We start from the raw sequence: 57671 nt of genomic DNA, 5'->3' as shown, positions 1-57671 counted from the left end.
GGTTACTGGGTGCTTCGGCATCGGTTTTGATGGTGGCATGCTGATAGCTTAATACCGGGCTGGCCAGACTACTTGTCTTGCGTGGAATAGCAGCAAGACCGGATGCAGTGACGGTACGTCCACCAGCATCGGTCGTGGTGTAAGTGATTTTATAGGTATCGACGGAATACAGGGGTTTGACAACGGCTGCCACATCTTTGGGCAGTGTTGCCGTCACATCAGTGACATTGACCGTTTTAATAAAAGTGGCCACCTCAAAATGCCCGGCACCAGGCGGGTTGGCCACTTCTGGTGTCACGACCGGCGTGGTGCCCGTGTTTGAAGAACCGCCACCACCGCAAGCTGAAACCAACAATGTAGCCAGAACACTAATCAGTGGTGCAATGAAAGGTTTAATAAAAGGCTTATTGAGCAATGCTTTGCCGGACGAAGATACATGCAAGAAATCAGGTTTCATAGCTATTCCAATGGTGGCGGGCTGTGGCAGCAAGCTTTTGCCGCAACCACAGGGCCAGATATTGTGTCGAAACAGAATACTGACTCATTTCATCAACAATACTCTATACGTCGTCAGCAACACGACTGCAGGAATAATTGTTACAACAGTTACGACATTGACAATGCAGTGCGGTGACACAGACGGGCGCTGCGACTTAAATCATTGATTGCACAGCAAACCAGATTCACACACTAAATACCTGAAGCGGCTTTTGTCTAGAAACGCGCCAACCCCAGTTGAGGTTGACACCCAGGCTGGCCCACGAGATCATACAGGCGCCAAGTGCAAAGCGTGGAATGCAGAGTACGTCAAGCCATGGCCGCAACAACCGGCATGCTGTCAACAAACTGCTCAAAGCGAATGATCTTCCCATCCTTTAATTGCCACAGGTGGGCAACCCTGGCGCTGAAAGCTTTCTGGCTGATCTGATGCGTGCCAGTATAGGTACCATAGGCCACGACCTTGTCGTTACTGGCAACATAATCTTCTACTGTAAATTTATAGTCTGACCATTCTGTGGAGAGTCGCTGGAAGACGTTTTTTGCTATCTCGGCAAAGCCTGTATAGGTACCGGCATAAGGAAAGCCTTGTGCCTCTGTCCAAGTAGCATCTGCGGCCAAATGTTGTTGGAGATTCTTGCCGTTTTCTTCCGAAGTTTTGCCTTCATAAGTACTTTTGATGATGTCCAGGTTAGTCAATTGCCCACCTCTTTCATGTGTAAATAGCATGGCGACCTGTTGTCCGCCATGCTCAAGGTTTTGCTCAATGCATCAATTAAAACCGTCTTACCACTTCATCTCACCCTTGTTGACCTTGGCACCGATGTCCAGTGACGTACCTGGAGGCGCATCAGGGTAGGCTTTTTTCATGGCGTCGATGAGTTCTGCGCTGGTCTTGGTAGCAGCTGCATTCTTTTCAAACGACAGCAGATAGCCCTTGGTATAAGTAATTGCACTGATATCGACAGCGCTACCGGATTTCATATGGCCAGGTACGACGATTTTCGGTTGCAGGGCTGCCATTTCATCCAGTTGCGCGACCCAGGCACTGCGTTCGGCCACGGTTTGGGTATCGGCTGTCCATACATGCATATTGCCGAACACGCCAATGTTGCCGACGATGGCCTTGATTGATGGTATCCAGAAGTAAGGGCGATGTGCCAGCACACCCTGGTTACCACGCAATTCAACCACTTCACCATCAACAGTCAGGCTATTGCCACTCAAAGCCTTCGGCAAAACTGGTGTGCGGGGCGCATTTGCACCCATTTTAGGGCCCCAGAAAGCGACCTTGCCTGCCAGCTTGGCACTCAGCTTTTCCAGCACGGCTGGGGTAGCGACGACATCGGCCTGCGGGAAAATTTCTTTCAGTGCTTCAACGCCAAAGTAATAATCAGGGTCGGCCTGGCTGACCAGTATGGTTTTCAACTGCTTGCCACTGTCGAGAACATTGGCAGCAATCCGCAAAGCATCGGCACGGGTAAAACCGGCATCTATCACCAGGGCTTCTTTTTCGCCATACACCAGGGTGGAATTGACGTTAAAGCTATTGCCATCGGCGTTATAGACTTTGACTTGCAAGGGCGTGGCTGCGTCGGCAGAGGCAAAAGTGACAGCGAGTGTGGCGGCTAATACAGTGGTGCGTAACATGGTGAACTCCTGATTTGAATTAAGTTTGAACTGTGGTTTGAATCAGAAAGTGATTCAGTGCCTGCAGTTTAATTTCAATTTTCGAACAGATAAATACGATAAAATGCACATAACTATTTCAAATATAGAGCAAATAGAAAATAAATTATGGACAGACTGACGGCTATGCGAGTGTTTTGTGAGGTTGCTGCCAGCGGCAGTTTCAGTGCCACTGCCGACAAGCTGGACATGTCGCGTGCCATGGTGACGCGTTATGTGAGTGAAATGGAAAGCTGGCTGAATGCACGCCTGCTGCAAAGGACCACACGCAGCGTGACGCTGACCGATGCCGGTGAACAATGCCTGCGCCGCAGCCAGCAAATGCTGGCACTGATGGAAAGTATAGAAGAAGAAATCAGCAGCGACAACGCTGAATTGCGCGGCCAGTTACGCCTGACTTGCAGTACCTCATTTGCCTTTGGCCATCTGGCACGTGCCATCAGCAAGTTCCTGGCCCAGCACACTATGTTGAAGATCGATTTGCATGTGGGCGACAGCACCGTCAATCTGGTTGAAGCGCGTGTAGACCTGGCGATACGCATCAGCAGTGAACCAGACCCGCTGTTGATTGCACGACCACTGGCAGTATGTGATTCTGTCCTGGTGGCATCGCCTGCTTATGTCAGAACATCTGGCTTACCTGCACATCCGCAAGAGCTACCCTCTCATCGCTGTATGAGCCATGCCAATTACGGCCGCAACACCTGGCGCTTCCAGCGTGCTGGTGAAGCCGTACTGGTTGATATCGCCAGTCACTTCAGCGCCAATGATGCGACCGTATTATTGCAGGCGGCGCTGGCTGACGGCGGCATCACTCTGCTGCCCACCTATCTGATGGCTGACCACCTTAGCAAGGGTCAACTGCAAGTCATATTGCCAGAATGGACGGCCCCAGTGATGACCATTTATGCCTTATTTCCATCACGCCGGCATTTATCTCCCGCAGTGCGGGCCTTGCTGGATTTTCTGGTGGAGGAATTTGCCAGCCAGCCTTGGTGAGCTGTTGTTTGCATCAATACACCGGTCCCAAGAATACTCGCGGACCGGTGCACTGACATCAGCAATACTTATTTTGATTTGGGTGGCAAACCCATCTTTTCCAGGGTCAGGGTTTCGTCCGCGCGCCCCCAACCGCCGTCAGCGACTTCTTCTACCAACACCATTGAATAAGGTCGGACTCCTTCACCGAAATATTCGACGAACATGGCGGTAGTACGGTGGATGATTTCTTCCTTGCGGCTTGCATCGAGTATGCCTTCAGGGAATTTGAAATTGGCAAATGGCATGGTTTTCTCCTTGGTTTAAAAATATAAATGTGAAAATGAAGCAGCTTAGAACCTGTTTACGATCTGTAGCGAGCGTGCGTCAGCGGGGCGAAGAGCAGCGCAAAAAGCGGAATGTACTCTAAGTACATGAGCATTTTGAGCAGCGCATGAACTCCGATCACGCTCGCGCAGTAAGATCGTAAGCAGGTTCTTAAACGTAGCCGCCATTGACGCGTAGCACTTGCGAATTGACCCAAACACCATCCGGGCCAGCCAGAAAGGCGACGGCAGCAGCGATCTCTGCCGGTGTGCCTATGCGTTCCATCGGTGCCATTTTGGCGATGTTGGTGATTTGTTCTTCGGTCTTGCCATTGAAAAACAACTCGGTGCCCACCGGGCCGGGGGCGATGGCATTAACTGTGATGTCACGCCCGCGCAATTCATTGGCCAGTACATGAACCAGGCCTTCTACCCCCGCCTTGCTGGCGATATACGGCCCATAGGCGGGAAAGGATTTGGCGATCACGCTGGTGGACAAGGCAATGATGCGACCGCCTTTTTCCACATGCTGGGCCGCCTGGGCCAGTACCAGAAAAGCGCCACGCAGATTGGTGGCAATGACCTTGTCAAAAGCATCCAGATTGCTGCCATTGATGGTTGCCATCGGCATGACGCCTGCACTATTGACGACCACATCAATGCGGCCAAATACTTCTTTGCCTGTTGCAAATAATTGCGCCACATCCTCCGGCCTGGCAACATCGCCCTGCACGGCGATGGCCTTGCCGCCAGCCGCCTGTATGGCAGTGACTGTTTCTTGCGCTTTACTGGCATTGCCGGCGTAATTGACCACAACGGCAAAACCATCTGCCGCCAGACGCAGCGCGATTGCCTGGCCTATGCCACGGGATGCGCCAGTGATGATGGCTGTTTTAGTTGCATCTTTATTCATGATTAACTCCAGTAATTTAAGACTACAGGACCATATCGCCTGTCTGGAATACACTTTAACCATTCAATAAAACAAGATAAATACTGATAAACTCAGAACATAATTCAACATAGCTCAACAATTATGGACAGACTGGATACCCTGCAACTATTCACCCGTATTGTCGAAACCGGCAGTTTTAGCCGGGCGGCGGATATGCTGGATGTGCCACGTGCCAGCGCTACCTATGCCATCAAGCAGTTGGAAGCACGATTGGGCACCCGCCTGCTCGAACGCACCACGCGCCAGGTCCGCACTACTCTCGATGGGCAGGCTTTCTATGAGCGTTGTGTACATGTACTCAGTGAACTGGATGATGCCGAAGCATCGATGCGGCATGTGGCCGCCAACCCACGCGGGGTATTGCGGGTGGACATGCACGGCACCCATGCGACACAAGTGGTATTGCCGAAGATACATGAATTCCGTGACCGTTATCCCGGCATAGATCTGGTCGTCAGCAGCGGTGACCGTCTGGTCGATCTGGTAAGGGAAGGCGTGGACTGCGTGATACGCGGCGGTAACCCGCGTGATTCAACACTGGTGGCACGCCGCCTGGCGATGATGCCGCAAGCAATTTGCGCCAGCCCGGCGTATCTGGCCAAATTTGGTACACCGCATCATCCAGACGATTTAATGCAGCACCAGGCTGTCAGGTTCTTTTCCAGTACCGGTACGATAGACTATCCTTTTGTACTGAGCATTGATGGACAGGTACAAGAGTTTAATCTCGGCGGCTGGATGTCAGTCAACGATGCCGAGAACTATGTCACCTGTGCAGAAAGCGGCTGTGGTCTGATCCAGCTGCCACGTTTTCATATCGCAGATGCCTTGCACGAGGGCCGCCTGGTAGAGGTGCTGGCTGACTGGCATAGCCCGCCATTGCAGGTTACCGCGCTCTACCCTTACCGCCGCCAGTTATCACCCCGCGTGCGCGTGTTTGTGGATTGGCTGGTGAGTTTGTATGAGCAGAAATTTGGGGTCTTACCTGGCGCAGAAAAATTGACCTGAAGCTCCGTTAAAATTATTCAACATTTACAACCAGGTGAATTCGACATCATTTGACGACACATCACAGTCTCGTAGGTTGGGCTACGTTTCACCAGCCCAACGCTTGGCTTCAACAAACGTATACCTTATTTACTCAAACCCGGATGTTTGACCAGGCCTCGCTGAATTAATGAAACTTAGCCCGACCTAACCTAAACCCTCGATACCGGACAAATTTTGCATCCGGCATCAGCTCAAAAAATCATAAATCCACCATCACCTCAAAGCCGCCAAAAATCATGCGCTTGCCATCGCAAGGCATGGGGTTACTTTCAGAATTCAGACGTGGGTCTGCCATGACTTTGTTCCATGCGGCATTGCGCACTTCTTTCGATGGCCAGGTCATCCAGGAAAACACTACGGTTTCATCTTCCTTGCATTGCACTGCCAGGGGGAAGGAAGTCAACTTGCCAGGCGGCACATCGTCCCCCCAGCATTCAACAATGCTGAGCACGCCGTACTCCTTGAAAACCAGCGAAGATTTTTCGGAATATTGTCTGTAAGCTTCACGATTGGCATTGGGGACAGCGAGTACAAATCCATCGACGTATTTCATCTTTATTCTCCTGGGGTGAATTGTGCTTGAGATTGGCTTGAGGTGAACTTAAGGTGTGCCAGACGTGGCCTATACAAGGCAAATTTCATTCTAGTCCATTCCACTCTCCAGGGTAGTGTTATCTTCCTGCCATGAAGCCGGCATGTGTTGCCATATCACTTTATAATTTGAAAACCACCATCCAAACCCTGAAAGTATCAACATGCGTTTAGCCTATTCCACCTGGCCAGAAATTACTGCATTCCTGGCGGATTCAAAAACCGTCATCATTCCTATTGGTTCGAATGAACAACATGGCCCCATGGGCTTGCTGGGTACAGACTGGATGTGCCCCGAGATCATTGCCACTGCTGCTGAAAAAGTTGCACAGGAAACGCAGGCAGCGATGATGCTGGCCCCTACGTTCAATATCGGCATGGCACAACATCACCTGGGGTTTGCCGGCACCATTTCACTACGGCCATCAACCTTCATGGCAGCAATTGAAGACTGGGTATTGTCACTGGCGCGTCATGGCTTTGATCACATTTATTTCTTGAACGGCCACGGTGGCAATATCGCCACGATAGAAGCGGCCTTCTCGCAAATTTATTCACACTATTCGTACAACAACAAAACCTGCCCGCTGACACTGAAGCTGAAAAACTGGTGGGACTTGCCTGGCGTTGCCACACTGTGCCACACGATGTTCCCCGTCGGCCACGGCTCGCATGCGACTCCATCAGAAATTGCCGTGACCTATGCGGCCTACCCCGATCAGGTACGCCATGTCGAGCTGACACCCAAAATCCCGCCTACCGGCCCTATCCTCGACGCACTCGACTACCGCGCCCGCTTCCCGGATGGGCGTATTGGCGCCGATTCCAGCCTGGCAACGATAGCACTGGGACAGCAAATCATTGATACAGCAGTTCTTGGCTTACTTGCAGATATCAAGGAATTCAGCGCGACGGTAAAACCAGCTTAAATACTGGAAGAACTTTGCAAATGGAGATGACAGTATGATTTTGTCACTCTATTTGCCATTATTTGCCATTAGTATAAGTCGCTATAAGGTGTGATATCTGGTCTTTAAGCCGTCACATGGCACAACATTTCCATACGGAAATCTGTTATTGTTTTCTGCGTGACCTTGCATGAAAAAGATCTGGACTTTGTAATTGCATGTCCTACATTTGAAGCTCGACCTGTTTTATGCCTGATGACAATAAGATGCATTGGTCACGCATGCCAACAATTAAACCGGAGACATCATGAGACACCTTTTCAAAAGCATTTTCCTGGCTTTATCCTTGTCCCTGCTTACTCAGGGCCTGGCTTTTGCTGAAGAACACGCATCGGCGCAAGACGCGATAAACATGATTAAAAAAGTCATCGCCTTTTATAAAGCCAATGGCCCCGAAAAAACCTATGCCGCAGTGAACGATCCCAAAGGCCAGTTCATTTACAAGGATTTGTATGTGTTTGCCGGTACGGTCAAACCTGGTGGCATCACCCTGGCCCACGGCGGCAACCCCAAATTACTGGGCAAACCCCTGGGTGAATTACGCGATGGTGATGGCGTTTTCTTCGTCAAGAAAATCAATGAAGTCGCAGCCAGCAAAGAAGGCAAAGGGTGGGTTGACTACAAATGGCCCAACCCTGTGACCAAAGCGATGGAACAGAAAAGTACCTATGTAGAGCGGGTTGACGAAATTTATTTTGCTTGCGGTATCTATAAATAAAACTGGCTCTGCCCTGCTCCATTTTTGTTCTGTTTTTGTTCTGCTTTTTATTCCTAATTGTTAGTCAGCATACCGCCAGCCTGGTCGTGCTTTTTTACACGACCAGTCATGGCAATCAAATCTCCTCCGATGATCTAATGGTAAAATGACACTTGGTTGAAAAACAGCCTGTTCTTTACCTCTCGCTTCCATCCTGATCAGTACTTGCTTTTACTGCCGAAATCCAGGTGCACGGAACGCATTTCGGAACGCATTTGCCCTCTATTTTTAACTTTATTTTTTATGCCATATATCGGAGTAGGTTTTCACATCCTGGTCGCCCTGTTTTTTGCGGTGCACGCTGTCCGTAACGGACGCGAAATGTACTGGCTGATGATTTTATTCATGTTCCCGCTACTGGGCAGCGTCGTGTATTTTTTTGCTGTGTACCTGCCAGATACAAAGCTGGAACGCGGTATGCGCAAAACCGTTACTGCTGCCGCGAGGACACTGGATCGCGGACGTGATGTACGCGAAGCGCAAAAAGCGTATGACCTGGTACCCACGGCACAAAATCAAACCCGCCTTGCAGAGGCTTATCTAAATGCTGGTGACACTGCACAGGCGGTACAGCATTATGATCTTTGCCTGCAAGGCCCCTTTGCCAGGGATGCAGAAATCCGCATGAATGCAGCCTACGCAAAAATACTGCATGGGCAAATCACCGATGCCATTGCATTGCTGGAAGCGGTACGCAAAGAACAGCCCAACCACAGGCCAGAACAGCAGGCATTATTGCTGGGACAGGCCTATGTTAGTGCTGGCCGCCAGCAAGAAGCCGGTGTGATCTTCGCTGATGCTGCGGCCAGATTTGGCAGCATGGAAACCCGCGTTGAATACGCCATCTGGGCCTTGCAGGCTGGCGAACAAAGCACCGCCGATAGCCTGTATGCAGAAATCCAGCAAACCATGAAGCACTGGAGCAGAGATACCAAATCCCTGAACAGTGATCTGGTAAAGCGTCTCAACAAAGCATTTTCGGGTCGCACCTGACCGTGCGACAGTGTTGACCATGCGTGAACCCCTGGCTTTGAAGCCCATGTTGTCGCTTTATGCACTGACACTGTGTTGACTGGTGTAAGCCGGGCCATGCCCGGCTCAAGCTATGAATTGATCAATACTACACTCAATACCAGTACGACCATCACCCATACCATCATGCTGCGGCGGGTAATGATGCTGATGGCCAGCAAAGACAATCCCAGTGTGACTGGAAATATACTGCGCAAGCTGATAGTGACCATGATACAGGCCACGAACTGCAACAAAATCGACCACCACGGTATAGGCCGCAATTTAAAAACAGCAGGCTGTTCATCAGAAACAGGGGCGGCCTCGTCGCGATTAAGCTTACTTGCGTTTGCCTGAACTGGTTGCGGTGTTGGTGTATGGCGTTGTGCATAACTTTGTGTCTGTTTATCTTTGCCTTGCTTTGCTTCTTTCAGTGCCTGTTTTTCGGCCTGTTTTTCTGCCTGCTTTTGCTCAGCCAATTGCTGCGCTGTCAGTTCCAGCACCGGCGCCGTCGCTTCTTTCACCTGCCACCAGTCCTTACCGTTAGCGCGTAACGGGGTATTACCGGCCGCAACTTGCTGACGCAGGCTCAAACGTGGGGGACGTAAAGGTGCTGATGTCTGCGCAGCATGTATGGCCCGCAATTGCTTGACGCGTTGCAGCCAGGGCTGGCCCTTGGCAGGATTAACCATGCAGATATAGCGTGCATATCCTTCCAGCGCGGACAGCACGTCAGTATTGCCATTCCAGTGGTAGCCGGCTGGGCCATTTTTTTCTACCTTATGCAAGGTCGCACGGAAACGATGCAGGGTCTTGGCGTCTATCGTCGGGCTGTGATTGACGACGATGCCGGTGACTTCCTGCTTCTGGCTATGCCGCATGATGCGTTGCTTGTCGGGATGCAGCGTGAAACCTTCGTCAGCGATGATTTGTTTAACACGCCACAAGAGTTTTCCTACGGGCGGACGTTCTTTCTGCTTGCTGGAAAAAGTCAGGTCATCGGCATAACGGGTATAGACAAAACCCAGTTTGCTTGCGGCAGCATGCAGGCGTTTGTCCAGCCCATGGCAAAGAATATTCGTGATCATGGGGCTGGAAGGTGCGCCCTGTGGCAGGCTACGCTTTTTACCGGCGACAAAATATCTTTGCGTATCGACACGCACCTCTTCACTTGCCTGTTCCGTACACAGCAAACCCAGCAAAGTGGCAATCTGGTCGCCATAACCCAGCGATTTAAAAACGCCCTTGACGCGCGCATATTCTATGCTGGGAAAAAAATCTTTCAAATCCAGATTGATAACGACTGCCTGGCCAACATGTGGCAAGGCATTGCTGAGTATGGAATGTTGCGGCAAGAACCCGTGAGCAGCTGGGTGGCAAGGCACCTTGCTGAGTATATGATCAAGCACCCAGTACTGGCAGCGCTTGAGGCGCGGCATCGGGGCAGAAATATAGCGCAGACCACCAGTTTTTTTTGGTACGGAAAAACGCTGGTAATGACTGACCTGGCTGACCTTGCGCTGGAAACTCATGAAACGCAGTTCTGCCAGGGGAATGCCTATCGCTGTTGCCAGCTCGGGTGCTTTTTGTAGCACTGGCAATTGATAGCGTGCCAGTTTTTCTATATCGGTCGTGGTGTAATTCAGTCCGCTGGAAACAGCTTCGCCCAGATAGCCGATATCGTTCTGGCGTTTTTCCTGCCAGGCCAGGGCTTTGGCGTGGCGCAGTTGCGCATGTTTTTGCCGGGTCTGTTCGCGTTTTTCTTTTGCTGCGGCCATGCGCTGCTTGCGCATATCGCGCAGGGCGGCTTTGGGATCCTGTACGCGCTGCAATTGGCTGGTCAGGTCATTGAGCATGCTGCTCAATTGTGCTTCGCGCTGTATCAGATCATCAGTGACACTGGGCTTGCCTGTATCGGCAGGCCAGAAACCCAGACGGCGCATTTCCTGTAATACCACGGCATCTTTAGTGGTGCTGCGGACGTGGGCATACAATTCGTCGCGTGTCATCTGTGACAGTGGCGGCGACGTGACGGAAGCAGATTGCTTGTTTTGTGTCATGACTCTGGTCTCTGAATTTCCCCCGCAGGTAAAACCATGCAGTAAGAATTCACGTTTTCCAAATAAAGCAAAAAACGGTGAGACAGACAAAGAAAAGAAAAAGGCAGGAAGCTCATCGAAGAGCCTTCAGACTGAGAGGCTCCACTCGACGCCGGATACGACTGCTGGCGCGAATGGGGTTCACGGAATCCACATCGTCATTGCGCCAGCAGTCGTATCCGGCACAGTGAAGAGAAACTCAGTGATGCATAGCTAAGCAAAGTACATGGATGGCGATACACCATCCGGATTGCAAGAGCCTTCCTGCCTTGTTCGATTTTACTGTCTATCTCACCCCCTGTAAATTGTTTTAGTTAAGACTTACGCAAAACCACCCCAGTTGCGTTGCAGCTCCTCTCCTAGGAGCCGCGTACTAAAGTACTGTCTTCGTCGCTGTGCCTTGCTGGGGCGATTTTGCGTAAGTCCAATTAGTTAGTATTTGCTACTTGCCTGATAGCCAGCATATGCTCACAAGGTCCACGGAACATGCGGTTGCGAACATAGAAATCGCAACTGCAATTACCTTCAATGAGTCTGTCATCACTGTCCAGCCTGATCATGGTCTTGCTCAGTTTCTTGGTATTCGTGATGCTGGCGCTGACACTGGCCTGCCATTCGATACCACCATCGGCAATGCGTGCCGACTGCAGATCAAGCAACAGGTTTTTATGTACCAGTTGCGCAGCCAGGGCTTCACGTTCACTGGCAAAGCGCAGGCTGGCGACATTGATGGGTTCACGCACCAGATCACGCCAGCGCGCCACCTGGTCTACTGCATCGTAGACAACCCGCCCTGCCTGCATGAGACCAGTCAGAGCTGACGCCACCAGCTTGCCATCGATCCGCAATTGCTGCGCCAGGCTGGCAGTGCTGGCTGACCAGCGTGCCGACAAGGCTTGTGCTACCGCTTGTGAAGTGGATTCATTCACATCCAGGCGTGGTGCCAGCAAATCGAACTGGCCAGCGCGCGACCAGTCGTTCGCAGTCCAGCCAGACAAACCCAGGGTGTAATCCATATCAGGCAGATGTGCGATCCAGAAGCTGGGCAAACCCGTACCCATGAGCATGACACTGAACCTGTCAGTGACGGCGATCAGTCGTTCCAGCGTCAGCAAACGGCGGCGGCCCCAGATACGGACTTCGGCTGCCTGGTTGCCGGTAAAGATGGAACGCTGGCACACCAGTTTGATGCCCCAGGGTTCAAACAGCATGCTGATGGGCTTGCCCGGTTCCAGCAAAAAGCGGATCGAACGCGGCCCTACTCTTTCGGTCTTGCGACGCAGGATATGGCAGATACTGTGTACATCCATGGGATGCAGTTCCAGCTTGTGAGCCGGCATAGACATGGCGGTACTGACTTGCAGGAAACCGCGCATCCAGCTATCGGGCAAATCGATCTTGGCTTCATGGTATTGCTCATCATGACCAGTCTGGACCTGGAAACCATCCGCCTGGATTTCAAAGCGGGTTTCCTTGTAGGCGCGTATCTTCTGGAATTCTTCGTACAGAGATGCGGAGTAATCGATATTCGTGGTGCCGCAAGCAAATTCACCCAGATGCCTGAAGACATCGTGGCGGCAGCTCAGACTGGCATAGGTCGATTCGTCACGGCTGAAACATTCAAAAAATACCTTGTCAGGATGCACGGTAATGACCGGGTCCAGCACGATCCACATGTCGCGGTTTTCGCGGTACAGGTGATCAAAATATGCACGCTGGGCTTTATAAAAAGGCTGTAACAGTTCACGCTTCTGATTTTGCACTTTGGTCAGTTCTGCACGTAGCGGCTGGATTTTTTCACGCAAGTCTTTTTCCTGCGCCATGAAATCAGCCAGCAGGCTGGCTTCGTTTTCAGCCAGCCAGGCAAAATAACCAGTGCGGTCCTTGGGTTGCGTGCGCAGGTCAGATACCACCACATCATGCATGGCGCTGATGGCTTCACGGTATGCCAGGGCCAGTGATGGTTGCAGGGTGGCGGCAAAATAAGTCGGCGTACGCAGGGTATCTGGCGCAAACTGCATATTGGTTGCAGTTGCACTGTCATTCACCTGGCTATTGCCAAAATAGCGGTATTCAAACTTCATACAGACTCCGCAGAAATAACAGCTTGCACGGGTGCCACTGCCAGAATGCGTGGTGCCACCACCTGCACTGGCCAGCCCGGCTCCTGCGCCAGTGCCGGGTACAGGGCCTGCAATTGGGTCAGGCCAACAATGTACTGTGCCTTGTCCTGTATCGCTACCGTCAGAACCTGGCGGGTAAATATCTGCGCCACAAACTGTGCATGGCTAGCTGACAGCAGGCCTTGCTGTTGCAAAAAGCTGATGACGCGATTTTTGACGGTGCGTGCCTTGTTCACATGAGACAGGACACTCAGGAAATATGGGCGCAGTTGTTGCAGGTTGTGTAGTGCCTGTTGTTCCTGTCCTGCATCGGATGCAGCATGGATGCTTTGTTCCAGCCACTGGCTGACGAATAACTGCATGCTGGCAGCCGGGTGCTGACTCAGGCTCAGTACATATTCAGTCGCGTCTTCCACCCGGTAATGACGGGTAATCAATTGCCGGCCCAATCTTTGCACGGCGGCATGCGGATGGTCACACAGGGCCAGTAACTGCGCCAGGCACCATTCATCGGCATTGATGTAACGGGCAAAGAAATCGGTGGCAAAGGCGCGTGTCTCTGGCCAGCGGGTATCCAGTATGCGCAAGGCATTATCCAGGTCAGCCCGTATCAGTGACAGGTTATTTGAAAAATACGCCTGCGCCAGTAACCTGACCTGCAACACGGTATGCCGGCCCAGCAAGGCCCATTGCAACACACCAAGACTGGCTGCCAGCGGTGAATCTGGATGTGACAGCAATATGGCCCCCATCTCTTGCGCACCCTTACTGCGTGCCTGCAATAAACGCCATTGCTGATCGGTATCCTGTGCCAGCGATGCCGCCAGCAAGGGGCCACTGCACCAGCGAAGAATGTCTGCATGCAGGCTGTCTTCACCATCTGTGGTATCACTGCGGAATAGCGCATCAAAAAAATGTACCAGCAATTTTTTTGCAAATGCCGGGTGTGCTGCCAGATCATTGATCACGGCTGTCATGGCTGCACGAACACGCGCATCATCAGCCGTCGCCAGGCTGCCAACCAGATCCGGCTGCTCCAGCAAGACAGCAGACGGCAAGGCCGCAAACAAGCGGCTGCCCAGGCTTTGCCTGCCCGCATCACTGTCTTGCAGTAAATCACGCAACACCTGTGGCGACACATGGGCAATACCGGCAGGATGTGTGACCAGGATATCGGTCGCCAGTGACTGTTGCCAGAAATACCTGGCATTCAATAACTCACACCAGCTTGCCAGCTCTGCATCCGACAATTGTGCTACATGGTCGGCCAGCAGATTCTGTATCAGCCACTGTAGATCATCCTGCAATACGGCGATGTCCTGGACACTTTTTTCAGTAAGCTGCACCCAGGTCGCGAATTGCCGCAACAGGTTTTGTCGTGTAGCAGCATGCGCAGCTTGCGCCAGTAAACGACAACCGGCACGGACACCCGGCAAGGGGTTGGTGATCATGGCCAGCAGCAGGCCTGGTTGCTGTGCGTAATTTTCTGGCGTCTTGCTGATGAATTCCAGTGCGAATTCTGCTGCTGGTGGAAACCCGGCATTCAGCAAGATCAACAGCCAGTTCAGGTCAGGGGTTTGCCCGGCAAAGCGTTGCCGCATCACGGCAAATGCCATTTCCTTGGTAGGCAAATAAGCACTTTGCAGCAGTTGTTGCAATTGCTGCAAATCCAGTTGTTGGCAAAATGCGGTGTTGTCGATCAATGCGCGTGCAGCAAAGGCATGCACACCCAGGCAGCGGCTTTGTTGCAACAGGCTCAGTAATTGTTCTGGCGCGGCGTCCCACAAATGCGGAAAAGCTTCCTGCCTTAGCTGACGCTGCGGATACACCAAGGATTCTGACTGCGCTGGCTGCCACCAAAGCTTCGCCGTACGGCTGGTTTTAACTTCAGACTGATGCCGGTGCAGCAACTGGTTGAACAGCATCCATTGCCCATAGGGGCTGATGTAGCGCAGTTCGGTGTCATAGGCGCGCGTACTGCGGTTCCATTCGACCAGTCTTTGTATGCGTGCCACATTGGCCTGGGCATCATCACAGGCCAGCAAGACGCCAGTCGCCAGGGTGACAAAATCGGGGCTTTGCAATTCACCCAGACGGCGCAGGCTGCGCCAGCTGCGGCGGCGCAGATAGTTACGTGTCAGGCTGGAATAGGCAACCCGGGTATCGGCTTTTTTAACCTCATCGGCATAGCGTACGTAGCGCCGCTCAAGATGTATGCGGTCACTATGTGCAGCAAGCACGAATAGCGGCCAGGCTTTTTCAAAGCGTTGATGCAAGATACCAAACAGCTCTGCATCAACACGAAACTCTGCCGCCTTGTACAAATGACGAAAAGCGCGAAACACCAGCGTGCTGACCGGCAGGTTTTTCAATTGCTGCAACAACAGGGGCCGCGCCAGGGTAGATATACCAGACAAGGCGATGCTATCAAGTTGTTCCAGCCAGTCATCGTGACGCCAGTTCTTCCAGTTTGACGCAGAAGGCAGGGCAAACATGATTTCTTCGACATTTTGCGACTGCTCTGCCTTTTGCCAGGCCGTCTGCAATTCATCCGGCCAGGTCGCGATCAGGTCTCGTGCATGCTGTTGACGGCCCGGCACATCAACCAGTGTCAACCACGCCTGCCTGGCAATTTGCACGACATGTGCATACTGTGAGCGCTGGCTTAATGCCTGCATGGCCTGGGCGGCCCCGGCATCACCACAACGACCAATGGCATACGCCAGGCAATAATCGAGCATGGCATTGCCGGTTTCCAGCAGTTCCACCATGCGTGGCACTGCTGCCCGCATACGTCGTTCACCTATGCGCCAGACGGTACGGCTGCGTTCAGTCTGCGACAGACCTGACCAGGCACGTGGCTGCAATCGGTTCAGCAGAATTTTTTCCTGCCCTGCTACCGAAGAAGGTCGGGCAATCTTGCCCGATAAGACCTGGCCCGAATGACCCCATTGCATGGCGTCCTTAACGGCAGACGCTGCCTGAACAGGAGGAATGCCGTCATTTGCCACCGCCGTGTCGACAAAGCCCTGCTCCAGCTTGCTGGCAAGACTTTGCGCAAAAAGTGCCTCTGCCTTGTCGAGGCTGACGGCAAAAGGGGTTCTGGTGCTTTCCTGCCATTCGGCGTCAGGATGTCCTTCACGCAGATTGACCAGATATAGGGTAGTGTCACCAACTGTCTGCGGTGTCTGTGGTGCCTGAATTAACTCGATCTCGCAATGCCTTTCACTGGGCTTGCTACGCCTGAGTTTGACCAATTTGATGATGCCTTGCATAAGCAATGCTCCGGACAAAATGAATAAGTTGCGATCATCGCTGCGCTGATACAGCTGATATGGCTAATGCAGCATGATGATGCCACATTGCAACATCTGGCAACACCTGACAACGCATAACTGCACATGGCACTGCTTGGCACTACCTGCCACAGCCACAAAAGCGAAGCATTATGACATCTTTTTTTAAAGATGCAGCTTCTCTTACGTTTGCATACAAACCTGATCAAGACTGCCGCATATTGTCTGCTGCAAGCCGTGTAATATCGCTGCGATCGCCAGTCGAAGATACATTTTCATACTTAGCCGCAGGCCATAAAAGAAAATTACGCATGATAGAATGTGCAACGCAACAAAAATAATCAGCATTCATGATTTAAATCAACATCGTCTGCGTCCGGTCAATCATTTTTAGGAAAATTCATGTACTACCGTCTGGCTTGCCTCAATGAAAAAAGCGAAATTACCAAAACAGTCGACGCCGGGGATGACTTCCTCGCGGCGGTGAACAAGGGCGCACAATTGCGCCATGAACTGAATGCCCCTTATCAGGTTGACGTTGTCTCCGTCACCCACGATGGTGGCGAACACAAACTTGCCCAACTGGGTGGTTTCTCCTGAAGTTTCTGACGTACTTGCCCGGGTGCCTGCAAGCACCCTACATACAATATGGCTGATCAAAATACAGTTCTGATACTTCAGGGTGGTGGTGCCCTCGGTGCTTACCAGGCAGGTGTTTACCAGCAATTGCAAGAAACCGGCATGCCTGTAGAGTGGATCATAGGCACCTCTATCGGTGCCATCAACTGTGCCCTGATCGCCGGCAATCAGCCAGAAAAGCGGGTTACGCAATTACGCGCGTTCTGGGACAGCCTGGCACCGGATGCCCTGCACCGTGACAGCTTCTGGCCATCCCTGACACCATGGATGAATATCACCAACAACGTCAATACCCTGTCGGCCCTGATGCAGGGTGTCGCTGGTTTTTTCAAACCACGCTTCGGTGCGGCCTGGGATATCAATGCCAAGGTACCGCTGGATCAGGCTGGTTTTTACGATACCTCACCACTCAAGACCACACTGGAAAAATATGTGGACTTTGACTATCTGAACGAAGGCCCCATGCGCATCAGCGTATGTGCAGTCGATATTGATAATGGCCAGGGCGTGGTATTCGACAGCAAGAAAGAACGGATACACCCGGAACACATCATGGCCAGCGGTGCTTTGCCACCCGGCTTCCCGCCGATACAAATCGGCAAGCATGCTTACTGGGATGGTGGCGTATATTCAAATACGCCACTGGAAGTGTTCCTGGATGAAAAAAGAAATGCCGATGCCCTGTGTTTTATGGTCGATTTGTGGGACCCGACGGAAAACCGGCCGGAATCCATCGCTGCCGCTATGACGCGCTACAAAAGCATACAGTACGCCAGTCGCTCCACAGAACAGTTGCTAATGCACCAGCAAATACAAGACATGCAACGTGCCATACGCACACTGACTGAGCATCTGCCCGCTGCTGCACGCAAAAAGGCCGAGTTGCAGCCGCTGATGGCCATGGGCTGCGATCACACAGTCAATGTCGTTCATCTGATCATGAAAGCCCTGCCGGACGACCATTATTTCAAGGACGTGGATTTCAGCACCTCGACCGTGCAGGCCCGCTGGGCTGCTGGCATCCATGATTGCAAACGTGCACTGCGTCACAAATCATGGCTGAAACCTCTACCACCACACGCGGGACTGGTCATCCACGAATTGCCGCAAGAGTAAAGCACTGCCCCCTGCTGCATGCGGGTGCAGGGGAATAACAGGCTTATTTCCGGGCGGGCATAGCAGCCTGCTCAGTCACACCACAATACGCACCCGCACCACCACCATCACCACCCACACGCGTAACGGACAGATTGGCGAAATCAACCAGATCTTCAGCGTCCTGCCTTAAATCTGGATGGTGCTTGCGGTAAATCCCCCATTTGGGCCGCATATGGTCAGCACCGGTACGCCAGAATGACAGCCCTGAACGATCAATATTCAATAGCTGCCTGCCCTGCTGGTCACGAATCAGCAACTGATAGAGTGCATCGGTGTTGGAATAATGAATTTCTTCCCTCACATCCAGCCATTGCCCAGCCACAGCAGCCAAGTCGAATGAACCGAGGATGTCGAAATGTCCGCCATCCGTCAGTTTGTCGGCAATACGACGCACATATAATTTGCCGTCATTTAATGCAGTAAAGGTAATCAGCGGCGGTTCGGCATAGGACCCGCCATAAGCCTTGATCTGATGGATATGTGTAAATGAAGGCGAAAATTTCATTTGCGCGGCAACCCTGAATTGCCAGCGGTAAATGAATGCATCATTGTCCCTGGCCTTGAATGCTTCATGCATGCCACCTTTGGCCGGCGCAATCTTGATTTCAGTACGAGAACGGTCACTGCCTTGCTGGCGGGATTTTTTATCCAGGTTAACGTCGGCCGCTTCATTCGCCATGATAGAAAAATAATCACCAACGAGAGCATCATTGCGACCCAGGCTGACATGCGGTCGCGGCGGCACATACATGTCGTCGCTGGGTGCTTCTACCGCGCCTTTGCCAAATACTTTTTCTATATGTGCATACGTGTCACCGTCTTTTACATCTGCTGCTGTCAGGCACAGGCTGTCGCCGGTCACGCCACTGTGAAGAACTGGTGTTTTATAGATCATGCTATCAGCCCTTCTGGCGTGAGCCGCATCCAGCAATGCCAGGTTAATTAAAAGAACTGCGCAAGTCCGGAAATTGTTCATGTTAATTGCAGTCAGAAAATTTGAAATGTGTCGTCGATAAGAAGACCTGACCCGGCAACAATACAACCGATGGAAAATCAGGATGATTCGGGCTATCCGGCAAATGCTGCGTCTCAAAAGCAAAACCATCATAGGCTTCATACGCCCGCCCTTCGCTGCCAGTTTCCGTGCCATCAAAGCTATTACCAGTATTAAACTGCACCGATGGCTCGGTCGTCCATACCTGCATGCAGCGACCGCTGCCAGCTTCAGTGATTTGTGCAACCTGGGCCAGAGTATTCTTGCCCCAGTCCGTAAACAACAGACTGTGGTCTATGCCGGGTGGCACGCCGCCTGGCAAGGCTGGCATGGCCGACAGGCGACCGGTAAGCGATGACGCCTCCCTGAAATCCAATACAGTTCCTTCTACACTGGCAATAACGCCGGTAGGAACACGCTTGTCATCTGTCAGCAGATAACGGTCTGCATTGATCCTGAATACATGTTGCGACATGCCCTTGCTGCCAGCACCGGCCAGATTGAAATACGCATGATTCGTCAAATTGATGACCGTGGCGGCTGTCGTGCTTGCCCTGTATTGGATACTAAATTCATTGCGCCTGCGATACAGACTGTAGCGAACCTCTACCCTGACCGCACCAGGAAAACCCTGATCACCATCCGGGCTAAGCAGGCTGTAGACCGAGCCGACAGTATCATCATCGGCAAAATCTCGCCGTGTCCATACACGTTTATCATAACCATCGGGATCACCATGCAGGGCGATGCCTTTAGCGTTCTTTGGCAGCATAACCTGCCGCCCTTCATGTGGGAAACTGGCATTGCCTATGCGTCCCGCATAGCGCCCTATGACAGCAGCAAACTTGCGTTTGCTGGCCTCATAGGCCTGCAAACTGGGCAAGCTCAACACCACATTGGCGAACTGACCGTGACGACCGGGAACGGATATCGCTGTCAACGTAGCACCGTAATCGATATAACTGACTGTCATACCCAGGTCATTGCGCAGGCTAACGCGCCCGACCTTTTCCCCCTGCCGGGTTTGTCCCCATGTTTCGATTATTGTATTTGCCGCCCCAACATCATCTTTTGCATAGACTGCGCTGACCATGCTCACCAAACTGGCTAGCAGCAATAGCAGACACGACAGCAGGCGGCATAACATGCTTTTCGCCATGCGCAATTTAGTACTGAGGGCCAGCGATCACAAAAGGGCCGCCCTGAAAACGGGCAGTCGCATCATCGGCCGCGGGATAGGCAATGTTGTCGGCAAACTGATGTGCAAATTGTTTGGAACTGTCTGCCGGACGGTAGCCCAGATGGGATGCTTTACGGTTATCCCACCAGCGGCTTGCATTGTCCGAACTGCCAAAGCTGATGGTATGCCCAACCCTGGGAGTAAAGACTGCGCAGCGTATCAGTTCCAGTAAATCTGCATAGCTGAGATAAGTCACCATCATGCGCGGATTCAATGGCGCAGGAAAACTGGAACCTATGCGCAGGCACACGGTTTCTATGCCAAAACGGTCATAGTAATAACGCGACAGGGCTTCGCCAAAACATTTGCTGAGGCCATAAAATCCGTCGGGACGTAAAGGCATGTCGGCATCCACCAGTTCCGTAGTCGGATAAAACCCCACCACGTGACTCGAACTGGCATAAATGACGCGCTTGACACCGCAGGCATGCACCGCGTGGTAAAGGTTGTACATGCCCAGAATATTGGCCTGCATGATGGGTTCAAATTTATCTTCCACCGAAATGCCGCCAAAATGCAGTACGACATCAACTCCCTCCACCAGTTTCATCACAGCTGCGCCATCGGCAAGATCACACTGCACGATCTCTTCGCCATCACGCGCTTCACCCAGATTGGCAATATCACTGAGCCTCAGATGACTGGTCCAGGCTGATACATGCTGACGCAATACCTTTCCCAATCCTCCACCTGCACCGGTCAGCAAGATTCTATTAATTGATTTGTTATCCGGCTTGTTATCTGTTGTCGTGGTCATGTGTATTTTCTCAACATTTGAATTGGCAATCATCATCGTGCGGACCGGCTGCCAATGCGACGGCAACGCGCAACACCCTGTTGCATGGGGTGTTACATCAATCGGCACGGCTATAGAAACTTTAAGTTAAACGATTAACTAAGTATACTAAAAAATACTGCGCACGCAAGAGTCTTTTGGATTTTCACATAAACATCCAGGGTTTTTAATTTGTACAGCATGGCATAAACCACACTTGAATTAGCGTATCTTCATTCACATACCGGGATTTTTCTTATTCAGGTTACAATGCAAGTGATCAGACCAAGAATAAAGTTAAACCTTTAACTCAATCATGAAAAAAAAGCTTCCGACGATACGCGATGTTGCAGCTGCGGCACAGGTTTCCACAGCCACCGTGTCCAAATACATCAATGGCACGCAAAAATTCTCCGCTGCCGTCGAAGCCAATCTCAAGAGGGTCATTGAAGAGCTGGGTTATCAGTCCAACCCGCAGGCCCAATCCATGATTACCGGCAAGACCAAGACGATAGGTCTGTCAATACTGGATATCAGCAACCCGCATTTCACCAGCATCGTCAAAGGTGCCAACCGGGTTGCCATGGAAAAGGGCTATACCCTGCTGCTGGTGGACACGGATGAAACCCTGAGCCGCGAACGTCCCCTACTGGAAGCATTAAGCCGCAAGGTAGACGGCATGATCGTATTTTCGCGCCTGCCGGAACAGGATCTGGAATGGCTGTTCCAGATGGACAAGCCACTGGTTTTCTTTGGTCGCATACACGAACGCCAACTGCCATCAGTAGGCAGCGATGACAGGCGCGGCACCTATATGCTGGCACAGCATCTGGTGGCACTGGGACACAAGCGCATTGCCTATGTAGGCTTTGCAAAATCACGACGCGACGAAGAACGCATGAGTGGCGTCCAGGATTGTCTGGATAAACACCAGTTACCGCTGACCAAATACAACACCAATGCCGCCACCGCCGCCGAGGGCGAACGCCTGTGCTCATCCATCATGCTGGGTGACAATCCCCCGGATGCACTGATTTGTTACAACGACCTGATTGCCCTCGGCTTTATGAAGGAAGCGCAGATCCTGGGCTTCCAGCTACCGAACGACATCTCGGTCACCGGTATAGACAATATCCTGTATGGCCGCTTTGTCACCCCGGCACTGACCTCGGTGGACCTGCAAAGTGAACGCATGGGCGTCGCGGCCATGGAAAAACTCATGCAAATCATCGCCGGCGCCCAGGACAATGAACTCACCGTGATAGAACCACAACTGGTCTTGCGCGCATCCACCATGCGCCGCAATTAGGCTCAGACACTGCCACTACCGCATCTACTCCGGCACATACTGCGGCACGCACTCCGCACATATAGCGTACCTACAGCGCACTGATCGCACACATATAGCGCACCGGACAAGCTATCCTGACCTCGCAAATCTATTGTTAAACGTTTTCCATTTTCTTTATTTTCCTGCCAACTGGTAAGAGACCAATATTCCCCACCTTCGCCGTTGTCGCATCACAACGAATACAAAAAAATGATTTCTGCTACTTTACTCCCGATCTTTTCTTCACTATTATCTAGTTAAACGTTTTCCTAAATAATTTCAAGCTTGCTTCAGGTACTCTTCACACCTTGCAAGCAAGAACAAACCTGCCAGGTTATAGCTGATGAATTTCTTGCCCCGAATTTGCATTCTGCTCACCGCACTCACCACGCTCGCCACGCTCACATCTGCCCCGGTGACCGCAGCCAGTGACACCGCCAAAATCGTCTATGAACCGCCACTGACGAATGTTGCCATGGACAAGATTGTGCAGTCCGAGCTATATCCGCAACTGGCCTATCTGGCGCAAAAGCTGCTGGCTGAAAAAGAAAACACCACACTCAATGGCTACCCTGCCTTCAACGGCAAGGATAAGTTTTTACCAGGGAAAATCGCTTCCGGCCTGGGCCACCTGCTGCTGAACGCAAAGCATGAAGGAAAAGATCTTGCCCCCTATCTGCGTGATTTTCGCGAATCGGCAGAATTGATTGTCGGCATGGACAATCACACCTGGGGCATCTACTACTATCTGCTGACGCTTTACGAGTTAAAGAAAAATGGTTTGCTGGAACAGGCACTCACGGCAAAAACACTGGATGCACTGAAGAAAAAACTGGACTGGCGCAGCTTCGTCACACAAACAGATTTCAAACTTATACAGTTACCGACCAATTATTACGGTGTGGCATTTGGTGTGGCACGCCTGCGCATGCTACTGGGCTGGGAAGACGAAACAGCAAGCCAAAGACTGTTGAAAAAACTGCTGGATCATTATGAACAACATTCCGGCACCTATGGTTTTTCTGACGAAACCGAAGGTGAAGGCCGTTTTGACCGCTACAGCATTTTGCTGATTTCAGAAATATGTGGACGTTTCATAGAAACCGGCATGGAAGTCACGCCAGAACTGAAAATCAAGTTAAGAAAAGCAACTGACATTGCCTTCCGCCTGGGCAATGTATCCGGCGATGGTTTCAGTTTTGGACGCAGTATCGGTGCCTATGGCGAAACTGCCGTGCTTGACATACTGACGGTATCTGCCTACCTAAGCATATTGAGCCCGCAAGAAAAAGAATATGCTTACGCCTATTCCACCCGCATTGTCGCCAAATACGTTGATTTCTGGTACGACAAAAAAACCAGGTCTGTCGACCTGTGGGGTCAGGGCCGGAAAACGGACGACTATCGCGGCATACACCGCATCCTGGGCGAAAATTTCTCACTGCTGCACCAACTGATCTCGGCCAATGATCTATGGCGTCAGATGGGGTACCAGGACACATTGCCCAAGCAGGATCTGGCAGCATGGCTGAACCAGACACAACCCGTATTCGAGTTCACCTGGTTTGCCCGTGGCGAATACGACAGAGCGCTCGCCATCTATCGAGATGCAGGGCATGTGTTCAGTTTGCTGATGGTGAATGGTGGCGCCAGCCAGCACGGCAACAGCCCTTATTATCCCTTGCCATTTTCCAATCTGCTGGTTGCCGGCATTGCTGACAGCGGCTATCAGCATCCGCAATTGCTGCCCAAATTTACCTTGAATGACGGCAGTGAACTGATCGCCACAGCCTTTATCAAGAACATCCGCAATACAAAAAACCAGCAGACTTATGAGGTCAGTTATCACCAGGACAGCCTGACCAGAATCGGCCCAGTCAATCAGAAACCAGTACCGGATGCGCGCATACAACTGAATACCAGCTACCGTCTGGGCGCAGGCACAATTACACGAACAGACCAGTATCTGCCGACAGAAAAACTAGGCGTGCGCCAGGTGTCACTGGAATTTGCCAGCTTTTCAGAAATGCCTGAGATCAATGGCAATACCATCCGTTTCAACAAAGGTGACCTGAGTGAATTTACAGTCACAGGCATGGATCACTGTAGCGCCAGGGCCAGCCTCGATACAGAAAATTTCAAATCGCCAAACGGCCCCATGAAGACTCTGGTTAGCTGTGAACGCAAAGCCTTCAGTTTTGATACGCCCATCACGATTAGCTGGTCCATCAAATATCATTGATAAATAACATTGATAAATAACATTGATAAATAACATTGATAAATAACATTGATAAATACCACTGATTTATTTACTGGATGAACCACACCGGAATTCTCTGCGCAAATTCAACATCAGCAAGCTTGATGATGCAGCAGTGATTTTCAATTGCAACGCCAGAAATACCCAGCAACACCAATAAAAAACAATTATCAGGAGACAGAAAAATGCGCAACAAACCATCACGACCAAGGCAAACATGCCGACTCTTGCCCATCACTTCAGCGGTAGCTCTGGCGCTCTTGAGCATGATGCAGACCGCTACAGCACAACAGGCACCTGCTACAACGGCCGAACAGCCAAAGCTGGAAGAAGTCATCGTATCGGCCAATAAACGTATAGAGAAACTGGAACAGGTTCCGCTGGCCATCACGGTGTTGGGCGACGCTGTACTGCAAAGAAATAATGTCCGCGAATTTGCCGACGTCATCAACCTGTCACCGGCACTGACTATCACCTACGGCACCACACCCGCGAATAACGGCATCAATATGCGCGGCATAGGCACCACCTCGATAGGCATAGGCGTGGAAGCTGACGTGGCAGTTATCATCGATGACATTCCCATGGGGATGCAGGTCAAGGCATTCCAGGATTTGACGGATATCGCCAGGATAGAAATCCTGAAAGGGCCACAAAGCACCCTGTTTGGCAAAAGCGCCATCGCCGGTGCAGTGAATGTCACGACCAAGCCTATTTCCGGCCCTCTGGCAGGCAATTTCAGCACGCTGTACACCAGCGATGGCGAATGGCGCGTCGGCGGCAGCTACGGTGGTGAACTGTCAGAAAAATTCGGCTTTCGCATCGCTGCCAGCGACACCCGCTTCGCCGGCAATGTCAATAACCTGACTACCGGCACCAAAACCAATGGCTCCGGCGGCAAGACCTTCATGGCGAAACTGAGCTGGCATCCAACCGACACGCTGGATATTGATTTCACACCCCGTTACAGCTATTCCAACACCACCTGCTGTGCCCTGGTCGCAACCAGCATGACGCCATTGCAGGGGGCATTGCTTTCCAATGTCGCACAGCTGCCTGCCACTACGCTGTTGCAGGGTATCAATATCGGGCCTTACAATACAGACATTCGCAATGACACCAAGACCGGGCAGGAATCCACCAGCCGTGGCTTTGGCTTGCGCATCAACTATGCCATGCCGAACGGTGCCACGCTGAGTTCCATCACCTCGCTGGACAAGTATTATGCGAATGATTCGCGTGACCAGGATTTTGTCGATATCCCTACCCTGCTGTATTACCCACTGGCAAACGGCAAACCGGCTGGCGTCAACGAAGGTTATGTGCAGTACGGTACTTTCGATGTCATTTCCAGAACCCAGGAACTGCGTCTGACTTCACCTGATAACCAGCCCGTCAAATATGTAGCCGGCCTGTGGTATGGATGGAATGCCATCGACCGCCACTTCATCCGCGGTTATAACGGCATCGCCCTGAGTACGCCGACCCAGTATTTCACCGATACCTACAATGAAAACAAGGCTATATTTGGCCAGGTAAGCTGGGATTTTGCCAAGGATTACAGTGTGCTTGCCGGCCTGCGTTATAACCGCGAAACCTCGGGCTATCATTTTACGACCGGCGCACCGCCACCTGGCGCGTTCGTTCCGACTGCCTCGTATTCCAGTGTGGATAACACAGAAAATGCCACTACCGGCAAACTGAGTCTGCAACATCAGTTCAGTAAAAACCTGATGGCGTATGCACTGGGTGCCACCGGATACAAGGGCCTGGCTTACGACCTGACCAGCAGCCTGAATGCTGCCACGGCCGCCCAACAGCCTGTACATTCAGAAACGTCCAATACGTTTGAACTGGGTCTGAAAGGCAATTTCCTGAACAACCGTCTGACCTTGAACCTGGCCGCTTTCAACAGTAAATTCAAGAATTACCAGCAAAATTCTGGCGGTTATTTGCCTGGCACAACCACCTATGTCACCCGCCTCAACAGCGTCGGCGGGGTACAGACCCGTGGCGTGGAAATGGATATCTCGGCACTGATAACCACTGATTTCATCATCAATGGCAGCGTCGCCTATACTGATGCAAGCATTAGCGAATTTCCAAATGCCCCCTGCTACAACGTCACAGATACATCGAATGGTGGATTTAATGCAGCCTGTCAGTTGAAATCAGCACAGTATGGCGGACAGAATGTGCAAGACCTGGCCGGTGGACGGATGCCAAATGCACCGAAGATCAAGGCCAATCTGGGCGGGCAATACGATATCCGCCTGAAAGATAATTCTTTTGATGCTTTTATAACGGCAGCAGTCCGTTACCAAAGCGAAGTATTGACCAACCTGAATCAGGATCCGACGCTGTCGGTCGCCGGCTACAGCGTGACCAATCTGGGATTTGGCATCAAAGACAAACAAAGCAGATACAAGCTGAGTTTCTTTATCAATAACCTGTTCAACAAACACTATGCCAACACCGGCTTTACCGGCCTGGGAAGCTGGAGTTCCAAAGCCCCGAATCCGGTGATCGCCGTAACCAACACCACCTGGAGCCCGGCCCGTGACGCCTTCCGTTACGTGGGTGTACGCTTCGATGCCAAGTTCTGATCAGACATTGCAACATCTGTAAAAAACAAAAGTCCGGCAAAACTGCCGGGCTTTCACTTCATCGTGACAATACCCTCATCATCACTCTCATCATCACCTAATGCGCACCACCCGCATCCACCGGCACCGCCGATTTCTTCGGTTTGGTCAGCCACACCAGGCCAATCAGGCCGATAAACATATAGGCTGACATCCAGAAGATATCTGTCGCCGCCATGGTGCTGGCCTGTACGCTGATGGTGCGGTCTATGATGGCGTAGGCCCCCTGTTCCGGTATGCCCTGCTGTATCAGGTTTTGCATGCTTTGCACAAAGGTCGGATAGCTGCTACCGGTCAGTTCGGTCATCTGGGCGTGGTGCAGGGTGCTGCGACTATCCCAGATGGTCGTCATGATGGAAGCCCCCATACCGCCGCACATGATACGTACGAAATTCGACAGGCCGGATGCCGCCGGGATTTTATCCGGTGGCTGGCCAGACAAAATAATTGACGTCAGCGGAATAAAGAACATGGACATGGCGGCGCCCTGTATCAACGTGGGTATCAGCAGGGTATAGGTATCCACTTCCGTGTTGAAGCCTGAGCGCAAAAAGAACACCAGTGCAAACCCGAGGAAGGCGGCAGAGGCAATTTTTCTGGCGTCTACCTTGGGTAATATCTTGCCTATGATGGGTGACAGCAAAATCGCAAATATGCCCACTGGTGCCATGACCTTGCCGGCCTCAGTCGCGGTATACGACAACTGCGTCTGCAACCACAAAGGCATGATGACCAGGCTACCGAAGAACAGGCCGTAACCAATGGAAATGGCGATCACACCGGCGCTGAAATTACGGCCCTTGAACAGCGACAGATCCACCACGGGATGATCTTGCCCCAGCTCCCAGATGACGAAATAAATCAGGCCTACAACAGCAACCACGGTCAGCAGGATAATCTCGCCGGAATTGAACCAATCCAGTTCCTTGCCCTTGTCCAGCATTAACTGGAGGGCACCGACCCAGATAACGAGCAGGAACAGGCCCACCTTGTCGATAGGCAGATTCTTGATCTGTGATTCACGCTTGCGATAAATAGACCAGGTGGCCCAGGCAGTAAACAAGCCCACCGGGATATTGATATAAAAGATCCATGGCCACGTATAATTGTCCGATATCCAGCCCCCTAACAGCGGCCCCATGATGGGTGCGACCAGGGTTGTCATGCCCCATAAGGCCAGGGCCATGGAGCTTTTGGAAGGCGGGTAACTACCCAGCAGCAAAGCCTGCGACAGAGGAATCATCGGCCCTGCAACTGCCCCCTGCAAAATACGGGCGGCAATCAGGATTTCGATATTCGGTGCCATGCCGCATAACCATGATGAAATCACGAATAGCAATATCGATGACAGAAACAGCCTGACCTGACCAAAATGGGTCGTCAGCCAGCCTGTCAGCGGCACGGAAATCGCATTCGCCACCGCAAACGAGGTAATGACCCAGGTGCCCTGTTGCGGCGATACACCCAGGTTACCGGAGATGGCCGGTATCGACACATTGGCAATCGACGAATCCAGCACATTCATAAAGACCGCCAGCGACAGGGCCAACGTGCCCATCGCCAGTTGCGGTCCTTTCAGTGGCGGATGCGGTGCCTGTGGACGTGGTGCCGCGCTCATTACCTGGCCTTGTTGTTGGTGGTAGCGTTAGTGACAGTCTTATTGACAGCCGTAGTGACAGCCTTGGCAACCGGCAGATTGGCGGTAATGATTTCTGCGATACGCTGATCGGCATCTTTGCCATTCTGTTCAAACACGGCAGTCTGATACGCCGGGGTGGTACGTGTCGCAGCCGTTACCGGTGCACCCTGCTGTTGCGAGATATTAACCTTGACCTGCATGGACACACCGATGCGCAGGGGATGCGCTTCCAGCTCTTTCGGGTCCAGGGTAATACGTACCGGTACGCGCTGCACGACCTTGATCCAGTTGCCGCTGGCATTTTGCGCCGGCAACAGGGCAAAGGCAGAACCGGTACCGGCAGACATGCCCAATACCTTGCCATGGTAGGTGACATCATCGCCATACACATCAGAACGCAATTCTACGTCCTGGCCTATACGCATATGTGCCAGTTGCACTTCCTTGAAATTGGCATCGACCCACAACGAATTCAAAGACACGACGGACAACAATGGTGAACCGGCAGCAATACGCTGGCCGACCTGCACTGCACGCTTGGCAACATAACCAGTGGTTGGTGCAGGCAGGCTGGTGCGGCTTAAAGCCAGCAGGGTTTCACGCAAACGTGCGGCTGCGCGCAACACATTCGGGTGCTGGGTGACGGTGGTGTTTTCTGTCAGCGTGCGGTTGGATGTCAGTTGTTCACTGGCAGCCTGCAAGGCCGCTTCTGCCGTCTTGACGGCATTGCGTGCATGTTCCAGTTCTTCCGCGGAGACTGCGCCTGTGCTCAGCAATTGCTGACGGCGGACCAGATCTGCTTTGGCTTTTTCGACTTCGCTACTGCGCAGGCTGACATTGGCCTGCAAACTGCCGTTATTGGCAAACAGCACACGCACTTCACGTACGGTCTGGGCCAGTTGTGCTTCGGCCTGATCAACAGCCACTTTGGCATCGGTCTTGTCGAGTTCCACTAGCGGCTTACCCGCTTGTACCAGTTCAGTGTCGTCGGCATGAATCGCTATCACAGTACCAGTGACCTGCGATGTCACCTGCACCACATTGCCGGCGGCATAGGCATCTTCAGTATGCTCAAAATTGCGGGCAACCAGCCACCACCATGCACCGTAAGCAATAGCAGCAATAAGAATAATGAAGGTGACGATCAGCAGAAGACCGCGGCGCTTGCCATTTTCCGGAGCTGCTTCGACAGGTGGCTGGGCTGTAACAGGTTTATCTTGGTTGTTTGCTGCTGGGGCGTTCATAGCGCGGCCTCCGATGTGCTTGCTGCGGTTGTGTTGTTGATGTTTGTATTGCTGTTTGCCTGGCTGGCGGCAGGTGCAAAACTGGTCTTGCTGTCATAGCCGCCACCCAGCGCCTTGATCAGATTGATCTGGCTTTCGGTATGACGGATGGCGATGTCCAGCAACAGTTTTTGCTGGGACAATACGGCGCTTTCCGCTGCCAATACCGGCAACATATTGGCAGTACCGGCTTTCTGTCTTTGCTGTGCCAGTTGCAGGCTGACACGGGCCGCCTGTTCGGCAGCTTTCTGTTCGGTGGCCTGCGCCTGGCTGGCTTGCAGTATCTGAACCTGATCTGCCACTTCATGCAGGGCATCGGTCAGGCTTTGGTTATAGGTAGCAACGGCCACATCATAAGAAGCCACTTTACCCTTCAACTGCGCACGCAAACGTCCACCTTCAAAAATCGGCAGACGTATTGCCGGGCCGACGCCGATAATGCTGCTGCCGCTTTGCAAGAGATTGCTCAAACCCAGGCTGGATAAACCGGCAAAGCCGACCAGATTGATATTCGGGTAAAACTGGGTCTTGGCAACATCCACTTCACCCTGGCTGGCTTCCACGCGCCAGCGTGCCGCCACGATATCCGGACGACGCCCCAGCAATTCCAGCGGCAAGCTGCCAGGCAAGGCCGTGTCAGCGGCCTGCCTGAATTGTGGCAGTGGAATAGCACGCCCCTGTTCAGGCCCCAGACCTTGCAGGGCAGCGATCTGGTTACGTGTCAGGGCAATGGCCTCCTGCCATTGGGCGATGTCGTTTTTCAGGCCGGACAACTGGATCAGACTTTGCTGCGTTTCCGTCTTGGTTTCCAGACCAGCCTTGACGCGTTGCTGTGTCAGTTGATCGAATTTTTCACGAATCGCCAATTGTTGCTTGCTCAGTTCAAGCTGCGCCGATTGTCGGGCCAATTGCAACCAGCTACGGGCAATGGCATTGCCCAGCATCAGGCGTACACTCTGGCCTTCGGCTTCGGCTACTTTTTCCTGCGACAGGGCGGCACGCATTTCTGCGCTGTGCTTGCCCCAGAAATCAAACTCATACGATGCATTCAGTGCCAACTGGTTGTTGGTGTTGTAAGTGCCTGCCAACGGCGGTGGTATCAGGCCCTTTTCAGTAAAGCGCTGATACGTGCTGTCAAAGCTGGCATTCACTGAAGGCAATTCATTGGCACCTACAGATGCAGTTATTGCTTTCGCGGCCTGCAGGCGGGCAGCGGCAACTTGCAGGCTGGGGTTATTTTGCAATGCCTGATCGATCAGCTTTTGTAAATCGGCACCGCCGATGCTGCTGGCCCATTGGCTATCCGGCCAGTTGCCACTACCGCCCTGCCCGGGGAAAGCCCCGCTATCTGCATTCAGGGTTTTAAGTTGTACCTGGCTTTGTATGCCCTGGTAACTGACACAGGCAGAAAGCAGACTGAACGCGCTGGCAGCAGCCAGTGCACGCATCAGCTTGCTGGCTGTCCGGATGTTAAAGGTAGGTTTGTTCATGATGAAAATATGAATTCCACATTGATGATTATTTAGTTGCCTTGGCAACTATTCATTTTAGCTTCCAGTATGGGGCGATTCGCCAGAAGCTTGCGTAGCAGGTACTTCAAGAAAGTGATTTCCTCAGCAGCAAACCCGGTAAACCCCACATCCAGCACTTCTGCGTAAATTGCTGGTAACTGTGCCGCCATTGCCTTGCCAGATGGTGTCAACTCCAGCTTGAACAGTCGCTTGTCGCTCTCATCCAACACCCGCTGGATGTAGCCCTTTACTTCGAGCTTGTCCAGAGTACGTTTCATTGCTGCGGAGTCGATAAACAGATCGCGCGCCAAATCCGCCGCCGTACTGATCTTGCCAGTGGCCAGCATCATGAAGACACTGCCTTGCGCATGGGTAATATCAACACGACGCAAAGCGTCTTCTATAGATCGCGACAGCATGGTTCGCGACCTGGCCAGCAAATAGCCGACACTGTCTTCGACTTGCGAGCTATCGAACTCGGGAATTTGATTTTCGGTATCCATGATGAGAATATTCATTGACTAGGCAACAGTTTATACCAGTTTTTAAAGTTCTGCACGGCACCAGAAAATGGCAAATACACAGGAGAGTTCCTGTTAAGGGTCAATACACTTGGGTGATGAAACAGGAAACATCGGCATCAATAACAATGGAATTCATGTAAAATTTTGTGAAAAATTGTTTGCAAACGATAATCATTCTCATTTATAATGATTCCACTTTTGCAATTTCACCAGTCCCATCAAGCGCCAGCCCCAGTACCACACGTTCGCCAGCATCACGACGTGGGCAGATACAGTGAAAAGCCAATGAAGTTTGTATTGGGGAAAATCATGTCCATCGCTCTATCGCTTAGCCCTAGGCTTAGCATCACGCTCAGCCTCACACTTCGTGCCACGCAGACCATCTGCGCCCCGCCTCAAATGCCGGGCAAAAAAACCATGTTCTTTCGCACGTTTTCATGCTGGCATGCGCACAAGTTCCGTCAACATCTGATACGTCCCCCAGCAACTCTTTAGCTTCCGCCCTGCCACTTGATCAAGCATGGTGCGATTGCTCGCCGCAATCGTACAGGACGCACTCACCCCGAATAAAGTTACGGAAGAAGATTTGATGAATTTCAGCAAACAACACAGCCATATCCAGTTTTACGCATCCGCAGTGGAACGGACTTTGCGTCAGTTCATGGAAGCGTTCTGGTTCGAAGGTGCCCTCAATGGCCATCTGGAACATGGCACTGATGGTGTCGCCAAACTTTATTTGATAGGTCTGGATGAACAACAAATCAGAGTGGAATATCAAATCAATGCCCAGTTGCCCGATGCATTCGGACGTACACGCTTATCTGGTCCGCTATCGGATAGCCGCAATGAAAAAGTCGTCCACGATATCACTGTCGTTACCAATAATTTACTCAGACATTTGCAACTGGGCGAGGATAAAATCCGGCGCTTCATCGACGAGTTGACACATACCGCCGTCAAACAGGCTTATTCGCTGACAGCAAGCTATGCGTCGCCACTAGAATTGCCATATGCTTGGCAAGAAGCCCAGCTTGGTGACGGTCATTTGTATCACCCCTGTTACCGTTCACGCATGGGTTTTAGTCTGGAAGATCATCAGCGCTATGGTCCTGAATTTGCACAGCCATTCGGTCTGGTCTGGCTTGCAATTGCCAAAGACTTGTGTGACATCCATACATTGAATGACTTCAATTACCTTGGCTTCATACAGGCTGAATCAGATACGCAGGAATTGCTTCGTCTACAGCAGGCAATAACAGATCAAGGACACGACAACAGCAATTATTACCTTTTGCCGGCACACCCCTGGCATTGGCAGCACAGTCTGCAAATTCAATATGCTGACTGGCTGGCAGATGGCCGCTTACTATATTTGGGCATCGGCTCAGATATGTGGCTGGCGCAGCAATCGATACGCTCATTAAGTGCAATAGGCTCATTAGGTTCCAGAGCGCCAAAGCCGCGTTTCAATATCAAGTTGCCACTGGCGATAGCCAATAGTTCTGCTGACCGCATCCTGTCCGATCACCATGTACACAATGCACCGTTGATATCGCAATGGCTGTTTCAATTATGTGTACAGGATAGTTATTTTCAGCAAAAAGCGAGATTGGCTATTTTGGCCGAACCGATGGGTATCACGCTGAAACCGGCATTTTCGCGCAAGGACAGATATGGATTGCTAGGCGCGATCTGGCGCCAATCGCCAGAATCCATACTGCGTGACGGCGAACAGATCTTTCCTTGTACTGCATTGACCAAACTTGATAGTCAGCAGCAATTGGAAATTGGTCCGTGGCTGGCTGCACATGGAACAGAAGTCTGGGTCAATGCTCTGCTTCAATCCATGCTGCCACCTTTCCTGCATTTGATGCTGGCGCACGGTGTCTTGCTCGAGGCGCATGCACAAAATACTCTGTTGATATTAAACAAGGGCCTGCCAACTGGAGTAGCAATACGCGACCTGCCCGGGGGATTGCATTATGTCGCTGGCCAAACTACCAACGAAGCACAGATCAGCACATTGCGTAATGCGCCAAACCACCGCAATCTGGCCAATGCCAGCACCGGTTTTGCAGTGCATGCCGTCAGTGAAGCCAGAGACTATCTGCTTGAGGTCTTGTTGTTCATTCATTTATCCGAGCTGGCAAACAGACTGGAACGCTACCACGACTTTCCGGAAAAACGCTTCTGGCAACTGGCGGCCCAGACTGTGCTCAACTATCAAATGCAAGTCCCTGAACTGGCAGAACGTTTTGCACTGTATGACCTGTTTGTGCCAACCATACAAATAGAACGCCTGGCAACACGGCGTCTGTCAGCGTCAAGCCAGCAAGAATTTCACACCGCACCAAATCCTCTGCATGATTTTTTGAGACATCCGGGTACGTGATGATGCGGCAAACCATCTTCATCACGGTACTAGGACATTTTGGCGCGGCGTTTGCTGCGTTATGCATGCCTCCTTTTTATGCGCATATACTAAGCCAGAATTTTTCCAGTCAGGCGCTGACCATGGCGGGGTGGTACTTTACTCTTCCTACACTGGCGGCCGCCATCGCCAATCCTTTATGGGGAAAACTCGCTGACCGCATAGGTATACGCGCTTCTCTGATAAGGGCACATTGGGGACTATGCCTGAGTTTCATCGTCACCGGCCTGGCACGCACACCATGGGAATTTGCCTTTGGCCTGACTTTACAAGGTTTGTTGGGTGGCACCTTTGCGGCATCCAATGCCTTCCTGGCTTCCATCCTGCCGGGCAAACGTCTGGCCGGCTTATTAAGTGTCATGCAGGGCTCGGCACGCGCCGCCTTGTTTGCCGGGCCAGCCATCATTGGCTTGTTCAGCAACGGCCAAAACTTGCTGCATATCTTTTTTTACCTGGCCATTTTTCCAGGTATGGCGGGTCTGATGCTGTATTTTCTGCCGGTACAGCACGGCAACATCAACCCTCCAGAATCTTGCCACGCCATTGCAGCACCGGGCACGACTGGCACATTAGATGCCGGCAAGCTCTATCGTTTCCAGGCACTGTTCACCATAGGCACGGTATTAACCTATCCCTATTTCGTCATTGATCTGGCGCAGCGTCTAGACATATCTGCGACCTGGGCAGGTGCCTTGTTCGGTCTGCCACATGCACTGTTTTTACTTCTTGCCTGGCCCTTGGGTCGCTACGTGAATTTTACCAATGCACAAACTGCGCTGGCACGTTTCTCTGCCCTGACTTGCGCGGGACTGCTAATACAGGTGCTGGGCAGCCATTTACCGACGCTGATCGCAGGCCGTCTGCTCATGGGTGTCGGCATGACTGGAGCCTATCTGTCCATCAATACCCTGGCAGCAGCAACCACCAAGCACGCCACGGCAGGTCAACATTTTGGCAAGCTGGAAGGCGCAAATAAATGGGGCGCTGTTCTGGCAGGAATTTTCGCAAGTGGTCTGGCTACTTTATTGGGCTATACCGCTCCCATCTGGTTGGGCTGTGTCCTATTGGCCAGCCTGTCTGTTTTGATAGAAAGCAAACGTCCATGAACGCTAACTTATCCCAGCTCATACCGAATCAATCACCCGACAGATTGTCGATTCTGCATCTGCCGCATCTGTCACATCTGTCGCACTTTCCACCTGTCCGGCGTGCCGCAAACAGTGCCGTATCGGCAGGTACAGAAGATTATGCCCGGCGACAGCATGCACACGTCTTGCTGAACTGCTATGCACGTGAAGTCGCCATGCAGGAACATCATCTGGCAGTACGTGCCATTGCGCATACCATACTGCCGCCTGCGGCCTTACATCAGTACCGGGGGCAAGTGCTGGACATACAGCTGCCACGCATGCAAAGCCGTCTTTGTGTCGGTGTGCGGCATGTTTCAGTCACCGGCAATTATGACTACACCACAGATATTTATCTGCAAAATAACCAGCAAGCCTGGGTAGTGGCGGGTTGGCACGAGATTGCACATCTCATCATTTCCGATCTTTCGCTACGGGAAGGCACCCCCTACAATGCAGATCTGTTGCAGCAGATAGAAGAAAGTATAGCTACCATGCAGCATCTGCTGGATGCGCAACAACACCTTGATGGCATGCCTCACGTGGGCACAGCCTTGCAGCACTATATACGTAGCGAACAGCACTTGCTTACTGGTCACCCGTTTCATCCCACACCCAAAAGCCGATCTGGCTGGACCGCCGCAGAAGAAAAGAAATATTCCCCCGAACACGGAACACAACTGCAATTACGTTATGTCCAGCTACCACTCAAGTGGATCATCAGTGACGCGCTGGATGCCGGTGACTTGCCAAAACGTTTGCAGGACCTGACAGCGCACGGCTTGCAGGCTGATGCAGAACACATCATTCTACCCCTGCATCCCTGGCAAGCCGACTGGCTCATGCAACAACCAAGAATCAGGGCAGCCGTCGCAGCAGGCGACATGCGCGACCTGGGTCTTGCGGGCAAACAGTTTTATCCGACAGCATCCATACGCACCATGCTGGCTGAGGACGGTAAGGCTTTCTTGAAACTGTCACTGAACCTGCGTATCACCAATTGCATACGCAATAACGCCCGGCATGAACTGGCGGCTGCACTGGCAGCCAGCCGGCTGTATCGCCCCATGAAAGCAGATATGCAGGCCTTGTTTCCGGACTTTCATGCATTGGAAGAGCAGGCATATATCAGTGTCGCCTTCCCTGAGGATCAGCACCAGAACCACAGGCCACATAAGGAAATCGAAGATGGTTTTGGCCTGGTCCTGCGGGAGGGATTGAGCACACACATGGCGCAAGGCATCACTCCCATGATATGTGCATCTCTGTTCGGCAATGGCCAGGCTGGCCGCCTGCAAGTGGCCGCACTGATAGAGCGCTTTGCCCATAGACATGGCCTGCCGTTGAAGCAAGGCATACACTTATGGTTCAGCACCTATGCCAGGCTGGCAATTTATCCTGTGTTTTATCTGCTGTTTGAAAAAGGCTTCGTCGTTGAACCACATATGCAAAACAGCATCATCGGCCTGGCTGACGACGATGCGCCTGCACGCTTCATCGTCAGGGATCTGGAATTGACCAGACTGACCCCCAAAGCCCATGCGCTGATCAACACACTACAACTAGATGCCCATACACGCGAGGAAATATGTTGCAGCGATGAAGCCGGATGGACACGCATAGCCTATTGCCTGCTGGTCAATAATATTTGCGAAGTCATCGCCACGCTGGCAAATGGCAATCATGAACTCTATCTCGACTTGTGGGCTTGCCTGCGCAACACCCTGCAAAGTTATCTGGCAAGTTTCCCAAATCCTGAAGCGGCGCGCCGCATACAAGGCTTGCTGTCTGGTGAAGCCCTGCCAGTCAAAGGTAATTTGCTGATCCGTTTTTTAAAGCAGGCTGACCGCAAGGCAGCGTATCTACCGCTGTATCACCCTTTAGGTGTTGTGAATGGTGCCAACCCTTTACTGTAATTCCAATTTCTTTCACTAAAATGAAGTCTCTACCTATGCAAGCCAAACCTCTGTCTCTCATCATCACTAGCCTGTTCTGTCAAGTCTACAGCAGCCAGGCAATGGCACAAAACCAACCACAACCGCAAAGCGAGTTGCCAGCCATCGAAGTCAAGGCGCAATCCCAGGGTGGTAACACACTCGTCAGCGGTGCCAGCAAAACCCACAGCATATTGCTGGAAACACCGCAGTCCATTTCTATCGTCAACAATGAAGACTTGCGCGCCCGTGCTGTCAACAGCAGCAAAGATGCACTAGCCTATACGCCCGGTATCATCGCCGGACAAGGAGAAGGTCGTCGTGACGAATTCTATATACGTGGTTTTTACTCTCCGCGCGAGACACTGCTTGACGGCATGCGCGATGACAGCCTGTACTATAGAGACATTGCCACCACTGACAAACTGGAAGTGATAAAAGGTGCAACAGCTGCCCTGTTTGGCCGTGGCGCAGCCGGCGGCCTGATCAACCGCATCACCAAAAAGCCGCAGGCCAGGCAGGATAATGAAGTGTCACTGATGCTTGGCTCGGACCGTCAACGCAGACTCAGCATCGATACCGGTGGTGCCATGACTTCCGATGTCAACGCCCGCCTGATAGCCGCCTACGATGCCGGCGACAGTTACCGTGATGTGATAACCCACAAACGCTTGTTATTGGCGCCTTCATTGTCATGGTCCATCAGCCCACAAACCAGTCTTTTGTTGCAGGCTGAAATGCAGCGTGAAGACCACACACCGGACCGCGGTATCCCATCTTTGAACGGGCGCGCTGTGGCAGTGGACGCAAGCACTTTTTACGGTGAAAAATTTGATTACACCAAAACTGACAGCGATCTTTTCAAAGCAAGACTGGAACACAAATTCAATCAACAACTCAGTGTTGTCAATAACCTGCAATATAGCCAGACTGATCTGGATGGTGTCAATACACGCAACCGTCGTGTCAACACCGGGCTGAGCACGGCTGATACCGTATCACGTCAAATTACCTACTTTCCCATCAAGCAAAACAATTTGCTCAACCAGACTGAACTGACTTATGTCGCAGGTCAGCACCTGTTACTGGTGGGCCTGGAAATATCGCAGCAAAAACGTGATTCCATAGTCAGACAAACCGGCACTGCTTATCCTGTTGATCTATACCGTCCGCAGCATTTATTAAGTGCGCCAGACTTTAAAAATTTACCGGCAGCCATAGACAGCCGCTTCAATGCAGATACCACAGCCCTGTACCTGCAAGACCAGATCACCCTGGCAACAGACTGGGAAATGCTGCTGGGTGGACGTTTTGATCAGTTTAAACAAAAACAGATCAATCACCTTGCCAACAATGCCGTCAGCGAACGTACCGACAATCTGTTCTCTCCGCGTCTGGGGCTGGTGTATAAAATCACGCCACAGCAATCCGTTTATTTCACACTCAGCCGCTCACATCAACCTGCCGGCGGTGATTTACTGTACACCGGCAGCACCCCGCTGAGTCAGGTCAAACCATTGCAGACTGATTTGAAGGAAATCGGCTGGAAACAAGACTGGCTGGATAAACGTCTGTACACCAGCGCAGCCCTGTTCAGGATAGAACAGAGTAATCAATTGACTGCCGATCCAACTGACGCGACCGGTTTACGCCAGTTGCAAATAGGACGTCAGCGCAATCAGGGGTTTGAAATAGAGTTGCAGGGCCAACTGACCGGCGACACGCAATTGCACGCCAGCTATACCTATAACGACGCAAAGATCATCGCATCCAACGACATACGTATAGGAAACCGGGCAGAAATGACTCCTGCTCATAACGCCAGTCTTTGGTTAAAACAAACATTTACCAGGAACTGGAGCGCGGGTGCAGGCATCATCGCGCATAGTGAGCAATACGCCCTGACCGATAATACAGTACGCCTGCCAGGCTACGCCCGCCTTGACCTGGCCCTGACTTATTTGCAAGCGCGCTATGACATCACGCTGAAACTGAATAACCTTGGTAACACCCGCTATATGGAATCAGCGAATAATAATGTGCAGATACAACCCGGTGCACCATTCAATGTCAATCTGGTGCTCAATACACGGTTCTGAAGTATTGACAGGAGTGCGGACACTTCGGGTCTGATGCTGTGAAAGACAAGTCCGGGCGATAAAATGCCCGGCTTGTTCAGGTCACTCTCTTGCGCCACATCCTCCAGCCAGTCACCATCAGAATCAATGGCATCAAGCCAAAGCAAGAAATAAAGATCCGTCCCATCGTGCCAAAGGCTATTCCACTATGCAAAGGAAATAGCCACGTCAGAAAACGGTCACCACTCTGGCCACGGAGTGGATCAATAACCCGCAGTATGCGACCATTCTCTGCATCAACACTGATTCTGCTTGCACCGTCACCACGATGCATTTCAGTAGCTTGGCGCAATCTGATTTCATATGCTGTCGCGGTGCCCGACGGCAAGCCAAGGCGAGTGATCCTTGCCTGGGGAAATACATCCTGTGCATATTGCATGGCTTGCGCAACGCCAATCGCGTGTCCCGTAGATTTATTCACATTGCCTGTCTCAGCTTTTTCCGTCACCGGAAAAATCGTGGAAACCACAGGTATTATCCATCGTGGCTGATTGAAATAAGTTCCGGAAAAACCCAGCAGCAGAAAAACTGGTAGGGCAAAAAAGCCCAACATGCGGTGCAGGCGAAAATTGATTGCGATGGCCGAAGCAGAAAAATTCACAGTAAGCGCCTGACGTAACGCTTTCCACGCAGGTTTCGGCAACCATAAAAACAAGCCGCTAACAGACATCAGTATCAGCATGAGGCCACAGACAGCAATCACCGTCTTGCCGGTTTCTCCAAGCAACATATAGCGATGCAAATGATAAATTGTTGGGATCAACAAGGTTGGTGACAAACCATATTCACCCCAATTGCGTTCGCCTTTTATCGCCATCGTCACCGGATCAAGCATCACTTGGCGTGACCAGTTCTGGCCAAAACTGGAACGATCTTGTGGCACGGGCGGATACCAGGCAACGAAAACCTCTGTCGTACTGGCTGGTATCATCATCTGTCTGGGACGCCCATAGCGACCATCAGCCGTCAACATATCGACTGCGACTTGCACCATGACGGGCGTGACGCGTTCTGCATTGGCGGTTGTGTTCGTGCTGTTGAACAACGAGGGATTGAGCAAATGATCCAGTTCAGGCATCCAGCTGATGATACTGCCTGTCAGCCCCAATACGACAAACACACTGCCGAATATCAGCGCCAGCCACAAATGCAGGCGCAATAGTACCGCGCGTACCGATTTAGATAGCATGGCTGAGCCCATGCAAATTACATTGCAAAAGAGTCTGACAAGTCAATATACAAGAAAAATACATGGCGAATATCCAGAAAAATATCAATGCTGGCTATTCGTGGATGGGCAACAAAAGGGCTGGCGGAAGTGATGAGCTGCCTTGTATCACGCAGCTTTGTCATCTCTATCATAACGGAAAACAGATCAATGCAGAACTGATTCCACGATCAGTATTTCATGGTGTGCTGACCCGGGCTGGCGGGTAATTAAATAAGATCAGATATGGGCTTCTTACAATCGACTACTGCTTGCCTGCTTTCGGTAAATCCAGGGCCAGGATTCCCTGTTTCTTGCCTTTGGCAATAGCTGCATCTATCTTCTGTATCAAGCCATCATCCTTATCCGCCCGGATAGCAAAGTGAATATCATCAACCAGCAAGGGTTTGGCTAACACACTGAATTCCACCAACGGCTGACCTTCTGCAATCTGCTGTTTGCTGAAATAACGATTAATGCGCTCTTCAAGATCGCGCGCATCACTGCCGGGGTCCTGTATAACCATCACGTCCATACGCCGGTTGGCCAGCTTATTAAAACGTGCAGCCACTGAGTTAGTATCGCTTTCTACCTTGAACAATTTGCCTTTTTGTTCGTCAAAATAATCACCATAATGCGTTCCGGCGACTATGCCAACAGAGCGCCCCTTCAGGTCAGCAATACTCTTGTAATCAAAACGTGCATCCCTACGCGTTACCAGCCAGACATAATTGGCATAAAGAGGGCGGGAAAAATGAAACATCCTCTCCCTGTCGCCGGTTTTGGAAATACCAAATACCAGACCTTCCCCATGCTCGGCCAATAACAAAATGCGTTTCCAGGGACAACGCTGCAATTCAAAATGCACGTCCGCTTCCCGCCCAATATAGTCCAGCATGCGCTTTCTGTCTTGCGGTATGGGTGCGGGTTCACCTTTGCTATCAAGAGGATCAGGGATCAATAAGCTGACATCACGTGTAACCGCCAATACGGGCACTGGTGTGAAATTCATCAGAAAAACCAGGCCAGGCAATAAAACCCGCTTCAGCAATATTGCCCATGAAGAGATAGCCGCCTTAAGACCGCCCTCTTTTGTTATGAATTGCATGTTTTTGATAACCAAATTACATAAAGATCGCCATAGTAACAGCGAATAATTTATGTATACCAAAGGCAAAACATAGAAATTTGTACAGCCACCAGCACATTATTTCCACATGGAAATTTATCGTGTATGTCTCTTTTTTCTTATGCCTGTTTTATATGGAATAGCAATACAGTCAGCAAATTTTCTTTATCAATACACAGGTTTTGCTAAAGAAACGCATTCGTCAAATTTTTACCGGTTTGCGAACCGACGTTTATCCACAACCCAGCAAAGTTAAATACACTGTCAGTTTTCAGCTACACCCCGCCGGAATACTGACGCACACACGAAAGGAAAGCATGCATATTTCTACCTTATCTGCCGCAATCTGCGTGGCGTCCGGAACATTGATAGCCATATCAGACGCCAGTACCGCAGAGACCGGACAAAAACCCAATGCCAAGATTGAATGGTTTTATGGGGCTATAGACAAAACCTCGGTACAAGCTTTTCTGACGAAAATGGCGGGGAAAAAGATAGAACGGCTAGGCATCAATTCTCAAGGTGGCGATGTTGACGCCGCACTGGACCTGGCTAACTGGGTCAAGGAACACAATCTGGATGTACAGGTGAGTGCTTTTTGCATGTCGTCCTGCGCCAATTATATTTTTACCGCTGGCAAGAACAAATACATCAACTCCGATGCCCTGATTATCTGGCATGGCAGCATAGAGCAGAAAAATTTCCGGGAATCGCAAACCAGTTATGAGGCGCTGGTTGAAAAATCCAGACAGGACGAGACATCACTGACAGTCGACGAAAGAAACTACCTGGAAGAACGGAGGGGGAAATATCTTGCGCTGGCAGCCCTGCGCGTAAAACAGACCACATTTTTCAAGAGCATACAGGTAGATGAAAGTATCACTCGTTTAGGGCAAGAACCTGTCAAATATCCATCAGGGAACTGGACTGCATCACTGGCCGTTATGTCGAAATATGGCATCACGAATGTCCATGCAGATGCCAACTACGGCCAGCCAGATTACATACAGGCATCCAAATTCAAGATCATTGCTTTTCGTCGTGGTGCATTGACATTTGATTTGAATGAACAGGGGGAACTTATTGCTTTGTCGGACTAAGCACACGCCAGGGTTTACTCGTTTCAGGATTAACCGGTTTGCGGTTCTCATTACTGGCGTAATCGTCTTCAAACACGGCCCATCCATTCGGGCGTTTCACCAGATACCAGAAGGGTAGTTTGCGGCCTCGCACGTGCAAGGGTGTGCCGTACAGATCCAGTTCGGATAAGTCCAGTTCCAGTCTTGCATTCACTTGATTGCCATTGATACTCAGCCTGCCCTGCTGGAAGCACCACTGTTCTTTTTCTGCACTGATAAAGCAGCCCTGTATCAAACGCGCCAGGTAAAGATTCGCTTCACGCTGGTCCAGTTTACCAAGTCGTTGATAAGGGCCCTGTTCCGGCCTTTTTTCCGTCTCATCAAGCAACCAGACCTTGTCGCCTTGCAGGCGCAAACAATACCTGCTTTCATCACCTTCATGCCAGGCCAGGTTTTGTTTGATCTGGCCATTTTTGATGGACAAGGCAATTTGCTGGCTGTCTGCTGCCTGCATGGCAGCAGTCCAATCGCCATGCTTATCCAGCAAAGCCAGAAAATGCGTGCTACTCCAATAACCTTCCAGCTTGCGTAAGCCGGCATCACCAGAACAAAGCTTGCCAGGTTGCGCCATCGCTGACGAACAGCACAGGGCGCAGAGTAGCGCAAGAAAAACAGGCCGATTCATAGGCCGATTCATAGACCGATTCATAGACCAATTCATAGACCAGGATTTCATTATTTAATCATCTTTGTTGAGGTCATTTTTGGGCAGTGAATTTTAACAGAAGAGTAATTCATCTCCAGACAATGAACAACGCTGGCCAGGATCTGCGCTATTACCTTACAGTCCACTAAAACTTGTCGCCTTTCTTCAGCAAGCTGGCAGTCAGTGAAACATCAAAATCATTCTGATGTTCTGGCGTCTGTTGCCGGACTTTGGCTGCCTGATCAAGTGCGACCAACAGGTTTGGCCTGGCTATCACAACGCCATCTTTTTTAACTTCCATCGTCACCATAACAGACTCCTTGTCATTCCCGGTTGCCGGTGTTTTCAGGCTAAAACTGAAATCCCAATTGCTTTGCTGCTCATCCATCTTGATGGCGAAGCTGGCTTCCCTGCCTTGCTTGACCACGATGCGGGGGCTGGACGTTTTCCCGCCCACTGTAATGGAAGTTGCAACCATATAGCTGTCAGCCTGTACCGTCTGTTTCACTTGCCCGGACGCAGCGTCGGTGCCAACCTGGCTTACCGGTGTCGCAGCCCAGGCGCTGTAGGCACTCAAACCACCAACCGTCAACAGCAGTAAATAAGCGGATGCACGTTGTAGCAAAGAAGGGCGGGTCTGACGTAAATGCATGATTCTTTCCTTTAAAGGATGTTGAGATTGCCAGTGACAGGCAATGGCGCTGGGGGTGAAATACAACTGGGTTTTCAGCATGGCTTCGGCATAGGTACGCCGGGCTTGCGGATGTTGAACAATCACGCGGGCATCGCAAGCCAGTTCCTGATCAAATCGAAAATACCTGACAGCAAAATGGACAATGGGGTTAAACCAGAACAGGCACTGCAACAGGGCAAACAGCGTATTCGCCAACAAATCGCCACGATGTCTGTGGATTTTTTCGTGGGCAATGATCAAGACTTGTTCTTCAACGGTATAACGTTGAAAAAAATCCCCTGGAACAACGATCCTGGTGCGTAGCAAACCCGTCAACGCAGGCCCGGCATTCGTGCTGCGGGCCAGGTAAAAATCCTCGTGCCTGGTCAGTTCACCTAAATCGTGCAAAAAACGCCTATGCTGAACGACAAACCGGGCCAGCATGAAGAAGCTGCCACTTGCCCACAATAACAGTATCAAACCCGACCAGTTGCGCCCGGCAGGCAATTCGATGGCCTGTACAACACCGGTCAATTGCGCAACAGGTATGACTAAGGGCTTGAAACTGTCCTGATAAGCACGATGCGGCAGCAACACGGCCAACATTGCCAATGGCAAAATCAACCATGCCCGGTAAGCGATCTCGGCCCCGGCGTAGCGACGCAAGGGCAGTCTCAGTAACAACACCAGCAATGCCAGTACCGCGCTGGCCAATCCCAGTTCTGTCAATATTTTCAAGTAGTTACTTGCCATCACCAAGTTCCTCTATCAGGCGTTTCAACTCGGCGATATCTTGCCTGGACAATTTCTTTTGTTGACTGAAATGCGCCACCAGCGGAGCTATATTGCCGTCAAACATGCGGTCTAGAAAACCCTTGCTTTCTGACTGTATCCACTGTTCGCGCTTGAGCATAGGTGAATATAAAAACCGGCGTCCGTCTTTTTCTGCCTGTATTGCCCCCTTCTTCAACAGCCGGTTCAGCAAGGTCTTGACGGTGGCCTCTTGCCATTCCTGCTGATCCAGCACTGCGGCAAACACTTCTTCAGCCGACAATGGGTGTTTTTTCCATAGCGCTTCCATGACGACGGATTCTGCCTCACTGATGGAGATGGTTTTCATTTGGGTTCTCTTTTCACTATTTGTGCAATTTCATCTGCATAAACATTTACAGATGTAATCGATAAACAATGATTACATCTGTAATCATTCATGTCAAGCAAGAATTTGCTTTGCCGGACTATCTTGTTGGCGACGGTAGCAAGCCTGCCATTTGCACCGCGTTTGTTGTGGATTTCCTTGCCATCCTGTTCCTTTGACGCCCTTCGGCGACATATATTTGCCTTTGCACAAATATATGCGCGGGTAATTCTGGAAAAAGCACGATATTGGGTTAAAGTTGTGCCTGCAAGAGGCGCAAAACAAGGCGCCATGCCAGAATAGAAAGAGATGCTGCCGGGCGAACTTGATTCGCCACACAAGCTGGCATCCACAAAGAGACGAACCACCTGGATCAAATTCATCATGCGTATTTTGCTAGCAGAAGACGATAGTGTATTGGCCGACGGATTGACCCGTTCACTACGGCAATCCGGCTATGCCACCGATTGTGTCAATAATGGCCAGGAAGCGGATTCCGCCCTGTCTACTCAGGATTTCGATTTACTCATACTGGATCTCGGCCTGCCCAAAATGAGTGGCCTGGAAGTCTTGCGCCGCCTGCGCGCGCGCAACTCACGACTGCCGGTCCTGATACTTACAGCGGCAGATTCGGTAGAACAAAGGGTCAAGGGTCTGGATCTGGGTGCGGATGATTACATGGCCAAGCCATTCGCGCTGTCAGAACTGGAAGCCCGTGTCAGGGCTCTGACCAGACGTGGTGCCGGCGGTGGACCAACGGTCATCAAGCATGGCCCCCTGTCATACGACCAGGTGGGACGGATTGCCTATATCCATGAACAGATGCTGGATTTGTCAGCCCGTGAACTGGGCTTGCTGGAAGTACTGCTGCAACGTACAGGTCGCCTGGTTTCGAAAGAACAGCTGGTTGATCACCTGTGTGAATGGGGTGAAGAAGTCAGCAATAATGCGATAGAAGTGTATGTTCATCGCCTGCGCAAAAAAATTGAAGTTGATGGTGTACGCATCGCCACCGTGCGTGGCCTTGGCTATTGTCTGGAAAAATTCTTTGTTGCTGCACCACCTGCGCCACCGACACCATCAGTGCAACCGCTCCCACCGGCCACGTCTGAGCAAAAATGAAGGCAAGATCAGGCAGCAGGTTCAGAAACAAGCCGGCTGTAGCGCCGGATGACAGCCTGACCCGGCCGGTGGAAGAAAAAATCCAGCGTTCCCTGTTTGGAGAAATCCTGGACTGGATGCTGGCACCCCTGCTGTTGTTATGGCCGATGAGCATCGCCATTACTTATCTGGTCGCCAAATCCATCGCCAACCAACCCTTTGACCGTGCACTGGAAGACAATGTGCTGGTGCTGTCGCAACAGGTCAAGGAAGTGGATGGCAAGGTATCGACACAACTCAGCAGCCCTGCACGCGACATCCTGCGTGCAGATGACCTGGACAATATCTATTTCCAGATCAAAAACAGCAAGGGCGAAGTCATCGATGGTGACCGTGAACTGCCGGCACCTGCCGAAGAAGACAAGCCACAAACCGGTACGGTACAGTTGAGAAACGAAAACCTGCGCGGCATCGATATCCGGGTCGCCTACAGCTACATAGACTTGAACAAGGTCAATCGCAGACAGGCCGATGGCCCACCCCATCTGGCACTGGTGCAAGTGGCAGAGACACTGGAAAAAAGAGCCTTACTGGCCAATGAAATCATCAAGGGCGTGATACTGCCCCAGTTCATTATCCTGCCTATCGCATTGGCACTGGTCTGGTTTGCCCTGAGCCGTGGCCTGTCGCCGCTGGCAGAGCTACAGTACAGGATACGGGCGCGCCGCCCTGATGATTTAAGTCCTATAGACTCGCGCCACGTACCGGAAGAAATCACTCCTCTGGTCACTTCCCTCAATGAAATGCTGGAACGTCTGGCGCAAACCATAGACATACAAAAACGTTTCATTGCCGACGCTGCCCACCAGATGAAAACACCACTGGCAGGCATGCGCATGCAGTCAGAACTGGCCTTGCGCCAGACTGATCAGGGTGAAATACATCGTTCGCTGCTGCAACTGGCCACCAGTTCCGAAGCGGCGACGCGTCTCGTCAATCAATTGCTGACGCTGGCGCGGGCAGAAAACCAGACGCCTGCCACCCAACCGCTGGAGCAGCTTGATCTGAACACCCTCGCACGTAGCGTAGTGCATGACTGGATACAGACTTCATTTTCAAAAAAAATTGACCTCGGCTTTGAACAGCAAGATGCACCAGTCCTGATTTTTGGCAGCCCCTTGATGCTGAGAGAAATGCTGAGCAATCTGATCGACAATGCCCTGCGATACACGCCGGAAGAGCACAATGTAACCGTCAGGGTCTCTGTCGATCATGAACAGGCACTGGCCTTGCTGGAAGTGGAAGACAATGGCCCCGGCATCCCGGTCGCAGAAAGAGAACATGTGTTTGAACGCTTTTATCGCATCCTTGGCACCAATGTGCAGGGCAGCGGCCTGGGTCTGGCAATCGTCCGTGAAATCGCCAGCCAACATCAGGCCAGCATAGAAATTGTCGATAACCCCCACCCGCAGGATACAGCTTTTCCCGGTTGTCTGTTCAGGATAATCTTCAGGCTCAATCCACATGATGAAATTTCTCTTGAGGCCGGAGCATGACTGAGCCTGACAATATGCCAGCAGGACCAGGACCTTACTGGCGCCATACCAAACGCCTGACATCGTGCCTGCTGCTGATATGGGCGTCGCTTAGCTTCGGTGTTCTGTTTTTTGCACGCGAACTGAGCGACTTGAGTTTCTTTGGCTGGCCGTTTTCTTTTTATATGGCGGCACAGGGGTTGACACTGAGTTTCGTCATACTGTTGGCCGTGTATTCCCTGGGCATGGCCTGGATAAGCCGCAAGCAAACAGGACCCTGATCGTATGCCACAACAACGATTTACACAAAGACTGACGCTGTACTATCTGTGGTACACCCTGCTGTTCTTCATCTTCCTGATCAGCCTGGCGATACTGGAAAAAGAAGGCGTACCACGTGCATGGATAGGCTATCTGTTCATGTTTGCCACCATCGTTCTGTACGCCGGCATCGGTGTCGTCAGCCGCACATCAGACATCACCGAATACTATGTCGCCGGACGACGCGTGCCTGCCGTTTTCAATGGCATGGCCACCGCTGCCGACTGGATGTCTGCCGCCAGCTTTCTGAGTCTGGCCGGTGGCCTGTATTTGCAGGGCTTTGATGGACTTGCCTACATCATAGGCTGGACCGGTGGTTTTTGCCTGGTGGCGATGTTGATTGCACCTTACCTGCGCAAGTTCGGGCAATACACCATTCCCGATTTTCTGGGTGCCCGTTTTGCCGGTACACCAGAAAACAATACAGTCAGGATACTGGCGGTATTTGCCACCGTTTTCATTTCCTTCATCTACGTGGTTGCGCAAATCTATGGTGTGGGACTGATCACCTCGCGCTTCACCGGCGTTGATTTTTCTGTGGGCATATTCCTCGGGCTGGCCAGTATCCTGGTATGTTCTTTCCTGGGCGGCATGCGGGCAGTGACCTGGACTCAGGTGGCACAATACATCATCATCATTGTCGCCTTCCTGATTCCTGTTGGCTGGCTATCGGTCAAACACACGCACAATCCGGTCGCACCGCTGACCTATGGATCGGTGTTGCCAGAACTGGTCAACAAGGAAAAACAATTCGCACAAAACCCCAAGGAACAGGAAGTCAGGGCCATCTATCGCCAGCGTGCGGCCGAATTGCAAAAGAAAATCCAGCAATTGCCACAGTCATGGGAAGAAGGCCGCTTTGAAGTACAGCACAGACTGGACGATTTAAAATCCGGCAATGCCTCCTTACTCGAAATCAAGGCTGCGGGGCGCATACTGGCGAATTATCCCAAATCACCACAAGAAGCAAAAACCCGCTGGACCGACATCCGCAACAATTATCTGAACAAGGCGCAACCCGGCTTTTCGCAATACACACCGTATGCGGCCAAAGACAAGAATGAATCGGATAACAAGCGTAATAATTTCATGGCACTGGTTCTGTGTCTGATGATGGGCACCGCCGCCCTGCCCCATGTACTGGTGCGTTATTACACGCCACCTTCGGTCAAGGAAAGCCGCGATTCGGTATTCTGGTCGCTGTTTTTTATCATGCTGCTTTACGTCAGCATCCCGGCACTGGCCATACTGGTGAAATACGATATTTATAATTCGCTGGTAGGCAGTGAATTTTCCAAACTGCCCTCCTGGGTAACCTACTGGGCCAGCATAGACAAGATCAACCCGCTGGTAACGATTACAGACATCAACCATGATGGCATAGTACAACTGGCAGAAATCGTGCTGGATGGCGACATCGTTGTGCTCGCCACTCCCGAAATAGCTGGCCTGCCGTACGTGGTGTCGGCACTGGTGGCCGCCGGTGGCCTGGCGGCCGCCCTGTCTACCGCAGATGGCTTACTGCTGACCATTTCCAATTCATTGTCACACGATATCTATTACAAGATCATCGATCCGCAAGCCTCTACCCAGAAGCGGGTGACCATCTCAAAGTTGCTATTGCTGGTGGTGGCATTGATAGCGGCCTATGTCGCGTCCTTAAAACCCGCAGACATCCTGTCGTTGGTGGGTGCGGCATTTTCGGTTGCAGCATCGGCCCTGTTTCCCGCACTGGTGCTGGGTATTTTCTGGAAGCGCACCAATCGCCAGGGAGCAATTGCCGGCATCATCACAGGCTTCGTTGTTTGTGTGTTTTACATGCTCTACAGCCACCCGCTGTTTGGTGGCAGCACCGCCAATCAGTGGCTGAATATTGCACCAATTTCTGCTGGCGTATTCGGCGTACCCGCAGGCTTTATCAGCATGCTGCTGGTCAGCTACCTGACACCCAGGCCAGATCAAAAGACGACTGAACTGGTTGATTTTATACGGCAGCCGTGAAGTAGCCTGCTAGCCATGCTGTCCCAGCATCCGATAAAATGCCGGTATGAGTACATCACTATCTTGTCGCCCCCAGTGTGCTGCCTGCTGCATTGCACCGTCCATCACCAGCCCCATACCCGGCATGCCTGATGGCAAAGCCGCAGGCGTGCCCTGTGTGCAATTGACTCACGATTTGCGCTGCGCGATTTTTGGTCAACCGGAACGACCAGCCTGCTGCTCAGGCTTGCAGGCTGCAGTCGACATGTGTGGAAATAACAGAGAACAAGCCATCCACTGGATCAGCGAACTCGAAAAGTCAACCCGCCCCGAATGAAAACTATCGCAACGGCTTTCATGGTGCATCCTTGCAAAAAACCACAATTTAAGATCGACGAATTGCAGAATCAGATCAAAAACAACTGGACACAGTAGCATAATCCGCATTTATTGAGATAAATCAGTGGTTTTTGCGTATAATTTCCCTATGGAAATATATTTCCAACTCATCCAAGTGTAGACTGAATAGTGAAATTTTAGTCTGCATTTTCAACTTGTCTTTCGACATAATTATAAGAAAATCTATGATCTCTCAGCTCAAACACCTATCAGTGGGTAAAAGGTTAGGCTTAGGTTTTGCCCTGATCCTTATCCTTTTTTTCATCACCACGGTTATTGCCATTTTCAAGCTCAATGCAGTTGCCGCCGCAACGGATAACTTGCTGAAAGACCCATTGACGACCGAACGTCTGATCAGTGACTGGTATCGCAATATACACACCGGGGTTCGCCGCACAACAGCCATTGCAAAAAGTAGCGACCCTTCACTCGCAAGTTTTTTCGCAAAGGAACAGGAAGAATCCACCAAAGCCTCCGGTCTGCTTCAAAAAGAAATTGCCGAACATATGCAAAAGCCCGATGAAATCGCGCTTTTCAAAGAAATTGGCGAGCAGAGACAGCTTTACCTCAATTCAAGAAACAAAGTCGTTAGCTTGAAAAAAGAAGACAAGGTGGATGAGGCCAATACCGCGCTGGAAAAAGAGTTCCTTCCGGCTGCTGCGATGTATATCAAGAAAATCGAAGCGATGCTGACCATGCAACGCAAGCAGATCGACGAAACTTCGGCTGAAATCCAACAGACTTACCAGTCCAGCAAAATCCTGCTGATCGTGCTGTCGGCGATCGCCGCTGTGCTGTCGGCAGTTTGCGCCTGGCTGATGGCGACATCGATCACCAGACCACTGGCCAGAGCCACGGCCGTCGCAGAAAAAATGGCCCAGGGCGACTTGAGCGAAATCATCCATATTCAACGCAATGATGAAATCGGTAAGATGATGACAGCCATTAATGGCATCAATACCGGCTTGAGTGGCGTCATAGGCGAAGTGCGCAATGGTACTGAAACCATCAGCGTCGCGGCAGCAGAAATTGCCACCGGCAATGCCGATCTGTCATCCCGTACCGAATCACAGGCAAGTTCGCTGGAAGAAACTGCCTCGTCGATGGAGGAACTGACTTCTACCGTCAAACAGAATGCTGACAATGCACGCCAGGCAAATCAATTGGTAATATCGGCTTCTGGCGTTGCAGTCAAGGGTGGGGAAGTGGTTGGGCAAGTGGTGACGACCATGGGGTCCATCAAGGAAAGCTCGAACAAGATCGTCGATATTATTTCAGTCATTGATGGCATCGCCTTCCAGACTAATATCCTGGCACTGAATGCAGCGGTAGAAGCTGCCCGGGCCGGTGAACAGGGACGTGGTTTTGCAGTGGTAGCGACTGAAGTGCGCAATCTGGCGCAACGCAGTGCCTCTGCTGCCAAAGAAATCAAGCACCTCATCGATGACTCTGTCGGAAAAGTCGAACATGGCAGCAAGCTGGTTGATACCGCCGGCAAGACGATGGATGAAATAGTCACCAGCGTTCAACATGTGGCCGACATCATGAGTGAAATCACCGCCGCCAGTCAGGAGCAGAGCGCCGGTATCGAGCAAGTCAATCTGGCGATAACCCAGATGGATGAAATGACGCAGCAAAATGCGGCACTGGTAGAAGAAGCTGCCGCAGCAGCAGAAAGCATGCGCGAACAATCTTCAAAACTGTCCGATCTGGTGTCGCAGTTCAATATCATTGCCCAGGCAAAAACGTCTGCAACACCACCAGCCCGTCAAACTGCACGCACAGCAGCCACCGGACGCGCACCTGCTGTAAAACGCGCTGCTGCACAACCAGCCAGAATACAGGCATCAGTAGCGAAGAAAAAGCCCGTGTCTTCTACGTTCGCGTCCAGAGATGACTGGGAAGAGTTTTGATATTACCCTACGGCAAAAACGCTCGTTGAATTGTCCGTCCGGATGAGGTCGGGACTGGTCATTGATGCCTTAGCTTGACACAAGAGGTACATAAATCCCATCCCTGCCGTTTCACGCTTTTTCTCTCTAAATGAAGAAAGCGCTGAAACGGCTAGATCTTGATACGCATGGAATCCCCACTCAAAAAGAACAGCGAGACACCATCTTCAGTCTGCTGGATGCGTATCACTGACTGTTCCAGGCTGGCAGCGTATAACTTGCTGCCATCCGGCCGGAAAATACCCAGCCACATGCGATGGGTACTGGTGCGTGAATTGGCTGCCAGCAAAAGATAATCGCGCCCGGCTATCTGCACCTGACTGGCCTGCAATTCACCCATGTAGAATGCCGAAGGTATGCGTTCCAGCAGGACGCGCAAGCCATCGTTGTGTACCTGTATCAGCAAGCCATTGTCGGTGCCGGAACGGACGAAATTGAATTCGTAAGAACCAAGCCGGGTGGGTGTATTGCGCCGGATATGGACATGGTCTTCAAAATCGGCAAAGTAATTATTGCGGTCGGTACGCGGCTGTTTGCTCACGCTATCCTTGATCATTTCGGTCTGCACATGCTTCTCCTTAAATTCAGGGTAATTCCAGGCTTCTTCTCTGACTGCGTCACTATCCCGCGCTGCACCTGCCACACCGCCGCCAATAATGGGCAAAGGTATAAAGCAGGCGCTAAGGCAGATACTCACGCACATTCCCACACACACTCTCAAACTCTGGCGGACCAGGTGGCCGGCGTATGCCCACCGGTTCCAGCGATACTGCGTTGAACTGGTCAGTCCATTCATTGCAGTTCCGGCCTGATCACCAACCTTCTGCCTGTGCCCGAGGTATCCACCATCGAAATGCCGTCGGCATGCTCGGTAAATTGCCAGGTACCATGTGGCAGGCCTATGCGATACACGGTATGGCCATCCGGGCCAAAAATCGCTAGCCACATGGGCTTGTGCAGAAAGCTATTGGCGACTGTCAACACATAGGCTTCGCTTCCGACCTTGAGTTTGGCTACCTCCAGCCGACGATAACTTTGTGCGCCTGTAAATACCGGCGATATTGCTTCACGTACAAGGAACTGGCCATTTCTGCTGATCTGCACTTCATCGACGAAATCTGCTGTCATGGCATTGGCTGTTATAACCGGAGATGCTGGAGCCACAGTCGACACCGCTGACAAATGGCGGGGCTTGTGATAACCGATGACAAATTCCTGCAAACGGACTGGGACCGAGCCATCAACCTTGACGTGATGAGCAAACTGGGCCAGATGTTGATCTGCATCCGGGAACGGCCATAAAAACTGCTGTCTCAACAACATCACTTCTACCTGGCTAGTGCGGTACTCCGTCAGCACTTGCTCCATCTGCCCTGAACCGGCAGTCGCCTGCGTTGGTTGTGCTGGCATGGTGGCAGTGCAGGCAATCAATCCCGGCAGCAGACTGGCTATAAAGCCATACCTGCAATATGAGATGGATTGTTGTAACAGCCTGAACATGGGTAATAAGCGCTTTATAAAGACAGGACTAAAAGTAGGTATGAAGATACGATCAAGGACGATGACAAAGTATCGCGATTGATGTATGGAGGAACAATGAAATTCGGAAAGGTACCGGAATACGGAACCTTAGGTGCAAGAAACTGCCATCTGGCAAGTCTTTATTCTTATTATTTTTATAAATTCATTCCACTACGGGGTATTTACGGGCAAAATTCTGCGCAGGCAGGCATGCGCCATGTTAAGCTTCGTGCCGACCAATTCCCTGCTTAACCTCCCTCTTTTTAGTGTCGTATGGACTTAATAATCGCGATCAAAATCATCATCATGGGCATCGTCGAAGGTTTGACGGAATTCTTGCCCATCTCTTCTACTGGTCACCTGATATTGACGGGTAGTCTGCTCAATTTCACTACCGAAACCGCCAAGGTTTTTGAAATTGTCATACAGGCAGGTGCGATTTTTGCTGTGTGCTGGGAATACCGCAAAAAAATCATTGGTGTTATTGCTGGCCTCGCAACTGATCCCAAGGCGCGCAAATTTGCCGTCAACCTGATCGTGGCGTTTTTGCCGGCAGCTGTACTTGGCGTATTGTTCATCAAAAAAATCAAGGCTCTGCTATTTGCCCCTGTGCCAGTTGCCATGGCATTCATCATAGGTGGCATTATTATTCTGTTCGTTGAACGTAAGCATAAAAACGTCGATGAAAATGATACCGCCCATGCGCGCATACAATCAGTGGACGACATGAGTATTGTCGATGCACTTAAAATAGGTTTGGCACAGTCGCTGGGCTTAATCCCAGGCACCAGTCGCTCTGGTGCCACCATCATCGGTGGCATGCTGTTTGGTTTGTCGCGCAAGGCGGCAACCGAGTTTTCTTTCTTCCTGGCGATACCGACACTGCTAGGTGCTACCGTGTATTCGCTGTACAAGGCGCGGGAAGATTTGTCGATGGCAGACTTGCCCATGTTCAGCCTGGGCACGGTTGCAGCCTTTATCTCTGCCTTTTTTTGCGTGCGCTGGTTGTTGCGTTATATCAGCTCGCACAATTTCAATGTGTTTGCCTGGTATCGTATTGCCTTTGGTATCATGATTCTGATTACCGCCTACACGGGCGTAATTACCTGGGCCGACTAATTGGTGACAAGCGCAGTGACTGAAGCAGGCAATACCACAAGCGATAGCGTTGAACAGGCTCTGCATTTATTGCAGACGGTATTTGGCTACCCGGCCTTTCGCTCGCAGCAGGGCCAGATCGTTGAACATGTCGTCAATGGTGGTGATGCCCTGGTGCTGATGCCGACCGGGGGCGGTAAATCCCTGTGTTACCAGATACCGGCACTGATACGCGATGGCGTTGGCATCGTCGTGTCGCCCCTGATAGCGCTGATGCAGGACCAGGTCGATGCCCTGGCAGAAGTCGGCGTGCGTGCAGCGTTTTTAAATTCCACCCAGAGTTTTGATGAAATCCTGGCGGTGGAAAAGAAGATGCGAGAAGGCGATATCGACCTGGTGTATATCGCCCCCGAACGTCTGCTGACCCAGCGCTGTCTGGAATTGCTGCAAGTCGTCAACATTGCCCTGTTTGCGATTGATGAAGCCCATTGCGTCTCGCAATGGGGACATGATTTCCGTCCTGAATACATCAAACTGTCGGCCTTGCATGAGCGCTTCCCGCATGTGCCGCGCATAGCCCTGACAGCCACGGCTGACCAGCAAACCCGCGATGAGATCATCCACAGGCTGCAGCTGGAAAACGCGATGCAGTTCGTGTCGTCCTTCGACCGCCCCAACATCCGCTACCAGATCGTAGAAAAAGCCAATGGCCGCAAGCAATTGCTGGATTTCATCAACGCCCAGCATAGTGGTGATGCCGGCATCGTATATTGCCTGTCGCGTAAAAAGGTTGAGGAGACAGCCGAATTTCTGAATGAAAACGGCATTACTTCCCTGCCCTACCATGCCGGTATGGATTTGCAAGACCGCAGCCGTAACCAAGCGCGTTTCCTGAGGGAAGACGGTATAGTCATGTGTGCCACCATCGCCTTTGGCATGGGCATAGACAAACCTGATGTGCGCTTTGTCGCCCATCTGGATTTGCCAAAAAGTATAGAAGGTTATTACCAGGAAACCGGTCGTGCTGGCCGCGATGGTGCCAGTGCCAATGCCTGGATGGCCTATGGCTTGCAGGATGTGGTGCAGCAGCGCCGCATGATCGATGAATCCGAAGCCAATGAAACCTTCAAACGGGTGCAAGGCGTCAAGCTGGACGCCATGCTGTCGCTATGCGAAACCCTGAATTGCCGGCGTGTACACATCCTTGAGTATTTTGGACAACAGGCCACACCCTGCGGCAATTGCGATACCTGCATCAGCCCGCCCAGCTCTTTTGATGGCAGTGTGGCGGCGCAAAAAATCCTGTCCACCGTGTACCGTGTCGATCAGCGCTTTGCTGCCGGGCATGTCATCGACATCTTGCGCGGTATTGATACTGAACGCGTACAGCAGTGGCGACATGACAAATTATCGACCTATGGCATAGGCTCAGACAAGAGCGAAGCCGAATGGCGCGCCCTGCTGCGCCAGTTGATTGCGCTGGGCATGGTCGCTGTGGATTATGAAAACTATAGCTCGCTGAAACTGACCGAAACATCACGCGCCGTCTTGCGTGGTGAAATCAAGGTACAGCTGCGCCAGTACAAAAAAGCAGAAAAAGCCGTCAAGCACAAACGCCAGTCGGCAAAAGATTATGCCGAGGCCGACCTCGACAGCACGGCCCAGGCAGCCTTCGACAAACTGCGCTGGTGGCGTGTGGAAACAGCGCGTACCCACAATGTGCCAGCCTACGTCATCTTCCCGGATGCCACCCTGCGCGAAATCGCCCGCCAGCAACCCGCCACGCTGCCCGCTCTGCGTGCCATCTCCGGCGTGGGTGACAAAAAGCTGGAAAGTTATGGCAAAGAGATTATCAGTCTG

Annotated in this window: 49 protein-coding genes (2 of these 49 only partly in view); 24 read left to right on the top strand and 25 right to left on the bottom strand. The window is 51.6% G+C overall.

Annotated features, from left to right (window positions below; translation table 11 throughout):
- The 3 genes from ACO0LK_RS01990 to ACO0LK_RS01980 all read right to left on the bottom strand — a co-directional run.
- Positions 1–457, bottom strand: partial view of an alpha/beta hydrolase family protein gene (locus ACO0LK_RS01990; protein WP_422971659.1) — the start only. Its footprint begins 788 nt before the window's first position; the window shows 457 of its 1245 coding nt (coding positions 1–457); the start codon lies at positions 455–457; its stop codon lies beyond the left edge, outside the window.
- A 350-nt stretch (positions 458–807) separates the two neighbouring features.
- Positions 808–1227, bottom strand: coding sequence for a nuclear transport factor 2 family protein (locus ACO0LK_RS01985; RefSeq protein ID WP_422971657.1), 420 nt, complete (start codon positions 1225–1227; stop codon positions 808–810).
- Between the two features lie 57 nt (positions 1228–1284).
- On the bottom strand, positions 1285–2148 hold the full coding sequence (locus ACO0LK_RS01980) for an MBL fold metallo-hydrolase (protein ID WP_422971655.1): 864 nt from the start codon (positions 2146–2148) through the stop codon (positions 1285–1287).
- 147 nt (positions 2149–2295) lie between these two features.
- On the opposite strand from ACO0LK_RS01980, the gene ACO0LK_RS01975 reads away from it, so the two are divergent.
- Complete coding sequence (locus tag ACO0LK_RS01975; protein WP_422971653.1) at positions 2296–3186, top strand: LysR family transcriptional regulator; 891 nt, start codon at positions 2296–2298, stop codon at positions 3184–3186.
- A gap of 68 nt (positions 3187–3254) precedes the next feature.
- Here ACO0LK_RS01975 and ACO0LK_RS01970 read toward each other — a convergent pair whose 3' ends face one another.
- Together ACO0LK_RS01970 and ACO0LK_RS01965 are read right to left on the bottom strand one after the other, a co-directional pair.
- Entirely contained in the window at positions 3255–3473 is a 219-nt protein-coding gene (locus tag ACO0LK_RS01970) for a tautomerase family protein (protein ID WP_422971651.1), read from the bottom strand.
- Positions 3474–3663: 190 nt separating this feature from the next.
- Entirely contained in the window at positions 3664–4404 is a 741-nt protein-coding gene (locus tag ACO0LK_RS01965; RefSeq protein WP_422971649.1) for an SDR family oxidoreductase, read from the bottom strand.
- A 123-nt stretch (positions 4405–4527) separates the two neighbouring features.
- Here ACO0LK_RS01965 and ACO0LK_RS01960 point away from each other — a divergent pair, with 123 nt between their 5' ends.
- Positions 4528–5454 carry a LysR family transcriptional regulator gene (locus tag ACO0LK_RS01960; RefSeq protein WP_422971647.1) on the top strand — a complete coding sequence of 309 codons (927 nt, stop codon included), beginning with the start codon at positions 4528–4530 and terminating at the stop codon, positions 5452–5454.
- Positions 5455–5695: 241 nt separating this feature from the next.
- On the opposite strand, the gene ACO0LK_RS01955 is transcribed toward ACO0LK_RS01960, so the two are convergent.
- A complete protein-coding gene (locus ACO0LK_RS01955) occupies positions 5696–6049 on the bottom strand; it encodes a DUF1428 domain-containing protein (RefSeq protein ID WP_422971645.1) in 354 nt (117 codons plus the stop codon).
- Between the two features lie 202 nt (positions 6050–6251).
- On the opposite strand from ACO0LK_RS01955, the gene ACO0LK_RS01950 reads away from it, so the two are divergent.
- The 3 genes from ACO0LK_RS01950 (at position 6252) to ACO0LK_RS01940 (ending at position 8805) form a co-directional block, all read left to right on the top strand.
- Positions 6252–7016, top strand: a complete 765-nt coding sequence (locus ACO0LK_RS01950) for a creatininase family protein (protein ID WP_422971643.1) — start codon at positions 6252–6254, stop codon at positions 7014–7016.
- Between the two features lie 286 nt (positions 7017–7302).
- Entirely contained in the window at positions 7303–7773 is a 471-nt protein-coding gene (locus ACO0LK_RS01945) for a cache domain-containing protein (protein WP_422971641.1), read from the top strand.
- A 282-nt stretch (positions 7774–8055) separates the two neighbouring features.
- A complete protein-coding gene (locus ACO0LK_RS01940) occupies positions 8056–8805 on the top strand; it encodes a tetratricopeptide repeat protein (protein ID WP_422971639.1) in 750 nt (249 codons plus the stop codon).
- Between the two features lie 110 nt (positions 8806–8915).
- On the opposite strand, the gene ACO0LK_RS01935 is transcribed toward ACO0LK_RS01940, so the two are convergent.
- The 3 genes from ACO0LK_RS01935 to ACO0LK_RS01925 form a co-directional block, all read right to left on the bottom strand.
- The gene (locus ACO0LK_RS01935) at positions 8916–10883 is read right to left on the bottom strand and encodes a reverse transcriptase family protein (RefSeq protein ID WP_422971638.1); all 1968 of its coding nucleotides are present in this window, start codon (positions 10881–10883) and stop codon (positions 8916–8918) included.
- A 467-nt stretch (positions 10884–11350) separates the two neighbouring features.
- Positions 11351–13006: an SWIM zinc finger family protein gene (locus ACO0LK_RS01930; RefSeq protein ID WP_422971636.1), complete on the bottom strand. Its 1656-nt coding sequence runs from the start codon at positions 13004–13006 to the stop codon at positions 11351–11353.
- Entirely contained in the window at positions 13003–16320 is a 3318-nt protein-coding gene (locus tag ACO0LK_RS01925) for a hypothetical protein (RefSeq protein ID WP_422971634.1), read from the bottom strand. The genes ACO0LK_RS01930 and ACO0LK_RS01925 overlap by 4 nt, the downstream gene beginning before the upstream one ends.
- Positions 16321–16743: 423 nt before the next feature.
- Here ACO0LK_RS01925 and ACO0LK_RS01920 point away from each other — a divergent pair, with 423 nt between their 5' ends.
- Together ACO0LK_RS01920 and ACO0LK_RS01915 are read left to right on the top strand one after the other, a co-directional pair.
- Positions 16744–16941, top strand: coding sequence for a hypothetical protein (locus ACO0LK_RS01920; RefSeq protein WP_186947158.1), 198 nt, complete (start codon positions 16744–16746; stop codon positions 16939–16941).
- Positions 16942–16989: 48 nt separating this feature from the next.
- The gene (locus ACO0LK_RS01915; protein WP_422971632.1) at positions 16990–18096 is read left to right on the top strand and encodes a patatin-like phospholipase family protein; all 1107 of its coding nucleotides are present in this window, start codon (positions 16990–16992) and stop codon (positions 18094–18096) included.
- Between the two features lie 43 nt (positions 18097–18139).
- Here the strand turns inward: ACO0LK_RS01915 and ACO0LK_RS01910 are convergent, their stop codons facing one another.
- From ACO0LK_RS01910 to ACO0LK_RS01900, 3 genes are all read right to left on the bottom strand, one after another.
- Positions 18140–19033, bottom strand: a complete 894-nt coding sequence (locus ACO0LK_RS01910; RefSeq protein ID WP_422971630.1) for a heparin lyase I family protein — start codon at positions 19031–19033, stop codon at positions 18140–18142.
- Positions 19034–19115: 82 nt separating this feature from the next.
- Positions 19116–20279 carry an aldose epimerase family protein gene (locus tag ACO0LK_RS01905; protein ID WP_422971628.1) on the bottom strand — a complete coding sequence of 388 codons (1164 nt, stop codon included), beginning with the start codon at positions 20277–20279 and terminating at the stop codon, positions 19116–19118.
- A 19-nt stretch (positions 20280–20298) separates the two neighbouring features.
- Positions 20299–21129: an NAD-dependent epimerase/dehydratase family protein gene (locus ACO0LK_RS01900; RefSeq protein WP_422971626.1), complete on the bottom strand. Its 831-nt coding sequence runs from the start codon at positions 21127–21129 to the stop codon at positions 20299–20301.
- Positions 21130–21463: 334 nt separating this feature from the next.
- On the opposite strand from ACO0LK_RS01900, the gene ACO0LK_RS01895 reads away from it, so the two are divergent.
- Positions 21464–22456 (top strand): LacI family DNA-binding transcriptional regulator, encoded by a 993-nt coding sequence (locus ACO0LK_RS01895; protein WP_422971624.1) that lies wholly within the window; start codon positions 21464–21466, stop codon positions 22454–22456.
- Between the two features lie 364 nt (positions 22457–22820).
- Positions 22821–24719: a hypothetical protein gene (locus tag ACO0LK_RS01890; protein ID WP_422971622.1), complete on the top strand. Its 1899-nt coding sequence runs from the start codon at positions 22821–22823 to the stop codon at positions 24717–24719.
- Between the two features lie 70 nt (positions 24720–24789).
- Here ACO0LK_RS01890 and ACO0LK_RS01885 read toward each other — a convergent pair whose 3' ends face one another.
- Complete coding sequence (locus ACO0LK_RS01885) at positions 24790–25008, bottom strand: hypothetical protein (protein WP_422971620.1); 219 nt, start codon at positions 25006–25008, stop codon at positions 24790–24792.
- Here ACO0LK_RS01885 and ACO0LK_RS01880 point away from each other — a divergent pair.
- Positions 25007–27346, top strand: a complete 2340-nt coding sequence (locus ACO0LK_RS01880; RefSeq protein ID WP_422971618.1) for a TonB-dependent receptor — start codon at positions 25007–25009, stop codon at positions 27344–27346. The two genes, ACO0LK_RS01885 and ACO0LK_RS01880, sit on opposite strands and share 2 nt — an antisense overlap.
- 97 nt (positions 27347–27443) lie before the next feature.
- Here ACO0LK_RS01880 and ACO0LK_RS01875 read toward each other — a convergent pair whose 3' ends face one another.
- The 4 genes from ACO0LK_RS01875 to ACO0LK_RS01860 are packed head-to-tail and all read right to left on the bottom strand — an operon-like array spanning position 27444 to position 32321.
- Positions 27444–29003: a DHA2 family efflux MFS transporter permease subunit gene (locus ACO0LK_RS01875; protein ID WP_186947149.1), complete on the bottom strand. Its 1560-nt coding sequence runs from the start codon at positions 29001–29003 to the stop codon at positions 27444–27446.
- Positions 29003–30268, bottom strand: coding sequence for an HlyD family secretion protein (locus ACO0LK_RS01870; RefSeq protein WP_422971616.1), 1266 nt, complete (start codon positions 30266–30268; stop codon positions 29003–29005). Before ACO0LK_RS01870 ends, ACO0LK_RS01875 begins: the two co-directional genes overlap by 1 nt.
- On the bottom strand, positions 30265–31797 hold the full coding sequence (locus ACO0LK_RS01865) for an efflux transporter outer membrane subunit (protein ID WP_422971614.1): 1533 nt from the start codon (positions 31795–31797) through the stop codon (positions 30265–30267). The genes ACO0LK_RS01870 and ACO0LK_RS01865 overlap by 4 nt, the downstream gene beginning before the upstream one ends.
- Before the next feature lie 32 nt (positions 31798–31829).
- Positions 31830–32321, bottom strand: coding sequence for a MarR family winged helix-turn-helix transcriptional regulator (locus ACO0LK_RS01860; RefSeq protein WP_422971612.1), 492 nt, complete (start codon positions 32319–32321; stop codon positions 31830–31832).
- 541 nt (positions 32322–32862) lie between these two features.
- Between ACO0LK_RS01860 and ACO0LK_RS01855 the strand changes: the two genes are divergently transcribed.
- From ACO0LK_RS01855 to ACO0LK_RS01840, 4 genes are read left to right on the top strand one after another with little or no spacing between them, the layout of a single operon-like run.
- The gene (locus ACO0LK_RS01855; RefSeq protein WP_422971610.1) at positions 32863–34734 is read left to right on the top strand and encodes an IucA/IucC family protein; all 1872 of its coding nucleotides are present in this window, start codon (positions 32863–32865) and stop codon (positions 34732–34734) included.
- Positions 34734–35879 (top strand): MFS transporter, encoded by a 1146-nt coding sequence (locus ACO0LK_RS01850; RefSeq protein WP_422971608.1) that lies wholly within the window; start codon positions 34734–34736, stop codon positions 35877–35879. The genes ACO0LK_RS01855 and ACO0LK_RS01850 overlap by 1 nt, the downstream gene beginning before the upstream one ends.
- The gene (locus ACO0LK_RS01845) at positions 35876–37816 is read left to right on the top strand and encodes an IucA/IucC family protein (RefSeq protein WP_422971606.1); all 1941 of its coding nucleotides are present in this window, start codon (positions 35876–35878) and stop codon (positions 37814–37816) included. Before ACO0LK_RS01850 ends, ACO0LK_RS01845 begins: the two co-directional genes overlap by 4 nt.
- A gap of 35 nt (positions 37817–37851) precedes the next feature.
- Positions 37852–39933, top strand: coding sequence for a TonB-dependent receptor (locus tag ACO0LK_RS01840; protein ID WP_422971604.1), 2082 nt, complete (start codon positions 37852–37854; stop codon positions 39931–39933).
- Positions 39934–40009: 76 nt separating this feature from the next.
- Here the strand turns inward: ACO0LK_RS01840 and ACO0LK_RS01835 are convergent, their stop codons facing one another.
- On the bottom strand, positions 40010–41161 hold the full coding sequence (locus ACO0LK_RS01835) for a PepSY-associated TM helix domain-containing protein (protein WP_422971602.1): 1152 nt from the start codon (positions 41159–41161) through the stop codon (positions 40010–40012).
- Between the two features lie 62 nt (positions 41162–41223).
- Here ACO0LK_RS01835 and ACO0LK_RS01830 point away from each other — a divergent pair, with 62 nt between their 5' ends.
- Positions 41224–41409, top strand: coding sequence for a hypothetical protein (locus ACO0LK_RS01830; protein WP_422971600.1), 186 nt, complete (start codon positions 41224–41226; stop codon positions 41407–41409).
- 35 nt (positions 41410–41444) lie between these two features.
- Here the strand turns inward: ACO0LK_RS01830 and ACO0LK_RS01825 are convergent, their stop codons facing one another.
- On the bottom strand, positions 41445–42287 hold the full coding sequence (locus tag ACO0LK_RS01825) for a substrate-binding periplasmic protein (protein ID WP_422971598.1): 843 nt from the start codon (positions 42285–42287) through the stop codon (positions 41445–41447).
- Between the two features lie 338 nt (positions 42288–42625).
- Here ACO0LK_RS01825 and ACO0LK_RS01820 point away from each other — a divergent pair, with 338 nt between their 5' ends.
- Positions 42626–43408, top strand: a complete 783-nt coding sequence (locus tag ACO0LK_RS01820) for a hypothetical protein (protein ID WP_422971597.1) — start codon at positions 42626–42628, stop codon at positions 43406–43408.
- Here the strand turns inward: ACO0LK_RS01820 and ACO0LK_RS01815 are convergent.
- From ACO0LK_RS01815 to ACO0LK_RS01800, 4 genes are all read right to left on the bottom strand, one after another.
- Positions 43389–44072 carry a hypothetical protein gene (locus ACO0LK_RS01815; protein ID WP_422971595.1) on the bottom strand — a complete coding sequence of 228 codons (684 nt, stop codon included), beginning with the start codon at positions 44070–44072 and terminating at the stop codon, positions 43389–43391. The genes ACO0LK_RS01820 and ACO0LK_RS01815 overlap by 20 nt on opposite strands.
- A gap of 166 nt (positions 44073–44238) precedes the next feature.
- On the bottom strand, positions 44239–45519 hold the full coding sequence (locus ACO0LK_RS01810) for a M56 family metallopeptidase (RefSeq protein ID WP_422971593.1): 1281 nt from the start codon (positions 45517–45519) through the stop codon (positions 44239–44241).
- Entirely contained in the window at positions 45509–45886 is a 378-nt protein-coding gene (locus ACO0LK_RS01805) for a BlaI/MecI/CopY family transcriptional regulator (RefSeq protein ID WP_422971591.1), read from the bottom strand. Before ACO0LK_RS01805 ends, ACO0LK_RS01810 begins: the two co-directional genes overlap by 11 nt.
- Positions 45883–46290, bottom strand: coding sequence for a hypothetical protein (locus ACO0LK_RS01800; RefSeq protein ID WP_422971589.1), 408 nt, complete (start codon positions 46288–46290; stop codon positions 45883–45885). The genes ACO0LK_RS01805 and ACO0LK_RS01800 overlap by 4 nt, the downstream gene beginning before the upstream one ends.
- On the opposite strand from ACO0LK_RS01800, the gene ACO0LK_RS01795 reads away from it, so the two are divergent.
- The 6 genes from ACO0LK_RS01795 to ACO0LK_RS01770 all read left to right on the top strand — a co-directional run bounded on the left by ACO0LK_RS01795 (position 46289) and on the right by ACO0LK_RS01770 (position 53153).
- Positions 46289–47026, top strand: coding sequence for a response regulator (locus tag ACO0LK_RS01795; RefSeq protein ID WP_422971587.1), 738 nt, complete (start codon positions 46289–46291; stop codon positions 47024–47026). The two genes, ACO0LK_RS01800 and ACO0LK_RS01795, sit on opposite strands and share 2 nt — an antisense overlap.
- On the top strand, positions 47023–48561 hold the full coding sequence (locus tag ACO0LK_RS01790) for a sensor histidine kinase N-terminal domain-containing protein (RefSeq protein WP_422971585.1): 1539 nt from the start codon (positions 47023–47025) through the stop codon (positions 48559–48561). Before ACO0LK_RS01795 ends, ACO0LK_RS01790 begins: the two co-directional genes overlap by 4 nt.
- The gene (locus tag ACO0LK_RS01785; protein WP_422971583.1) at positions 48558–48821 is read left to right on the top strand and encodes a DUF4212 domain-containing protein; all 264 of its coding nucleotides are present in this window, start codon (positions 48558–48560) and stop codon (positions 48819–48821) included. Before ACO0LK_RS01790 ends, ACO0LK_RS01785 begins: the two co-directional genes overlap by 4 nt.
- Positions 48822–48825: 4 nt before the next feature.
- Positions 48826–50862 (top strand): sodium:solute symporter family protein, encoded by a 2037-nt coding sequence (locus ACO0LK_RS01780; RefSeq protein ID WP_422971581.1) that lies wholly within the window; start codon positions 48826–48828, stop codon positions 50860–50862.
- A gap of 46 nt (positions 50863–50908) precedes the next feature.
- Positions 50909–51178: a YkgJ family cysteine cluster protein gene (locus ACO0LK_RS01775; protein ID WP_422971579.1), complete on the top strand. Its 270-nt coding sequence runs from the start codon at positions 50909–50911 to the stop codon at positions 51176–51178.
- A 247-nt stretch (positions 51179–51425) separates the two neighbouring features.
- The gene (locus tag ACO0LK_RS01770) at positions 51426–53153 is read left to right on the top strand and encodes a methyl-accepting chemotaxis protein (protein WP_422971577.1); all 1728 of its coding nucleotides are present in this window, start codon (positions 51426–51428) and stop codon (positions 53151–53153) included.
- Between the two features lie 151 nt (positions 53154–53304).
- Here the strand turns inward: ACO0LK_RS01770 and ACO0LK_RS01765 are convergent, their stop codons facing one another.
- Together ACO0LK_RS01765 and ACO0LK_RS01760 are read right to left on the bottom strand one after the other, a co-directional pair.
- Entirely contained in the window at positions 53305–53889 is a 585-nt protein-coding gene (locus tag ACO0LK_RS01765; protein WP_422971575.1) for a hypothetical protein, read from the bottom strand.
- A gap of 95 nt (positions 53890–53984) precedes the next feature.
- Positions 53985–54602 carry a hypothetical protein gene (locus ACO0LK_RS01760; RefSeq protein WP_422971573.1) on the bottom strand — a complete coding sequence of 206 codons (618 nt, stop codon included), beginning with the start codon at positions 54600–54602 and terminating at the stop codon, positions 53985–53987.
- A gap of 384 nt (positions 54603–54986) precedes the next feature.
- Here ACO0LK_RS01760 and ACO0LK_RS01755 point away from each other — a divergent pair, with 384 nt between their 5' ends.
- Both ACO0LK_RS01755 and recQ read left to right on the top strand, forming a co-directional pair.
- A complete protein-coding gene (locus tag ACO0LK_RS01755) occupies positions 54987–55832 on the top strand; it encodes an undecaprenyl-diphosphate phosphatase (RefSeq protein ID WP_422971571.1) in 846 nt (281 codons plus the stop codon).
- 3 nt (positions 55833–55835) lie between these two features.
- Positions 55836–57671, top strand: partial view of a DNA helicase RecQ gene (recQ, locus tag ACO0LK_RS01750; protein WP_422971829.1) — the 5' portion only. Its footprint extends 21 nt past the window's final position; 1836 of the gene's 1857 nt are visible here — the first part of the coding sequence; its start codon is at positions 55836–55838; its stop codon lies beyond the right edge, outside the window.

The organism is Undibacterium sp. Ji49W, assembly GCF_049340205.1.
GTDB lineage: Bacteria > Pseudomonadota > Gammaproteobacteria > Burkholderiales > Burkholderiaceae_D > Undibacterium.
The sequence above is the reverse complement of the archived record's forward strand: the minus strand, read 5'-3'. Positions and strand labels throughout refer to the sequence as shown.

Bases quoted from the DNA above. Each gene is read 5' to 3' on its own strand.
- ACO0LK_RS01985 (WP_422971657.1), bottom strand. From the start codon at position 1,227: ATGCTATTTACACATGAAAGAGGTGGGCAATTGACTAACCTGGACATC.
- ACO0LK_RS01980 (WP_422971655.1), bottom strand. From the start codon at position 2,148: ATGTTACGCACCACTGTATTAGCCGCCACACTCGCTGTCACTTTTGCC.
- ACO0LK_RS01975 (WP_422971653.1), top strand. From the start codon at position 2,296: ATGGACAGACTGACGGCTATGCGAGTGTTTTGTGAGGTTGCTGCCAGC.
- ACO0LK_RS01970 (WP_422971651.1), bottom strand. From the start codon at position 3,473: ATGCCATTTGCCAATTTCAAATTCCCTGAAGGCATACTCGATGCAAGC.
- ACO0LK_RS01965 (WP_422971649.1), bottom strand. From the start codon at position 4,404: ATGAATAAAGATGCAACTAAAACAGCCATCATCACTGGCGCATCCCGT.
- ACO0LK_RS01960 (WP_422971647.1), top strand. From the start codon at position 4,528: ATGGACAGACTGGATACCCTGCAACTATTCACCCGTATTGTCGAAACC.
- ACO0LK_RS01955 (WP_422971645.1), bottom strand. From the start codon at position 6,049: ATGAAATACGTCGATGGATTTGTACTCGCTGTCCCCAATGCCAATCGT.
- ACO0LK_RS01950 (WP_422971643.1), top strand. From the start codon at position 6,252: ATGCGTTTAGCCTATTCCACCTGGCCAGAAATTACTGCATTCCTGGCG.
- ACO0LK_RS01945 (WP_422971641.1), top strand. From the start codon at position 7,303: ATGAGACACCTTTTCAAAAGCATTTTCCTGGCTTTATCCTTGTCCCTG.
- ACO0LK_RS01940 (WP_422971639.1), top strand. From the start codon at position 8,056: ATGCCATATATCGGAGTAGGTTTTCACATCCTGGTCGCCCTGTTTTTT.
- ACO0LK_RS01935 (WP_422971638.1), bottom strand. From the start codon at position 10,883: ATGACACAAAACAAGCAATCTGCTTCCGTCACGTCGCCGCCACTGTCA.
- ACO0LK_RS01930 (WP_422971636.1), bottom strand. From the start codon at position 13,006: ATGAAGTTTGAATACCGCTATTTTGGCAATAGCCAGGTGAATGACAGT.
- ACO0LK_RS01925 (WP_422971634.1), bottom strand. From the start codon at position 16,320: ATGCAAGGCATCATCAAATTGGTCAAACTCAGGCGTAGCAAGCCCAGT.
- ACO0LK_RS01920 (WP_186947158.1), top strand. From the start codon at position 16,744: ATGTACTACCGTCTGGCTTGCCTCAATGAAAAAAGCGAAATTACCAAA.
- ACO0LK_RS01915 (WP_422971632.1), top strand. From the start codon at position 16,990: ATGGCTGATCAAAATACAGTTCTGATACTTCAGGGTGGTGGTGCCCTC.
- ACO0LK_RS01910 (WP_422971630.1), bottom strand. From the start codon at position 19,033: ATGATCTATAAAACACCAGTTCTTCACAGTGGCGTGACCGGCGACAGC.
- ACO0LK_RS01905 (WP_422971628.1), bottom strand. From the start codon at position 20,279: ATGTTATGCCGCCTGCTGTCGTGTCTGCTATTGCTGCTAGCCAGTTTG.
- ACO0LK_RS01900 (WP_422971626.1), bottom strand. From the start codon at position 21,129: ATGACCACGACAACAGATAACAAGCCGGATAACAAATCAATTAATAGA.
- ACO0LK_RS01895 (WP_422971624.1), top strand. From the start codon at position 21,464: ATGAAAAAAAAGCTTCCGACGATACGCGATGTTGCAGCTGCGGCACAG.
- ACO0LK_RS01890 (WP_422971622.1), top strand. From the start codon at position 22,821: ATGAATTTCTTGCCCCGAATTTGCATTCTGCTCACCGCACTCACCACG.
- ACO0LK_RS01880 (WP_422971618.1), top strand. From the start codon at position 25,007: ATGATGCAGACCGCTACAGCACAACAGGCACCTGCTACAACGGCCGAA.
- ACO0LK_RS01885 (WP_422971620.1), bottom strand. From the start codon at position 25,008: ATGCTCAAGAGCGCCAGAGCTACCGCTGAAGTGATGGGCAAGAGTCGG.
- ACO0LK_RS01875 (WP_186947149.1), bottom strand. From the start codon at position 29,003: ATGAGCGCGGCACCACGTCCACAGGCACCGCATCCGCCACTGAAAGGA.
- ACO0LK_RS01870 (WP_422971616.1), bottom strand. From the start codon at position 30,268: ATGAACGCCCCAGCAGCAAACAACCAAGATAAACCTGTTACAGCCCAG.
- ACO0LK_RS01865 (WP_422971614.1), bottom strand. From the start codon at position 31,797: ATGAACAAACCTACCTTTAACATCCGGACAGCCAGCAAGCTGATGCGT.
- ACO0LK_RS01860 (WP_422971612.1), bottom strand. From the start codon at position 32,321: ATGGATACCGAAAATCAAATTCCCGAGTTCGATAGCTCGCAAGTCGAA.
- ACO0LK_RS01855 (WP_422971610.1), top strand. From the start codon at position 32,863: ATGGTGCGATTGCTCGCCGCAATCGTACAGGACGCACTCACCCCGAAT.
- ACO0LK_RS01850 (WP_422971608.1), top strand. From the start codon at position 34,734: ATGATGCGGCAAACCATCTTCATCACGGTACTAGGACATTTTGGCGCG.
- ACO0LK_RS01845 (WP_422971606.1), top strand. From the start codon at position 35,876: ATGAACGCTAACTTATCCCAGCTCATACCGAATCAATCACCCGACAGA.
- ACO0LK_RS01840 (WP_422971604.1), top strand. From the start codon at position 37,852: ATGCAAGCCAAACCTCTGTCTCTCATCATCACTAGCCTGTTCTGTCAA.
- ACO0LK_RS01835 (WP_422971602.1), bottom strand. From the start codon at position 41,161: ATGCTATCTAAATCGGTACGCGCGGTACTATTGCGCCTGCATTTGTGG.
- ACO0LK_RS01830 (WP_422971600.1), top strand. From the start codon at position 41,224: ATGGCGAATATCCAGAAAAATATCAATGCTGGCTATTCGTGGATGGGC.
- ACO0LK_RS01825 (WP_422971598.1), bottom strand. From the start codon at position 42,287: ATGCAATTCATAACAAAAGAGGGCGGTCTTAAGGCGGCTATCTCTTCA.
- ACO0LK_RS01820 (WP_422971597.1), top strand. From the start codon at position 42,626: ATGCATATTTCTACCTTATCTGCCGCAATCTGCGTGGCGTCCGGAACA.
- ACO0LK_RS01815 (WP_422971595.1), bottom strand. From the start codon at position 44,072: ATGAATCGGCCTGTTTTTCTTGCGCTACTCTGCGCCCTGTGCTGTTCG.
- ACO0LK_RS01810 (WP_422971593.1), bottom strand. From the start codon at position 45,519: ATGGCAAGTAACTACTTGAAAATATTGACAGAACTGGGATTGGCCAGC.
- ACO0LK_RS01805 (WP_422971591.1), bottom strand. From the start codon at position 45,886: ATGAAAACCATCTCCATCAGTGAGGCAGAATCCGTCGTCATGGAAGCG.
- ACO0LK_RS01795 (WP_422971587.1), top strand. From the start codon at position 46,289: ATGCGTATTTTGCTAGCAGAAGACGATAGTGTATTGGCCGACGGATTG.
- ACO0LK_RS01800 (WP_422971589.1), bottom strand. From the start codon at position 46,290: ATGATGAATTTGATCCAGGTGGTTCGTCTCTTTGTGGATGCCAGCTTG.
- ACO0LK_RS01790 (WP_422971585.1), top strand. From the start codon at position 47,023: ATGAAGGCAAGATCAGGCAGCAGGTTCAGAAACAAGCCGGCTGTAGCG.
- ACO0LK_RS01785 (WP_422971583.1), top strand. From the start codon at position 48,558: ATGACTGAGCCTGACAATATGCCAGCAGGACCAGGACCTTACTGGCGC.
- ACO0LK_RS01780 (WP_422971581.1), top strand. From the start codon at position 48,826: ATGCCACAACAACGATTTACACAAAGACTGACGCTGTACTATCTGTGG.
- ACO0LK_RS01775 (WP_422971579.1), top strand. From the start codon at position 50,909: ATGAGTACATCACTATCTTGTCGCCCCCAGTGTGCTGCCTGCTGCATT.
- ACO0LK_RS01770 (WP_422971577.1), top strand. From the start codon at position 51,426: ATGATCTCTCAGCTCAAACACCTATCAGTGGGTAAAAGGTTAGGCTTA.
- ACO0LK_RS01760 (WP_422971573.1), bottom strand. From the start codon at position 54,602: ATGCCAGCACAACCAACGCAGGCGACTGCCGGTTCAGGGCAGATGGAG.
- ACO0LK_RS01755 (WP_422971571.1), top strand. From the start codon at position 54,987: ATGGACTTAATAATCGCGATCAAAATCATCATCATGGGCATCGTCGAA.